Consider the following 56919-nt stretch of genomic DNA (forward strand, 5'->3'; position numbering starts at 1 on the left):
CGCGAGCGGTTGTAGCTCAGTTGGTTAGAGTACCGGCCTGTCACGCCGGGGGTCGCGGGTTCGAGCCCCGTCAACCGCGCCACTGCTGCCTGCCCGCCTTGGGCAATACCAAGGTCCGCCCCGGAGGGGAAATGCCGAACGGCAGACAATGAGACCCATGCGCGGTTGTAGCTCAGTTGGTTAGAGTACCGGCCTGTCACGCCGGGGGTCGCGGGTTCGAGCCCCGTCAACCGCGCCACTCATTTGTCTGGTCCCGCCGAGGCGGGTGGCTCTGAGCAAGAGCCAGATTGGATTGCCTTTGAAAGGCCCATGCGCGGTTGTAGCTCAGCTGGTTAGAGTACCGGCCTGTCACGCCGGGGGTCGCGGGTTCGAGCCCCGTCAACCGCGCCACTTCTTTCCCTCTATGCCAACACCGGGACCTGACATGAAGCTGCTGGACTCAATCGATTGGATCACTGCGATTGTTGTTGCGCTGCTTCTTGGGCTCGCACCCTTTTTTCCCGAACCGCACCTGTGGGAAAAGCTCAAGATGCTTGCTGCCGGTGATTTGCATCGCGCTTTGGATTGGTTCGATCTTGTGATGCATGGTGCTCCACTTGTGCTCCTGGCACTCAAGGCTGCAAGAGACCTACGTCGGCGCCGAGGATAACTTGTCGGCCAGCATATTGCGGCCACTGGATGCCCGACCTGGATCCGGTAGCTCATTTCTGCCGTGGAGCTCGACCGGGGGCGTAGGGGCAAGATGGGTGTAGGGGGCCTTGTTCGCAGGCCGCATGCGCCATATCCCAAGATATCAGAGTGCCAATTGGTCCTTCAGGAAGGTCAAAAGGGCTTCCGTGGTCTCTGCCGGGTGCTGATCGACAAAGAAATGTCCGCCCGGAATCGCGGCTGCGCGCATGTCTGCAAGGCGCGGTGCCCAGGTGGACTCCACGTCATAGTGTTTTGCCATAGCCCCGGATGCGCCATAGAGGACCAGCGCGGGGCAGGTGACCTTGCGGTCCAGATCTGCGGCATCAAGGTTGAAATCCACGTCGATGGCCGCGCGGTAGTCATTGCACATGGCGTGAATGCAGGCCGGGTTGCGCCAGCTTTTGCGGTATGCGCTCAAGGCCTCGGGCGGGAAGTCCTCCAGCGTTGCGCCGCCCCAGCCCAGTAGGCAGCTTTCGAAATAGCTGTCGGGGTCTGCGGCGATCATCCCCTCGGGAAAGGGCGCGGGCTGGGCGAGGAAGAACCAATGGTAATAGGCACGGGCCACTTCCTGTCGCAGCTCGCTTAGCAGCAGATGCGTTGGAATGATGTCCATCAGGGTGAGGCTGGCAATGGATTCGGCGCTCTCAAGGGCCATGCGATGCGCAGTGCGCGCGCCGCGGTCGTGTCCGACGAGGTGGAACCGATCGTGACCGAGTGAGCGCATCAACGCCAGCTGATCGGCGCCCATGTTGCGAAAGCTCATCGCCTCCACGCCTTCGGGTTTGCTGCTGTCGCCATATCCACGCAGATCCGCCGTCACCACGGTGAACGCTCTGGCAAGCACAGGGGTCACGTCCTGCCACATGGCTTTGGTCTGCGGAAAGCCATGCAGAAGGAGCAACGCTGGCCCGGACCCTTGGCGCGTGTAGGCGATGCTCTGTCCGTTCACCTCCGCGAGGCCGGTTTCGATCTGGGCTGTCAAGATCTGTTCTCCCTGTCTCGTGCGTTCGCATCTCCCGGCGGGTCGCGCCGGTCCTGGTGCTGGGCAGCGCGCCGCAGGCGCGCTGCAGGGCCCAACGCGCCCGGGCCAAAGGCCAGGGGCGGGGCGGGAGAGTTTCCCTTTTAGGCCTTGGTCAGTGCGTCCAGCACCCGCGCCCAGGACCGGATGCCCTTGTGGAAGCTCTTGAGGTCATACTTCTCGTTCGGAGAGTGGATCGCATCATCCTCATTGGCAAAGCCGATCAGCATGGATTCCATGCCGAGGATCGATTTGAAGAAGCCCGCGATCGGAATCGACCCGCCCATGCCGCAGAACACCGCCTCGCGGTTCCATTCGTCGCTGAGGGCGCCGCGGGCAGCGGTGAATTCGGGGCGCGAGATATCCATCACCGAGGCGCGGGAGCCTTCCAGGTCGTTGTCCCAGATCACCTTGCAGTCGGGTTTCAGGCGTTCCTCAACGTGTTTGCGGATCTTTTGGCGCAGGGCGTCCGGGTCCATGTCGCCCACCAGGCGACAGGTGATCTTGCAGTGCGCCTCGGAGGGGATCACGGTTTTCGAGCCGGCGCCATTGTAGCCGCCCCACAGACCATTCACTTCCAGTGTCGGGCGCGCCCATTGCTGCTCCAGGATGGTGCGGTCCTTTTCGCCATGCGCCTGGGTGTAGCCCGCATTGCCGAGGTAGTCGTTTGCGTCGAAGCCGCAGCCTTCCCACTGACGCAGCTGGTCCTCGGGCACCTCGTTCACGCCCTCGTAGAAGCCGTCGACGGCGATCTTGCCCGTTTCCTCGTCATAGAAGGAGGCGACGATGCGGCTGATCTCGCGCAGGGGGTTTAGACCAGGCCCGCCATAGTGGCCCGAGTGCAGATCGATGCGCGGCCCGACCAGGGTGAATTCATCCTTCAGCATGCCGCGCAGCTGCGATGCGATCGAAGGCACCCCGCGCGACACCATGGAGGTGTCACAGATCAGTGCGATATCCGCCTTCAGCTCCTCGGCGTGCGCCTTCATGAACGGGATCAGCGAGGGAGAGCCCGATTCCTCCTCGCCCTCGAAGAAGAAGGTGATGCGGCAGGGCAGGGAGCCGTGGATGGCCTTCCAGGCCCGGCACGCCTCGACAAAGGTCATCAGCTGCCCCTTGTCGTCCGAAGCGCCGCGGCCCCGGATCACGGTGCCGTTTTCGGTCTCTTCCAGCTGCGGCTCGAACGGCGGGGTCTTCCACAGGTTCAGGGGGTCTACTGGCTGAACATCATAGTGGCCGTAGAACAGAACGTGGGGTGCATCCTGGTTGTCCTGACCCACATGGCCCACCACCATGGGATGGCCCGGGGTCGTGCGCTTTTCTGCCGCAATGCCGATGGATTTGAGGTCCGCCACCAGCCAGTCGGCGGCCTTGTCGCACTCGGCCTTGTAAGCCGGATCGGTAGAAATGGACTGAATGCGCAGCAGCTCCAGCAGGCGATCGGTGGCCGCCGAAACATCCGCGTCAATGCGCTCAAGCACTTCGTTCAAAGACATTTTTTCACTCCGGTGATTTTTGGTGTTCGGTTTTTGTGGCGACCGTAGCAGCGCCACGTAGGGGATGCCAGTGTGCATCGGGGGCGGGTTCTGTGGGCGCGTCGCGCTGCTGAGCGCGGGACGTTCCGGGTTTCCGATAATGCCGGGCTTGCGTCTTTGTGATCTTCGTGCAGCCAATTGGTGGGAAAAAGGCAGGATCATCTGCTTGTCCGCAATGGCCCATAGGTTTATTTGACCTGCATCAATGTTGCGCAGCATGCCTTTTGCGTAAGCAGTTGATCGAAACCGTCTTGTGGGGTAGTTATTCACAAATGTGAATGTGGGGACCTCCCTCGCCAGCGCCCTTGCGCCAGACCTAAGCTATGGAGATGCCGGTGGACTATACCGCGAAACTCGACGCAGCGATTGAACGCCTTCACGAAGAGGGACGCTACCGCACCTTCATCGATATCGAGCGCAAGAATGGCCAGTTTCCCCATGCGGTCTGGACTCGGCCGGACGGCACCCAGCAGGACATCACCGTCTGGTGCGGCAATGATTATCTCGGAATGGGCCAGCACCCGGTCGTGTTGAATGCGATGCACGAGGCGATCGATGCCACAGGCGCCGGCTCTGGCGGGACCCGCAATATCTCGGGCACCACGGTATATCACAAACGCCTGGAGGCAGAGCTGGCGGATCTGCACCGTAAGGAAGCGGCGCTTCTGTTCACCTCGGCCTACATCGCCAATGACGCGACTCTGTCTACACTGCCCAAGCTGTTTCCGGGCCTGATCATCTATTCGGACGCGTTGAACCACGCCTCCATGATTGAAGGCGTGCGCCGCAACGGCGGTGCCAAGCGTGTCTTCCGCCACAACGATGTTGCCCATCTGCGTGAGCTTCTGGAAGCGGACGATCCTGCAGCGCCCAAGCTGATCGCCTTCGAATCGGTCTATTCCATGGACGGTGATTTCGGCCCCATCAAGGAGATCTGCGATCTGGCCGATGAATTCGGGGCGCTGACCTACATCGACGAGGTCCACGCGGTCGGCATGTACGGCCCGCGCGGCGGCGGCGTGACCGAGCGCGACAACCTTGCCCACCGTATCGACATCATCAACGGAACCCTGGCCAAGGCCTATGGGGTGATGGGCGGCTATATCGCCGCCTCCGAAAAGATGTGTGATGCGATCCGCTCCTATGCGCCGGGGTTCATCTTCACGACCTCCCTGGCGCCTGCAGTGGCCGCCGGCGCGGCAGCGTCGGTCGCCTATCTGAAAACAGCAACCGAGCTGCGTGAGAAGCATCAGGAACAGGCAAAAGTCCTGAAACTGCGCCTCAAGGGGCTGGGCCTGCCGATCATCGACCACGGCAGCCACATCGTGCCGGTGATCGTCGGTGATCCGGTTCACACCAAGAAGTTGAGCGACATGCTGCTTTCGGAGTTCGGAATCTACGTTCAGCCGATCAACTTCCCCACTGTTCCGCGTGGGACCGAACGTCTGCGTTTCACCCCGTCACCGGTTCACGGCCCCTTGGAAATTGATGCTTTGGTGCATGCAATGGACAGTCTGTGGTCGCATTGTGCGCTAAATCGTGCCGAATTGGCGGGCTAACGCACAGATCTGTGTTCAAAACTGTTGATTGTGTTATCGTTTCATCAACGAATTGGTCTGCGTGAGTCGTTCGGGTGATTCTGCAGGCTCCAAAATTCGGCCACGGCAGGTACAGATGGGACAGCAGTAATGATCGGGCGCCTCACTCAGCGCAAATCGAAGGAGCAGTTGCAACCTTCCGCTCCCAAGGGATTTGACGATTTCGAGCTTCGGCTTGGCGATATGATGCGCGGTGAGCGGGCGACCATGGGCAAGTCGCTTCTGGATGTTCAGCGCGAACTCAGGATCAAAGCCTCATACATTGCCGCCATCGAGAATTCCGACCCTACGGTTTTTGACACACCGGGTTTCATCGCCGGTTACGTGCGCTCCTATGCGCGCTATCTTGGCATGGATCCGGAAAAAGCCTTTGACACCTTCTGCCAGGAAAGCGGTTTTTCTGTCGCGCATGGGATGTCAGCCGAGGCGTCCGGGCGAAAGGTCTCTTCGAAACTAGATCCTCAAAAAGCGACCAGCGGTTTTGGACGGGATCCGTTCACATCCCCAAATACGCCGTTTGCGCCATCCGCGGGCAGCGTTTTCAGCCATATCGAGCCGCGCGCGATCGGGTCATTGATGGTGCTTGTCACCTTGATTGGCGGTATCGGCTACGGGGGGTGGAGCATCCTAAAGGAGGTACAGCAGGTGCAGTTTGCGCCGGTTGATCAAACGCCTCTGGTTCTGGCGGAAGTGGACCCTCTCGACAGTGCCCGTCTGAATGCGGCGGACTCGCTGGGTGATCCGGCCGCTGCTGCGCTCGATCGCCTGTACAGACCCCAGGCGCTGGACGTTCCGATTCTGGCAGCGCGTGATGCGCCGATCGCGACTCTTGATCCCCGTACCTATGGCAATTTTGTCGAACCGGAACTGCCAACCGTGCAACTGGCCGAAGCAAGCCTTCCCGCCGACAGTGCAGGGCAGCAACTGAGCGTGCCTCAGGTGGTGGAAGATGTCGCGCCCAGTGCCGCAATCCTTGCAGTGCGCCCCGCTTGGGTCGAAGTGACCGCAGCCGACGGCAGCGTCATCTTCGAGGGCATCATGGAGCCGGGGGATCGGTTTGACATCCCGCTTACCGAGGTTCCGCCTCAGCTCAAGACCGGCGAAAGCAGCGGGATCTATTTTGCCGTGAATGGTCAGCATTTTGGCCCCGTAGGCGCGCGTGGCAGCGTCACGAGGAACATCAATCTGGGTCCCGATGCCATTTCCGAGCGGTTTGAAGTGGCTGACCTGCAGGATGAGCGCAACCAGGCCCTGGCGTCTGTCGTCGCGCAGTTGCGGCTCGAGGCTGGACAGGATTAGGTCCGCGCCTTGAAGCGGATCCTGCCTTCAGTGCCAGACATCTGTGGCGATGTTTCTTTTTTGGTCTATCTATCCTGCGGCGGGCATTGAAGCTCGCAGCCTCAAACCGTATCTAGCGGGCGAGCAGGACCAGACGGGACGGACCCCATGTCGCTAAATCACATCAGACCCTGGCGCCATATCGAGCGTCGCAAAAGCCGCCAGATCCATGTGGGGGATGTCCCCGTCGGGGGCGATGCGCCCATCGCGGTGCAGACCATGACCAACACCCCGACCACCGATGTTGCGGCGACAGTTGCCCAGGTTCAGGCTGCGGCTGAGGCGGGTGCCGACATTGTGCGCGTTTCGGTCCCGGATGAGGCGTCTTCGAAGGCGCTGAAGGAAATCGTGCGCGAAAGCCCGGTGCCGATCGTGGCCGATATCCATTTCCATTATAAACGCGGGATCGAGGCCGCCGAGGCTGGCGCCGCCTGCCTGCGGATCAACCCAGGCAACATCGGTGATGAAAAGCGCGTCGCCGAGGTGATTTCTGCCGCCCGCGATCACAACTGCTCGATCAGAATTGGCGTGAATGCTGGATCGCTGGAAAAACACCTTTTGGAAAAATACGGTGAGCCATGCCCCGAAGCGATGGTGGAAAGCGGTCTGGATCACATTCGGATCCTGCAGGACCATGATTTCCACGAGTTCAAGATCTCGGTGAAGGCGTCCGATGTCTTCATGTCGGCGGCGGCCTATCAGCAGCTGGCCGATGCCACCGATGCCCCGATCCACCTTGGCATTACCGAGGCAGGTGGGTTGACCTCCGGGACCATCAAATCAGCGATTGGCTTGGGCCAGCTTTTGTGGATGGGAATCGGCGACACGCTGCGTGTCAGCCTGTCTGCGGATCCGGTCGAAGAGGTGAAAGTCGGCTTTGAAATCCTGAAATCGCTGGGGCTGCGCCACCGCGGCGTCAATATCATCTCCTGCCCGTCCTGCGCGCGGCAGGGGTTTGACGTGATCAAGACGGTGGAAGCGCTCGAAGAGCGACTGGCTCATATCCATACGCCCATGAGCCTGTCGATCATCGGCTGCGTGGTGAACGGGCCGGGCGAGGCGCTGATGACCGATGTCGGATTTACCGGCGGCGGGGCCGGCTCTGGCATGGTGTATCTGGCGGGCAAGGCCAGCCACAAGATGAGCAACGAGCAAATGGTCGATCACATCGTCGAAGAGGTCGAAAAGAAAGCCGCTGAGATCGAGGCCGCTGCTGCTCCGGAGTGAGTGTCTCCTCTGCAGCGCCGCGTGCCGCAAACTGAAAATTCTCCTATGGGGAAAAGAACACAATGAAGGGGCGCCATCTGGCGCCCCTTTTTGCATTGAAAACAGGATCCGTCTCAGCGCGGGATCAGCTGCGGTTCTTGCGCACCTCGTCGACGACGATCTCCATCTGGTCCTTGGGCAAGTAGCCGCGCAGCAGTTCGCCGCCCAGAACGAATGTCGGCGTGCCCGAGATCGATAGCTGCTGAGCCAGGGCGCGGGTCCGGCGCAGTTCCTGCGTGACCTCTTCGCTGTCCATCCGCGCGAGAATCGCATCGGCGTCCAGCCCAAGACCATCGGCCAGGCGTCGCAGCGCCACTTCACCCGGCTCACCTGTCATGGTCATCAGGGCCTCGTGCACGGACTTGTACGCATCATCGCCCGCGATCTGTTTGGTTGCCACGGCAAAGCGAGAGGACAGCACAGAGGCATCGCCCAGGATCGGGAACTCTTTGACCACCCAGCGGATGTTTCCATCCTCGGCCAACAGCTCGGCCACTTCGGGGGCGGCCTTGCGGCAGTAGCCGCAGCGGTAGTCCATGAATTCAACCAGCGTGATGTCGCCCTCCGGATTGCCCCCAACCCAGGAGTACCCATCGTTTTCGAGTTCAGCGAGGTTCGCCGCAACCAGCGCCTCGTCCCGCGCGGCCTCATCCGCGGCCTGCCTTTGCTCCAGGAGGTTTACCGCTTCAAGGATCACCTCGGGGTTTTCCAGGAGGTAGGCGCGCACCTCTTCGCCAAAGGCCGCGCGCTCGGCCGGGCTCATGGCGTTGAGATCCAGCGCCTGTGCCGGGCCGCCGAACAGTCCAAAAGCCAGGGCAGCGCCCGCTGCCGCACGTGAAAGACGGATCATCTTCGTTTCCTTTTCTCTGATCTCTCGTAGGCCACTAACACATCCTGCGCCCGGCGCCACGCAGGCGATCCGGTGGGCAGGAGTGCGGTGGCGCGTTTGGCGTGAATACCGGCATCGTCGAGCCGCCCCTGAAGGGCGTAACGCTCTGCTGTCACCAGCGCGGCGAGGCCGGTCTGTTTCGTCTGCGCATAGGCCTGGGCCATGTCACGCAGCAGGAATGAATTGCGGAAATCGATCCCGCGGGATTTTTCGAGCGTCTGGATCGCGGCCTTGGGCTGACCTGCTGCCAGCTGGGCCCGACCATAGCTTGCCAGGATCAACGGATCGCGCGGCGCAAGGGAAACGGCGCTCTGATAGGCCGAGAGCGCGGCGTTCCATTCCCGGTTTTCCATCAGGATCTGCCCTTTCAGCTCAGCATAGTAAGCATCCGCGGGGCGCAGGGAAATCGCGGCGTTGATCGCGGCCAAAGCCTTTTTACGGTTCTTCAGGCGGTGATAGGCGATGGCCTCCCGCATCAGGCGGATGTCCTTGTGGGCTTCTTCGCCGGCGCGCCGCAGGGTCCATTTGGGCGCCCGGATGAAGCCAGACAGCTTGCCGCGCAGGCGGGCGAACCAGTAATCGGCCTCGGGGTTCGGAGCGCTCAAATCGCCATGGCTGGCCACATAGGCCTGCGCCGCGCGGATACGGTCGCGGCTCAGCGGGTGAGAGCGCATGTAGGGATCCTGGTGGCGCGCGCTGAGGACTTCCTGACCGGCAAAGGTCTGGTGCAGATCGACCAGCCCCTTGGGCGAAACCCCGGCGCGGCTCAGATACCCGGCAGCCGACCTGTCGGCAGACGATTCCTCTGCGCGGGTGTGTGAGAGGAACCCCCTAAGGGCAGAGCTTTGAGTGCCAATCGCGATGCCGGATGCCGCTTCGCCCCCTGCACCTGCGGCGGCCGCCAAAGCTGCCAGCGCGAGGCCAAGGCCGGCGGCGCTTCCGGCGGAGCGCATGTTCTGCATGCGCCGGGCAATGTGTCCATTGGCAATATGGGCGGCTTCGTGGGCGATGACGGCCTGGAGCATCTCGGGGCTGTGCGATTTCAGGATCAGCCCGTAATGTATGAAGATCGTCTGGCTATCGAGCACGAACGCGTTGTAGCTGGACTCATTGACCACCAGGATTTTCATCCGCTTGGCATTCAATCCGGCCGCCTGCAGCACTGGCGCAGCAAGCCGGTTCAGCGCGTATTCCACGTCCGCATCGCGCAAAAGGCCGATAGAGGCCGCCTGCACCGCGGTCGCGGCATAGGCCATGAGGCAAAACGCCAGAGCCGGGATTGACGCCAGACGAGAGAAACGGTCAAAAGTCATGCGCGCACCATGGGAGAACATCATGCGAAACTCAAGCCGCTCTGCGGTGGATCCCTTCATTGTGATGGATGTGATGGAGGCGGCCCGCAAGGCCGAAGAGGCCGGACGCCATATCATCCACATGGAAGTCGGCCAGCCCTCGACCGGGGCACCGGCGGGCGCAAAGGCAGCTTTGGCGCGTGCTTTGGAAGAGGATGCGCTGGGGTACACGGTGGCGCTTGGCATTCCGGCCCTACGGGCGCGGATCGCGCGGATGTATCGCGATTGGTACAACGTCGACCTTGATCCGAACCGCGTGGTGGTGACCTCGGGGTCCTCCGGGGCGTTCCTGCTGGCGTTCACCGCGCTTTTTGACAGCGGGGATCGGGTGGGCATCGGCGCGCCGGGTTATCCCTCCTACCGGCAGATTCTGCATGCCTTGGGTCTGACGCCTGTGGATATAGAAACCGCGCCAGGGCATCGCCTGCAGCCGGTACCTGCGGATCTGAAAGGGCTTGATCTGGCTGGGCTGATGGTCGCCTCTCCGGCAAATCCCACGGGTACCATGCTCGACCGCGCTGCCATGGGGGCGCTGATCGATGCAACCCATGACATCGGCGCGGCCTTTATCTCGGACGAGATCTACCACGGCATCGAGTATGAAGCGAAAGCCGTCACCGCGCTGGAGCTGACCGATCAGGCCTATGTGATCAACTCCTTCTCCAAGTATTTCTCGATGACGGGCTGGCGCGTTGGCTGGATGGTGGTGCCAGAGGACCACGTCCGGGTGGTCGAACGGCTGGCGCAGAACATGTTCATCTGCGCGCCGCACGCGAGCCAGGTGGCGGCGCTGGCGGCGATGGACTGCGAAGAGGAACTGCAGGCCAATCTTGCCGTCTATGCGCGAAACCGTCAGTTGATGCTCGAGGGTCTGCCCATGGCCGGGTTCAGCAAGATCGCGCCCCCCGACGGGGCATTCTATGTCTACGCGGATGTTTCGGATCTGACGCAGGACAGCCGTGCCTTTGCCGCTGAAATTCTGGAGCAGGCGGGGGTAGCGGTTACGCCGGGGCTCGATTTTGACCCTGCCCGTGGCGCCACCACCTTGCGGTTCTCCTATGCGCGGTCCACCGCCGATATCGAGGAAGGGCTTTTGCGCCTGCGTCGTTTCATGGAAAACCGCTAGTATTGCGGCAAAGGGGTACGGGAAAGAATGCTCAGCAAGATTCTTGCGTTTTGCGCGACATTGATCTGGGGGAGTTGTTTCTCCGTGATGGCACAGGCGCAGGGTTTTTCCGGCCTCGCACGGATTGATGCGGCCCGCAGTGAGATCCGCGATGCGGGGCAGGGCGCCGAGGTCGAACTGCATCTGAGCCAGGGGGTGCCGTACCGGATTTTCACGCTGGATGGCCCGCCGCGCCTTGTGCTCGATTTCCAGGAGGTCGACTGGACCGGTCTGAGGCCTGAGAGCCTGATGCGGGGGAAGAACCTGCGCGATGTGCAGTACGGGACCTACGTGCCCGGCTGGTCGCGGATGGTTCTCGACTTGGGGGCACCCATGCAGGTCAGTTCGGCTGCTATGGAGATCGATCGGATCACCGCGGGTGCGGTTCTGACCGTTGCATTGGAAAAGACAGATGCAAAGACCTTTGCGGCCTCGACCGGGACGCCGCGCGACAGTCGATGGGATCTGCCCGCGCCAGAGCCCATTGCGCCTCTGGCGCCGCGGGACGCAAACGCGCCTTTGCTGGTGGTCCTCGATCCGGGCCATGGCGGCATTGACCCAGGTGCGCAGGTCGAGGGCGGCGTGAACGAGAAGACCCTGATGCTGGAGTTCGCCTTCGAGCTGGGCGAAATGCTGGTCCGCTCGGGGCAGTTTTCGGTGCAGCTGACGCGGGATGGTGACTACTTTGTCTCGCTCGAACGGCGCATTGCACTGGCGCATCAGGCGGGGGCCGATCTGTTCATTTCGCTCCATGCCGATTCCCTGTCCGAAGGGGGCGCGCATGGGTCCACGGTCTATACCCTGTCCAAGGATGCTTCTGATGCGGCCTCGGCGACGCTGGCTGAGCGTCATGATCGCGCCGATCTTTTGTCGGGCACCGATCTCAGTGCGGCAGACGATCTGGTGACGGATGTGCTTTTGGATCTGGCCCGTCAGGAAACCCAGCCCCGCAGCGAAGCGCTGGCGCAGGCCATTGTCGATGGGCTGGCAGAGCAGGGCGGCCCGCTCAACCGCCGCCCCCTGCGCGCGGCGGGGTTCTCGGTCCTGAAGTCGGCCGATATTCCCTCGGTGCTGGTGGAAATCGGTTTTCTGTCCAGTGCGCGAGACCTGGAGAACCTCAAGAACCCGGAGTGGCGTGCCAAAGCCGCGCGGGGGATCCTGGCCGGCCTGATCGAATGGCGGATCCGGGACGACGCGCAAAAGGCGCTGGTGCGACAGTAGCCGCTCGCCAGGCCGGCCAGGACCTGCCGATCACAGGGGAGGCTTTCCGTGGCTCTGTTTCTTGGGAGGGGAATCCTTTATGGTCATCGTTGCGGGACCGGCATATAACCGCCGTTTCCTGTTTTGACCCCGGCAACGCGCCTGCCTATATAGGCGGATCCGTGCAAATGAGGCCCTATACGTGCTCAGGTTCATTCTATCCTTCTTTGGTTCCATCTTCAGTACGATCACGCTTGGGGTCGCTGTGATGGCGCTGACCATCGGTGCGGTCTTCTGGATCTACGGGCGCGATCTGCCGAGCCATGAATCCCTTGCGCAGTATCAGCCGCCGACCATCAGCCGGATCTACTCGGGCGAAGGGCAACTGATCGATGAATTCGCCGAGGAACGGCGCCTGTTCACCCCCTCCGAAGAAATTCCGGTTCTGGTCAAACAGGCGTTCATCTCGGCGGAAGACAAGAACTTTTACACCCACAAGGGCTATGATGCGCGCGGTATTGCGGCGGCGGCCATCGAGGCGGTGCGCTCGCGTGGCTCCAACGTGCGCGGGGCTTCGACCATCACCCAGCAGGTGATGAAGAACTTCCTGTTGTCCGGCGATCGCAGGGCCGCGCGCAAGATCAAGGAAATCATCCTTGCCACCCGGCTGGAAGAGACGCTGTCCAAGGACAAGATCCTTGAGCTGTACCTCAACGAGATTTTCCTCGGGCAGAACTCCTACGGTGTCGCCGCCGCTGCGCAGACCTATTTCAACAAGACCCTGGGCGAGCTGGCTCCGCATGAGGCCGCGACGCTGGCCTCCTTGCCCAAAGCGCCCTCGGACTATCACCCGGTGCGACGCAAGCAGCGTCTTACGGATCGTCGCAATTACGTGCTGCGGGAGATGTTCGAGAACGGCTACATCTCGGAAGATGTCTACAAGGTCGAGGTCGAGCAGCCGCTGCGCTCGGTCCAGAACGGCGATTTCGAGAGCTTCCGCACCGCGCTGCCGCCGCGCGATTATTTCACCGATGAGATCCGCCGCCAGCTGAGCCAGGATTTTGGCGAGGGGGAGTTCTTTACCGGCGGATTTACCGTGCGCGCCACCATCGACGAGGAAATGCAGACCGAGGCGGCCCTTGCGATGCGGCAGGGGCTTGAGAAATACGACCGCTCGCGCGGGATCTGGAAGGGCACCGGGGTTACTCTCACCGAGGAGCAGCTTGCGAGCGAGGACGCCTGGCGCGACGCCCTTGCCAACGCTGACGTGCCGCGTGACATCATGCTTGGCGGCAAATGGATCCCGGCCGTGGTGCTTGATGTTGCGGACCAATCCCTGGCCGTTGGGGTTGAGGGCGTCAGCGAAACCGGTCAGGTGCCGCGCGCTGACATCAAGTGGATGAAGGGCAACTTCAAAGAGAATTTCACCCGCGGTGACGTGGTGCTGGTGCGCGCCGAGATGAAGGACGATGCCTTCAGCCACTGGTCGCTCCGTCAGGTCCCCGAGGTGCAGGGCGGCTTTGTCGCCATGGACGTGAACACGGGCCGCGTTCTGGCGATGCAGGGGGGCTTTTCCTACCAGCATTCGGTGTTCAACCGCGCCACTCAGGCACAGCGCCAGCCGGGCTCGAGTTTCAAACCGTTCGTCTATGCCGCCGCGCTGGACAGCGGCTACAGCCCGGCCACCATCGTGGTTGACGCGCCGATCGAGATCAACACGCCTCAGGGGCTGTGGCGGCCCAAGAACTCGACCAACAAGTTCTACGGGCCCACCCCTTTGCGCACCGGCATCGAGATGAGCCGGAACCTGATGACCATCCGGCTTGCGCAAGAGGTCGGGATGCCTGTGATTGCAGGCTATGCCGAACGGTTCGGGGTCTATGATAACATGGGCACCTTCCTTGCGAACTCTCTCGGTGCCGAAGAGACGACGCTCTACAAGATGGTGGCGGCCTATGCGATGTTCGCCAACGGGGGGCAGCGCGTGCAGCCGACCCTTGTGGACCGGATCCAGGACCGCTTTGGCCGGACGATCTACCGCCACGATGATCGCGACTGCGTGGACTGTTCTGTGGCATCGCTTCCCGAAGGCCGCAGCCCGCGTATCGTGGCGGACCGGGATCAGGTGATGGACCCGATTACCGCCTATCAGCTGACCTCGATGCTGAAGGGCGTGGTGGATCGTGGCACCGCGTCCAGCGTGATCAATCTGCCGGTACCTGCGGCGGGCAAGACGGGGACCACCAACAATTCTCGCGATGTCTGGTTTGTGGGCTTTACCTCCAACATTGTGGCGGGCTGCTATATGGGCTTTGACCAGCCTCGCCCTATGGGACGCGGGGCATATGGCGGCACCATGTGCGGCCCGGTGTTCCAGCAGTTCATGGAGAAAGCCGTTGCAAAATTCGGCGGCGGCCCGTTCACGGTGCCCGAAGGTGGGCGTTTCATCAAGATCGACCGCTACACCGGCGCCCCGCTTCCGCTGGATGCCTCCGGTGACTATGTGGTGGCCGAGTACTTCCGGGATGGCGCCGAGCCGATCTTCGGCATGACCTTCGATGGCGGTTTTGCCATGGGATCGAACCTGCCCCTGCTGGAAGAGGTGCAGCAATCCGGCCGACAGGTCACGACGTCCAGCGGCGGAACAGCAGTTCTGGGTCCAAAGGCCAGCTTTGGCACCATCAGTTCCGGCGGGCTTTACTAAAGGCGCTGCCGGGTGGCGTAAGGCTTCAGCCCACCGGGCCAGCTTCGAAGATTGCCGCGGCTTCGCGCCCCGTCAGGCATTGCCGCGCCGTGGGGCCAAATCCGCCGGGGTTGCTGCGCAGTGCGGGCATGGCGCGGAACAGGCTGTCGAGCGTGGCTGAGCTGATGGCGTCAAAGGCCTGCGGGCCGGGAAAGAAGCTCTCGGTTGCGGCGCCTTCGGCAAAGATCACCTCATGCCGATCCAGAAGCAGATGGAGATAGGTGACATGGCTGCCGGGCTGGCGCATCACGCTGTGGTCATTGATCAGGTGGCAGGCTGCGGCCATGACTTCGCTGCCGCCGAACATGCAGTGCGCCTCGGGGCCTGACAGCAGCATGCGGTGCTGCGGAGAGACCCGCAGATCCCGCTGCGTTCCGAAGGTACCGGCCTTGATCAGAACGGGGGCCAAAGGCCCCAGGGCAGGAACAGTCGAACGCCCGACCCAGCGCAGAGGCTGGTAGCCGTTGTCCTGCGTTGCGATCAAGTCGCCGGGGCACAGGGCCTCTACCGGAACGGGACCGGACAGGGTTTCAATCAGCGTGCCCTCGGCAAAGCAGATGATGCCCTCGATATCCACGAATTCGACATAGGTTCCGTCCTGCAGATAGGCGTGTCCGCTTTTGGTACCGTCAGGGCTGGTGCTGGTGATCGTCAGGGTGCTTGGGTCCATCAGGCCATTGAAGTCCAGCGTATCCCAGTCATCACCGCCTTCGCCGCCCCGGATGTAGATCGTATCGGTGGAAGAGGTCCCGTCATTGGCGACACGGAACATGTCCCGGTCATCGCCGCCCCAAAGAGTGTCCCCCTGGCTGGCGGTCAGGGTGTCGTTGCCCGCTTCGCCTTTGACGAGGTCAGACCCCGTTCCGCCGGTCAGGCTGTCGGCGTCATCGCCGCCAAAAAGCGTGTCATTCCCAGAGCCGCCCAGAAGCGTGTCTTCACCTTCATCGCCATACAGGCTGTCGTGGCCTCCGGCGCCGTCCATGGAGTCGTTCCCGCCGCCGCCATGGAATACGTTGGTATAGGTGTCTGCGGGATCGGTTGACGAATGATCAAAGCCGATGATCGTATCGTCATGGTCCGAGCCAAAGACACCGTCGATCCCACTGAAACTGTCTCCGGTCGCGTCGCCTCCCGAAGCGCTGCCTGTGGCAAGGTTGACGTTCACCGCTTCGCCCGAGTTTCTGTAGTCTGCGTAATCCGTTCCGCTGCCCCCTTCGAGGCGATCCGCCCCGGTGCCGCCTTCAAGAGTGTCGCTGCCGCTGCCGCCAATCAAGGTGTCATTTCCGGTGCCGCCGCGCAGTGAATCTGCGCCGCCGCCCGTCGCGACGTAGTCGTCTCCGGCCCCCGCCAGAACCGTGTCTGATGTCGCGCCCCCGTTGTCCACCCTGTCCCCGTCGTCGTCGGTATAGCTGCCATCGATCCGATCGGCACCGGCGGTGCCATCCACCGCATCAGGTTCAACCGTGTAAGAGGGAGGATTGGTCGCCACTGCCGCGCCAAGGCTGTCGACAGGACCCGTATCCGGCACGAAATACACATTTCCGTCTGCCGCGGCGAAATAGGTACCTGGATCAACGCGGTCCACGTAGGAGATGCCGCCGGAGGTCCCGCTCCAGGTCCAGCTTCCGGAGCCAATCACATCGGTTGTGGCAAAGGACACGGCCGGGCCGGAGATGGCGTCCGAGGTGTTCAGCGACGCATCGCCAAGTTGAACAAGGTATCCTACAGGCATGGGGCTCTGATCCTTCGGTGACTGAGGGGCGCAGCGGTGGGGGCCATACGCACATAACCGAGGAGGGTTGCCAAAAGGTGTTTTATCGACTGGAAGGGTAAAATTATCACAAAAAGACCTCTGACCGATCATGATCCACCACTGTTGGCCCGGTCGAATGCGGGCCTTTGCGTCGCGGACAAGAGGGGGAAGCCCGCGCAGGGGCAGACCCACTTGTTCTGCCGTTGACAGTGAGCTATCACGCACGCCTGACCGTGATGACAGGATGACCCCAAGATGCGCGCCGAAACCCAGAATATCGTGACCGAGATCCAGAAGTCGCTGGAGCTGTTGGCGCAGCGGCTGAATTGGGAAACGGCTGAGTTCCGCTTGGAGGAATTCAATGCCCGTGTCGAGGATCCAACGCTGTGGGACGATCCCGAAGCGGCGCAGAAACTGATGCGCGAGCGGCAGATGCTGGTGGATGCGATCAACACATACAAGGGCATCAAGCAGGATCTGGCCGACAATATCGAGCTGATCGAACTTGGCGAAATGGAAGAGGACGACGAGGTCGTCGCGGATGCCGAAGAGGCTCTGAAGACGCTGAAAGTCAAGGCCGCTGAAAAAGAGCTGGAAGCGCTTCTGGACGGTGAGGCGGACGGCAATGACACCTTCCTTGAGATCAACGCGGGCGCGGGCGGCACCGAAAGCTGCGACTGGGCGTCGATGCTGGCGCGCATGTATGTGCGCTGGGCGGAAAAGAAGGGCTACAAGGTCGAGCTGCAATCCGAAAGCGCGGGCGAAGAGGCGGGGATCAAATCCGCCTCCTACAAGATTTCCGGCCCCAATGCCTATGGCTGGCTGAAATCCGAAAGCGGCGTGCACCGGCTGGTGCGCATTTCGCCCTATGACTCGGCGGCCAAGCGGCACACGTCCTTCAGCTCGGTCTGGGTCTACCCGGTGGTGGACGACAATATCGATATCGAGGTGAACCCGGCGGATATCCGCATCGATACCTATCGTTCCTCGGGTGCGGGCGGTCAGCACGTGAACACCACCGACTCGGCGGTGCGGATCACCCACCATCCCACCGGGATCGTGGTGACGAGTTCCGAGAAATCCCAGCACCAGAACCGCGACATCGCGATGAAGGCGCTGAAATCGCGCCTCTACCAGCTGGAGCTGGACCGTCGCAACGCGGCCATCAACGAAGCCCACGAGAACAAGGGCGATGCGGGCTGGGGCAACCAGATCCGCTCCTATGTGCTTCAGCCCTACCAGATGGTGAAGGACCTGCGCACCGGGCATGAAACCTCGGATACAAAGGGTGTGCTGGACGGCGATCTGGATGGCTTCATGGCGGCGACGCTCGCGATGAACGTCTCTGGCAAAAGCCGGGCCGACGCCCAGGCTGAGTAGTCGCGCAATGGCCATGCGTCAGTTCTTTGGGCGCGTAAGCCGGTTGCTGGAAAGGATCGGCTGGTTACTTCTTGCATTTATTGTGTTTTCCAACGTCTGCTTTTTCTTGCTCATCGACGGTTTTGTTCACGAGGCAGAAATTCGTGACGGGGTGCATTCATTCTGGGTAAGGGAAGGTGTGCAGCCATACGTCTGGCAATCGACCAACTGGTTTCTGTATTGGTGGTGGAAGGTACAGCACTGTCTGTTCTTTGTTTTTGTCGCCTATCTCGTTTCACGATTTGTGTTGGAGTGGCTCATGACACCCGAAGATGAACGCAAGTAGCCTAGTTGGGACGATAGCCAGCACAAGTCACCGCTTTCTTTTGCAAAACTCTGCCGTTAGGCTTTGTCTCATATCGAGAACGGAGCCTAACTCACCATGAGCGACTATCAATCTGCACGCGAGATATTGGCGCAATTGCACGATGGCAGCCTGACGGCCACGGCGCTGATGGAGCGTACCCTCGCGCGGGTTGCGGCGGTGAACCCGGATCTCAACGCCATTGTCGCCCTGCGGCCAGCCGATGAGCTGATGGAGGAGGCCCGCAAGGCCGATGCCATGCGCGCAGCCCATGTGCCGCTAGGGCCGCTCCATGGTCTGCCCATGGCGGTGAAGGATCTGGCCAATGTCAAAGGCATCGCCTCCACCCAAGGTTCTCCGCTCTTGAAGGATTTTGTGCCGACAGAGGACGAGTTGTTCGTCTCGCGCCTGCGGGCGGCGGGGGCGATCCTGATCGGCAAGACCAATACACCGGAGTTCGGGTTGGGATCGCATACCTTCAACCCGGTCTATGGCGCGACGCGCAATCCCTTTGATGCGGGGCGCACCTGTGGCGGATCCTCCGGAGGGGCAGCGGTGGCGCTGGCCGCCGATATGGTGGCGCTGGCAGATGGGTCCGACATGATGGGATCGCTGCGCAATCCGGCGGGCTGGAACAATGTCTACGGCTTTCGACCCACCTGGGGCTGGGGGCCGTCCGAGCCCAAGGGGGATCTGTTCCTGCATCCCCTGTCGACGCTCGGCCCCATGGCGCGCAGCCCCGAGGATGTCGCCCTTTTGCTGGATGTGATGGCGGGGCCGGATGCGCGACAGCCCATGGCCTCCGGCGGGATACCTGTGATGCCGCTACCCGAGCCTGATGTGATGCGGATCGGCTGGCTTGGCGACTGGGGCGGGGCCTTCCCGATGGAGGAGGGCGTGCTGGCGACCTGTGAAGGTGCGCTGAAGACCTTTGAGGAACTCGGCCATATCGTGGAACCCGTGGCGCCGCCGTTCCCAGCGGAAAAGATCTGGGAGTCCTGGATCACCCTGCGCTCCTTTGCGGTGGCTGCTGGCCTGCGTGTGTTTGAAGGCCGCCGCGAGCATCTGAAAGAGACCGCCATCTGGGAGCTGAACCGTGGCCTTGCCATGACGGCCCAGCAGGTGCAGGAGGCGTCGGATCTGCGCTCGGACTGGCAGCGTGCGGCGGTGCGGCTGTTCCGGGACTATGACGCGCTGATCCTGCCCACGGCCCAATGCTGGCCCTTCCCTGTTGAGATCGACTACCCGCGGGACATCGCCGGGGTGCAGATGGACACCTACCATCGCTGGATGCAGGTCGTTCTGCCGGTCAGTCTTCTGGGACTGCCGTGTCTGGCCGCGCCGGCAGGGTTCGGCGACACTGGCTTGCCGATGGGGATCCAGATCTTCGGGGCACAGGGGCAGGATCAGAACTTGCTGGCCCTTGGCCAACAGTATCACGGGGCCACCCTGTGGCCGCAGAAATCGCCTCCACCGGGTTGAGGAGGAGCTCGGGAGGAGGAGAGACGTTTCGGGGAGGAAGCGGATCAATGACTGAAAAAGCCTTTGGTGTGCCAGAGTTGCGGCCCATGAGCGCAGAGATCCTGCGTCAGGCGCTGCGCAGCGGATGGCGGGATTTCAGGGCAAGGCCCGGGTACGGGCTGTTCTTTGCGGGGGTCTATGTTCTGGCTGGCTGGGCGATGGCCTGGATCACGCTGCAAACCGGTACAACGTTCTGGCTTGTTCTTGCGGCCATCGGTTTTCCATTGATCGGACCTTTTGCGGCCGTTGGCCTTTATGAGGTGTCGCACCGGCTGGAGCAGGGCGAGGAGATGGACGCTCGGGCCATTCTGGGTGTCGTGCTGCAGCAAAGCCGCCGTCAGCTTCCCTCGATCTGCGCGATCATCATCGTGGTCTTCCTGTTCTGGTTCTTCCTGGGGCACATGATCTTTGCCCTGTTCCTGGGGCTGTCGACGATGACCAATATCTCCAGTTCTGTTGAGGTGTTTCTGTCGGCAGAAGGGATCAGCATGCTGGCGGTGGGCAGCGTGGTCGGCGCCCTTTTTGCGCTGCTGCTCTATATGATCACCGTGATATCGCTGCCGCTTTTGCTGGATCGCGAAGTGGACTTTGTGACCGCGATGATAACCAGCTTTTCCTATGTGCAGCGAAACTTCATTCCGATGATGCTGTGGGGAATACTGATCGCGGCTCTGACCTTTGCGGCCATGGTGCCTGGCTTTGTCGGTCTGTTCATCGTGCTGCCGTTGCTGGGGCATGCAACCTGGCATGTCTACCGGTTGATTGCCCACGGCGCATGACGGGCGGGGCGATCAGGAAAACGGTTCTTTGGTGCGCAGCAGTCTGCGGTGATAGGGGAGAAGATCCTCTTCGGTCACAAAGCCGGTATTCCGAGCCGCGGCAATGGCGGGCGCGATATCGCGACCGAGGTATTCATAGACCATGCGTGTCACCCGTTCGCCGCCACCTTCGCGGATTGTGCGGGCGACATAACCGACCCAATAATTGTTCTCGAGCGAGGCAGCGCGGGCGAGGTAATTGAAGGAATAGGTCATGGAACGGCGCCGTGAGATCAGAAAGGCAACGCCGTCTTCGTGGCAGCTGATGACGCCGCGAAACTCGCGGGATGTGGGGTCATCCGGCAGGCCCTGGTGGTGCATCGCTTCTTTCGCTTCAAAACCCTTGATGAAAGTGGCGCCCGCTTCGCCGCGAAAAACAAGGACGAGCCCGACAACGAAACGGTCGTCGTTTATGAAGCTGCGACGCGTGAAACGATAGAAGCCAGAGGCGAAAATCTGCTCGCTTAGATGGCGAAACCCATGCCCCAGAAAGTCCGTCAGAAAGGGCCCGGTCAGGATCTGTCCCTGTTTGCCAAGTGTGTCGACCGGTTCCAGCAGAATGCGCGCATCCACGTCAAAGAAGCAACAGATCCGGTCAAGAACATCGGGGCGCGGAAAACTTTCGCCTGACATGTATCGGTTGAACTGCGTCCGGTTGATGCCAAGGCGCCGCGACAGTTCCGAAACGGAAGAATATCGCTGTGCCAAGTGACGCAGATTCGCACCAAACATGTCGCGCAATTCCGCCGGAGAGCGTGATTGCCGAAGTCCGTTCAAGGTATGTCGTTTGCCCGATTCCGTCATTTTTGAATTGTTCGCCGACAAAAATTTCCCGTCTAGTGAAGCTTTATCAACAACTTGTCGCTACTTCGCGTCAGAATTGCTTCGATATGACGTCAGATGATTGTCGCATCTGACACAAATTGCAATAGCGCGACGCAGTATTTGCCATGTTGGCGCTTCCACAATTGTCCCAAAATTGAGCGATAAACGAACGAGGCTTGCAAGATGATTGGAATTGTACTTTGGAGTGACGTCAGGGCCGGGAAAGCGATCATCTGGTGTGAGGATCAGGGTGATCTCGCCTACTACTGTGGGGCGAATGACACGCTCCGGACCACTGTTGCCAAGGGGGACTGGGTGCAGTTCGATTTGGCAGAAGAGGGCAACCTGAGGTTGGCCGGGAATGCCCGAGTCCTGGATGGAAAAGCCTACCCTGAGCTATCGGAGATGCTGATTGACGCGGGCTCCTCGGCAGAGAGTGCGAAACCTGCAATGCGATCAGCCAGCGTCGGCAATGTGATCCCCTTTCCGCATCGGTCGAGCCGCCGCAGGACCGTGTGCTACGGCTGACATCAGAGTGAGGAAAGCGCCCTCCGTACCATCCGGTTTCGGGCCGCTCCAGCATTCAGCCGCAAGCGGTGTACAGAGGGAATTTCGCAAAGATCATAAGTGAAAAGGAAAGGCCGACCTGTTGAGGGTCGGCCTTGTCGCAAGATCAGTCTTCGACTTCGGGAATGCATGAAGGGTCAGGCCTGTACCACGATACAGACACGGGTTTCAGGCGGCCCCTTCTCCGAAAGAGTGAGGCCGCAGATCAAGTCCCGCGCAGCAGGGCCGCAACGCCGGTCCGTGCAATCTCCATCAGGCCCAGCGGGCGCATCAGGTCGGCAAAGGCGTCGATCTTTTCTGGCGCACCGGTGATTTCGAACACAAAGCTTTCAAGGGTGCTGTCGACCACATTGGCGCGAAAGATATCCGCAAGGCGCAGCGCTTCGACCCGTTTGTCGCCGTCGCTTACCACCTTGAGGATCGCCAGCTCCCGCTCGACCGACGGGCCTTCGACAGTGAGGTCATGCACCTCGCGCACGGAAATGATACGGCCCAGCTGCGCTTTGATCTGCTCGATCACCTGCGGCGTACCCGTGGTCACAACCGTGATGCGGCTGAGATGGCCGGTGTGATCCACCTCGGCCACGGTGAGGCTTTCGATGTTATAGCCACGACCCGAGAACAGGCCGATGACGCGGGCCAGAACGCCCGGTTCGTTTTCGACCAGAAGCGCCAGCGTGTGACGCTCCTGCACGTCGGAAAACGTGGGACGCAGGTTGTAGGCCGAATGTTTCGTGGCGCCTTTTTTGATGTGTAGGGCAGACATGTGTGTGTCCTTTTTGGTTCCTATCGGGTCTCAGCGCAGGGCTGGATCCGTCAATTCCGTGGAAAGCGGGCGGTGCGGATCAGACCAGCACCGCGCCACCGGCCTGAATGGCGCCTTTGGTTTCGGCTTCGCCCAGCAACATCTCGTTATGGGGCTTGCCTGAGGGGATCATCGGGAAGCAGTTCTCGTGCTTTTCCACCAGACAGTCGAAGACGACAGGGCCGTCGTGGTTGATCATCTCCATGATGGCATCGTCCAGATCCTTGGGATCCTTGCAGATGATGCCCTTGGCACCAAAGGCCTCGGCCAGTTTCACGAAATCGGGCAGCGCCTCGGACCAGGAGTGGCTGTAGCGTTCGCCGTGCAGCAGCTCCTGCCACTGGCGCACCATGCCAAGGCGTTCGTTGTTGAGGATGAACTGTTTCACCGGCAGACGGTACTGCGCGGCGGTGCCCAGTTCCTGCATGTTCATCAGCCAGGAGGCTTCACCGGCGACGTTGATCACCAGCGCATCCGGGTGCGCCATCTGCACGCCGATGGAGGCCGGGAAGCCATAGCCCATGGTGCCAAGGCCGCCCGACGTCATCCAGCGGTTGGGATCCTCAAAGCCGAGGAACTGCGCCGCCCACATCTGGTGCTGGCCCACCTCGGTGCAGATATAACGGTCATGGCCCTTGGTCAGCTCCTCAAGGCGCTGCAGGGCGTATTGCGGCTTGATGGTGCCTTCGGAGGGTTTGTAGGCAAGGCAGTTCACCGCGCGCCACTCGGAGATCTTGGCCTGCCACTTCGCGACCGCCTCCTTGTTGGTCTTGCGCCCGCGTGCCTTCCAGACCTTCAGCAGGTCTTCCAGAACATGGCCCACATCGCCGACAATCGGGATGTCCACGCGGATCACCTTGTTGATCGAGGAGGGATCGATATCGATATGCGCCTTCAGGGATTTGGGGCTGAAGGCGTCGATCCGGCCAGTAATGCGGTCATCGAAGCGGGCACCGATGTTGATCATCAGATCGCAGTCGTGCATGGCCATGTTGGCCTCGTAAAGACCGTGCATGCCCAGCATGCCCAGCCAATTCGGCCCCGAGGCCGGATAGGCGCCCAGCCCCATCAGGGTAGAGGTGATTGGAAATCCGGTGGCATCCACAAGTTCGCGCAACAGCTGGCTTGCGCCGGGGCCGGAGTTGATCACACCGCCGCCGGTGTAGAACACCGGGCGCTTGGCGGTCTCCATTGCGGCGACCAGTTCGGTGATCTCTTCCATGTCGCCCTTCACAGGCGGCTGGTAGTGCGAGGCGGCCGGTTTGGGTCCCGTGTAGCTGCCGGTTGCGAACTGCACATCCTTGGGGATGTCGATCAGCACCGGACCGGGACGACCCGATGTGGCCACGTGAAAGGCCTCATGCAGGGTGCCGGACAGTTTATCGGTATCCTTCACCAGCCAGTTGTGCTTGGTGCAGGGGCGGGTGATGCCAACCGTGTCGGCCTCCTGAAAGGCGTCAGAGCCGATCATGAAGGTGGGCACCTGGCCGGTCAGGACAACAAGCGGAATGGAGTCAAGGAGCGCATCCGTCAGGCCGGTCACCGCATTGGTGGCGCCAGGCCCCGAAGTTACCAGCACAACGCCCGGTTTCCCGGTCGAGCGCGCATAGCCTTCGGCGGCGTGAACCGCGCCTTGCTCGTGGCGGACCAGAATGTGCCGGATATCGTTCTGCAGGAAGATTTCGTCATAGATCGGAAGCACGGCGCCACCGGGGTATCCGAATACCGTGTCCACACCCTGATCCTTCAGGGCCTGGACAACCATTTTTGCGCCGGTCATTTCACGTTTCATCTGCTTTTGCTCCAGTTGGCGGCAACGTCCATTCCGCATAAAAAAAGCCCCCGATTTTCTGGTCGGAGGCGCATGGGTCAGATTATGGTCTACCGTTACCGGCCCATGCGCATGGTTCCTACAATGACGACTAGGGAAGTCATTTGCCGTGAGGCTCCTCTTTTGCGTTGCAGCGCAGATTATGTGCGGCGCGCAGGGGCGTCAACAGGCAAACCTGTGGAAAATGCCCGTCCGGGGACATTTTCTTGCGCCATGTGGGCGCATTGCGACATTTCCGAAAAATAGCATAGCTCTTTTCAGGGCGAGGCTGCGTATAGATACCCGCCGTTTGCTGCACCGCGACAAGGGATTCTTCAGGGCTTCTTCGGGGCAGTCCTAGGGTTACAGACCAACACCGGTGCCCTGCAACACGCCGTGTTCCAAAGCATAGCGCGTAAGGCCGGCCGTGCTTGAAATGCCAAGCTTGCGCTTGATGTTCTTGCGGTGCGTTTCAACCGTCCGCACGGAGATGTCCAGCGTCAGGGCCACTTCCTTGTTGGATTTGCCCTGGGCCAACTCCAGCAGGATCGTCTGCTCCCGGCCGGTGAGCGCTTCACGGGCGCCGCTGTCCTTGGGTTTGAGAGAGCCTTCGGCGCCGGTACACAGGTATGTCTCACCGCGCATGACGGCGTCGATGGCGTCCCTGATCGCCTCGGTCGGCACGTCCTTCAGGATATAGCCCATCGCCCCATGACTGAGCGCGGTAGAAATATACTCGGGGCTGTCATGCATCGACAGGATCAGGATGCGGGTTTTCGGGCAGCGCTCCAGAATGATCTCGGTCGCGCTCAGGCCGCCAAGACGTGGCATGTTGAGATCCATCAGGATCACGTCCGGCGCCAGTTCTCCAGCGCGGGCGACCGCCTCTTCCCCGTCAGTCAAGGATCCGACGACATCAATGTCATCATAGCTTTCAAGGATCGACTGAATGCCTTCGGCCACCATCGGGTGGTCGTCAACGATCAGCACCTTCACCGGTGTGTCTTGTGTGTCTTGCAACAGATCGCCATCCCCAACAGCCTGTTTGTCACCAAACACAACCCGCCAGGGTTGCATCCTTACGAGACCCGCTGCGGCGCTGCCTCGTTGCCCGGCGGCAGAAGGTGGCTCAAGGGAAGTGTTGCCTCGATGACCGTGCCGCTCTGGGTTCCCCCTGATGACAGAATCCGCAAGGTTCCGTCAAGCTGATCGATCCGTTCCTGCATGTTGCGCAGGCCGATCCCGGTGCCTGTGGCGGTTCCTTTTGCGGGCAGTCCGCGACCGTTGTCGCTGATACGCATCGTGGCTCCGCGCGCATGTCCGCGCAGATCGATGCTGACGCGCGTCGCCTCGGCGTGGCGTTCGATATTGGTCAGGGCTTCCTGTGCGATCCGGTAAAGGGCGATCTTCGCATCCTGATCAAGCCGGTTGCGGAAGACCACGGTCGAGAATTCCGTCTCGATCCCGGTCCTGGCCGCAAAATCATCCGTCAGCGCCTTCAGCGCCGGACCAAGGCCGAGATCATCAAGCACGCCGGGACGCAGATCACGGCTGATGCGGCGCACCTCTGCAATCGCGGTGCCCAGGTGGTCTATCCCCTTGTCCAAAGGCTCGGAGGCGCTGTCATGATCGCCGCGCATCAGGCGCCGGCGGGCATTGTCCAGCGCATAGCGTACCCCCACCAGAATCTGGCTGATGCCGTCATGCAGTTCCCGCGCCACGCGGCCGCGCTCTTCTTCCTGGGCGTCGAACACGCGCTGGGTCAATTCCTTGAGCTTTGCATCCGCCAGACGCCGCTCGCGGATGTTGAGCCCCATGCCTGAGGCAAAGACCAGAAGCAGCGCCACCAGGGTTATGCCGCCGATATAGAGGAATGTGCGCTGAACCCGGCTTTCGACCTCGGCGCGGGCGGCAGCGACAGAAGCCAAAACGTCATCGATGAAAACCCCCGTGCCGATTGCCCATTGCCAGTCCTGCAGGCCGACCACATAGGTGATCATCTGCGCCTCTTCCCCGGTCGATGGTTTTTCCCAAATGAAACTGTGCCAGCCTGCCCCCCGGCGCGCCTGATCGATGAAGGTATCCACCACCGGCGTGCCCTGGCTGTCGGTCAGGCCGCGCCAGTTCTGGTTGATGAATTCGGTCTGACGCGGGCTGACCAGATTGTTGCCGTCATAGTCATAGACAAAAAAGAACCCGTCCTGACCGTAGATCATCGCGCTCAGGATCTGACTGACCTGTTCCTTCGCCGCTGCATCATCGGGCGCGGCAAGGCCATAGATATGGGAAAACCCGTTGCGCGCCTGGGTGACATAGTTGCGCAGCTCTGCCTTCTTTGCTTCGATCAACTGCTGCTCCAGCGCGCGGATCTCGCGATCGGCAAGGGCACGGGACTGATAGGCCACCAGCAATGCGATTGCGGCTACGGCGACCAACAGGGGAATCGCGGCCAGAAGCGACAGCTTTTGCGCATAGTTCGGGCGAAAGAGGCTTTGAAACAAGCTGTTAAAGAGGCGCATTGGGCGCTCCGCAGTTTTTGGTCACGGGGGCGAATCGTCGTGCAAAGAAAACGTAAAAGCAAGAGGCCCTCGGGGCCGGATTTCAACCTGACTGCGTAACAAAAGACGCCTCAGCCCAAAATCCGTGCAACTTTCCGACGGTTTTTGGTCAAAAAAACTGTGATCTACGCAGTAGTAGGTATTCACAACCTCTGTGCCGTGGATAGTGTAACGCCACTCGAACCGATCCGCCTTCGGCTTGGCCGTTGGCAATCCATATAATTTGGGAGGAAAAAATCATGGATCGTCGTTCCTTTCTGAAAACATCCGCTCTGGGCGGTACCGCCGCCGCTGCAACCACTCTGGCAGCACCGGCCTACGCACAGGGCAAGCGGACCCTGACCATGGTGACCACCTGGGGCCGTGGCCTGGCCGGCGTGTTTGACGCCGCGCAGCGCGTTGCCGACAACATCACCGCCATGTCCGACGGCAACCTGACCGTCGACATCAAGGCGGCCGGTGAACTGGTTGGCGCCTTTGAGGTGTTTGACGCCGTTTCCTCGGGTCAGGCCGACATGTACCACGGTGCGGACTACTACTTTGTGGGTCAGCACCCGGGCTATGCCTTCTTCACCGCAGTTCCCTTCGGTATGACCGCTCAGGAACTGGCAAACTGGTACTACCAGGACGGCGGCATGGAGCTGCATGACGAACTGGGCCAGATCTTCGGTCTGAAATCCTTCCTGGCCGGTAACACCGGTGCACAGGCGGGCGGCTGGTTCTCCAAAGAGATCAACAGCCCCGAGGATTTCAACGGCCTGAAGTTCCGTATGCCGGGTCTGGGTGGCAAGGCGCTGGGTAAACTGGGTGCATCCGTCCAGAACATCCCCGGCTCCGAAGTGTACCAGGCCCTGTCCTCCGGCGCCATCGACGGCACCGAGTGGATCGGTCCCTGGGCGGACGAAAAGGCTGGCTTCCAGGAAATCACCAAGACCTACTACACCGCGGGTTTCCACGAGCCGGGCGCAGGTCTGTCGGTGGCAACCAACCGTGACGTCTTCGAAAGCCTGAGCCCTGCGCATCAGAAGATCATCGAAGTCGCGTCGGCCGAGTGCCATCAGTGGAACCTGGCCCAGTTCCTGGCCAACAACGGTGCCGCGCTGCAGCGTCTGCAGGCTGGCGGCGTCAAGGTCATGGAATTCCCGGACAGCGTTTGGGATGCCTTCGGCAAGGCCTCGATGGAAGTGCACCAGGAGAACATGGGCGACGATCTTTACAAGAAGATCTACGACAGCGCGATGGCCTCGATGAAGTCCTCCTCCGCTTGGATCAAGACCTCCTCGGGCACCTACGTGTCGCAGCGCGACCGCGTACTGGGCTAAACCGTTTTCATACCATCCATCGGATCCTCCGTCATCGCGCGGGGGATCCCTTTTCCATTGTGGCCGGTCAAGAACTGCACTGTCGCCCGCGGCATTCTCGCGTTCTTAAGCCGGCTCAATCCATGATCCCGGGGGAACAATGCAGGACGACACTGGCATTTCCTTTTTCGGCGCCCTAGGGGGTGGTCTGGTCTGGCTAGCCCAGAACATCGCCGGCGCCTTCTACAATCTCGGCTATGCACTTTCCAATCCCAGCCAGTGGCTGGCCTGGACCGGTGGGCTGGAGACCGTCGAAGACAAACAGTCGCTGATGCGCTTTGTCTACTACGGTGGCTCCGCCGAGTTTTTCTTCGTTGTCTTTACCGCCTTCCTTGTTCTGACCGGGGTTGGCCTTTATCGCCGCCAGGTCATGTGGGGCGTCGTGCGCGGGCTTGAAGGCTTTGCCAATGCAACGGGGCGTCTGTTTGCCTGGGCGGGTCTGCTCATGGTGATCCAGCAGATCATCATCGTCTTCATGCAGCGGGTCTTTGCCCGGCCGGACATGAGCTTTGGCCTCGGGATCGACCTGCAGATGGACATCTCGTGGTTCGCCGAAGAGCTGAAGCTTTATAACGCTCTCGTGGTCTGCATGTGCGTAGCCTACACATTCGTGCAGGGCGGGCATGTCCGTGTGGATCTCGTCTATTCCGGGATAAGTTTCCGTGCCAAGAAGGTCGTTGACATGGTCGGCTCGCTGATCTTCATGATGCCCGTTGCCGTGCTGACCTGGATGTATGGCTGGTTCTTCCTGTGGCGCCACCTGATCGTTCCAAAACCGTCGGCTTCGGACGCGCTCGACCGGCTGGTCATGAAGGCCCGCGCCCTGCGCTGGAATGTGGAAACCATCGGCTTCAGCCCCAACGGTTTCAACGGGTACTTCTTGTTCAAGATCCTGCTGGTCGCCTTTGCCGGCATCGTCTTTCTCCACGCCATCGCCTTCTTCTACCGCTCGCTTCTGGAGTTCATCGAAGGCCAGGGAAGTGAAAACAAATACCTCGACAAGGATAGCCTTGGAGAGGGTGAAGAAGCCTATGAAGGCGCGCATTAACCTAAGGGACAGCTGACATGCTATTCGGTCTTGATGGCGTCGAAATCGGCCTGATCATCGTATTCTTCTGCCTTTTCGGAGGCATTCTGTCCGGCTTCCCGGTGGCGTTTGCCATCGGCGGTGCGGGTGTGATCTCTTTCGGGATCATCGCCGCGCTCGACAGTGCCGGCCTTCTCATCCACCAGGCGATCGATACCTCCTCGCAGGTCTATCGTGACCTGGTCAACTCGGGCGTCAAACCCGATTCAATCTCGGTCTTCCGATACCCGGATCTGCCGCGGATCGGAGAGCCGGTCTTCCCGCAAGGCTGGGAAACCGCGCTGGATCGAAACGTCTCCTTCATCGTGAACCGCATCAACGAGCGGGTTCTGGCTGGCGCTTCGATCGAAACGCTGCTGGCGGTGCTGATGTTCGTTCTGATGGGCATTACGCTGGAGCGTTCGAAGATCGCCAACGATCTTCTGACCACAATGGCGCGCGTCTTTGGCCCGCTGCCGGGCGGTCTGGCCGTCTCCATCGTTGTTGTGGGCGCCTTCCTGGCGGCCTCCACCGGGATCGTGGGCGCAACCGTGGTGACCATGGGTCTGCTGGCGCTGCCGACCATGCTGCGCAACAACTACAGCCCCGAACTTGCTACCGGTGTGATCGCGGCCTCGGGTACGTTGGGGCAGATCATTCCACCTTCGATCGTGATCGTTCTTCTCGGGACCCTGGCGGGGGATCTGTACTCCACCGCACAGGAAACCCGTGCGCAGGAGGCAGGCTGTACAGACGCGCTGACCTTCCTGGGGGAACCGGCGGTTGTTTCGGTCGGCACCCTGTTCCAGGCGGCTTTGCTGCCGGGGATCATGCTGGCCCTGCTTTATGCGCTTTATGCTTTCGGCTTTGCGCTTTTGAACCCGGAAAAGGCTCCGGCGGTTGAACTGGGAAGCGCCAGCGATGAGCCGATCACCCGCAACGAGGCGCTGACCTGGTTCCTGGGCGCGCCTGCTGCAATCATCGGCGGTGCCATGCTGCTGAGCACTGTCGGCGTGATCGGATCGCAGAACATCAATGTCTCCAGCTTCTCGGATGCCGGTCAGACCGCATCGCTGCGCACGTCGGTTGGTCCCGAATGCCAGGCAGCAATGATCGAACTGCACGGCCAAGAGGCCTGGGATGCGGCCGTCGAAGAGCAGAAGGCCATCGATGCCGCTGGCGGTGTCGCTTCGGCAGAGCGCCTGACAGAAGATCAGATCGCGGAAGCCCGCGTACAGAAGATCGCCAATGCGGCGCCTCTGGGCACAGGGCTCAGCGTGATCATTGTTCTGCTTGGTCTGGTGCTGGCGGTTGGGCGCGGTGTGGCCCCGTCGCGGGATGCCAAGCCGTTGATCGTAGGCGCCATTGGTCTGTTGCTGCTGGCGTTGGTCGATATCCTGATGATCGCGCCGACCACAACGCCGGGGGTCACTGTTCTGCTGATCCTTCTGCCAGTCGCAATCGCGCTCTATGGCTGCAAGGAAGCCGCGATCCGCTGTTCGCGCAATGATCTGATCCGGGTGGTCTTCCCGCCGCTGGTTCTCATCGTCGCCGTGCTGGGCTCGATCCTTGGCGGGATCACCAACCCGACGCCCGCAGCGGCGCTGGGGGCAGGTGGTGCCATCATGCTGGCAGCCTACCGCCGCCTGCAGGACGAGGCGCGCTCGGGCAAGATCATCATCGGTTCGACCTTCGCGGTGATCATCTGCATCCTGATCGGTGTGAACTTCGATCTTCGGATCAACCAGGACAACGTCTCCTTCGAAAGCTGGGTGGCCTTCTTCTTTGCCTATGGCGCATATCTCTACGCGCTGTTCGGCTTGCTGTTTGGCTGCTGGGTTCTGTTCAAGGGTGGGGTTCTTACGCCGATTGTGCGGGAAACCGCAAAAGTCACCTCGATGGTCTTCACCATCCTGATCGGCTCACAGCTGCTGAACCTGGTGGTGATCTCCTTTGGCGGGGAGCATTACATTCAGCAGTTCCTGAAGAGCTTTGACAACGAGATGACGGTCTTCCTGATCGTGATGCTGGTTCTGTTCTTCCTGGGCTTCGTTCTGGACTTCCTCGAGATCATCTACATCGTGATCCCGATTGTCGGGCCGGTGATCTATGGCGGCTCCTTCGATCCAAAGTGGGTGACCATCATGGTTGCGGTGAACCTGCAGACCTCGTTCCTGACACCGCCCTTCGGCTTTGCGCTGTTCTACCTGCGCGGCGTTGCGCCCAAAGAGGTGACAACGGGTCATATCTATCGCGGGGTTCTGCCCTTCGTGCTGATCCAGGTGGCCGGTCTTGCGATCCTCTGGCTGTTCCCGTCGATCGTGACCATCGTTCCGGCGCTGATGCCGAACTGATCGGAAGGTCAAGAAAACGAAAAGGGGCCCCATGCGGGCCCCTTTTTGCGTGAACAGCTGCTTGAGGCGGAGTCAGCCCATCGTCAGGGTCCAGGCCTTGTTGGCAGGTGTGCGGCCCTCAAGAACTTCCCGGTAGGCGGCTATCACCGCGTCGGCTCCGACACCGTGAGAGAGGGACAGCCAGTCTGCGCTTGCCTTGGCTGCCCGCTCCCAGAAGGCGGCGGAGCGGCGGTCGAATTCGCCCGGCCCCCAATCCTTGCCGCGCTTGGCAATGTGACCCGGGGCAAAGAACATCGCACTGCGGTCCCGGATGTAGTCCTCGCCCATGCCGGCGTCATCATGGTGGGTGAGGCCGACGTGGCTGGTATAGCGCATTGCTGGTCCCAGATGCCGGTGCAGGCGGCTGATGACAGAACCGGATCCTGACATGTCGATGATCAGTGTAGGACGATCCGGCGCAAGCGCCTTTTCGATCTCGTCATAGGTCAGGATCTCATCATAAAGGCCGAGCGCGCGGAGCTTGTCCGCATGACCGGCGGATGTAAGCGCTAGAAGCGGCGGTGCTTCCGGGTCTTCCTTGAAGGCATAGGCCGTGCCGATCCCGGTCTTTGAAGACGCCGAGACGATCAGTACCTGCCGGGCATCGAACCAGTCATTGTCCTTGGCAAAGTCATAGAGGCAGTAGGAGGTCGCATAAAGCGGCCACAGCACCATGCGCAGATCGTCCATGGCAGGATCATAGACCGGATCGTTGGACAGGCGCACGTAACGGTTATAGACTGCGGGCAGCTCCCGCCGGTGGGCGGCACCGTCAAAGAAACGATCAGGCTGCACCTTCTGCGGCTCAAGCGTGGTGTGAGAGGCAATGGGCCAATAGCCAAAGAGCCTTTCCCCGGCAGAGATGCCCTCTGCGGCGCTCTCCTCGACAATGCCGATGCCCCAGACCGGCAGCACGCCCCAGTTTTCGTCTTGGGTGGGGAAGAACCTCCAGTACCCGATCCGCTCACCCACCACGCCATAGGTTATGTTGTTGGCGGTGAAGCCGAAACGCGCGATCCGAACGGTGATTTCGCCGGGGGCGGGCGATCGCCGATCCTCTGAGGTCAGGCGGTATCGCGCCAGATCCGTCTTGCAGACCTCCAAGGTCCGGGTGGTTTGCTCTGCTGTCATGTCCGATGCTCTCCCTTTGGGATCAGCCTAGTCAGGGCAGGGGGGGCAAACAAAAGTGCCGCGCTGCATCGGGACGCGGCGTCACAGGCAAATCCACAGTGCAGCCTGGAGGTGGGCCTCTCCTACCGCGGCTTGTGGACCGGCTGCTGGGGAAGATGGATGTTGGCAACCTGCTCCGAGATGGTTCTGCAGGCCGTCTCGGACGGGGTGTCGTCCAAGGTTTGCAGCTCTCTGAATGGTTTCCATCTGCCGCCGTGATACAGCTCAAGCCCGGAGAACTTGGTCTTGTAGCCCATCTTGGGACTGCCCTTGACCCAGTAGCCGAGGTAGACATAGGGCAGCCCCGCCTCGCGGGCGATCTCGATATGGTCAAGGATCATGTAGGTGCCGAGCGAGTTTTGCGGCTGATCGGGATCGTAGAAGGAATAGACCATGCTGAGGCCGTCCTCGAGCACGTCGGTCAGGGAGACCGCGGTCAGGGTGTTGTCATCGTCGGTCGCGTATTCGACAACCCGGCTGCGGATCGGCGTTTCCTCGATCATCGCGGCGTATTCAAAGACATCCATATCCGCCATGCCCCCGTCAGAGTGGCGGCTGTCCAGATAGTGCCGGAACAACTGGTACTGATCTTCGGTCGCCCAGGGCGAGGTTGCACGCCGCACCAGATGCCTGTTGCGTTTCCGCGTGCGTTTCTGGCTGCGGGTGGGGGCGAACCGTGCAACATCGATACGTGCCGACAGGCAGGCCGAGCAGTCCGAACAGGAGGGCCGGTAAAGAACGTTTTGCGAGCGTCGAAATCCCTGCTGCGACAGGCTATTGTTCAGCTGTTCAACTCCGTCCCCCTGCAATGCGGTGAACAGTTTACGCTCCATCCGGTTTTCCAGATAGGGGCAGGGCTGCGGAGCCGTCACGTAGAACTGCGGGGCGATCGGAAGGGTGTGGCGCATGAAGAGGGGCTAAGGTCCAGAACGGATGTGCAAACGAGAATGTCTTACGGTTGAGGATAGCAACGACCACCCTTTGCGCCAAGGGTGGTCAGACAAAAATGGTTTCACACTGGTTGCCTGGGCAAAGAGGGGATGTCTAGCGCAGCGCGCTGCGCCGGTTGAGCATGACCGTGCCCAAAAAGGCATCGCCCAATCCCTGGCCGCGCGAAGAGGTCATCATCATGATGATTGACACGATCTGCAACGGGGGCAGGGCCAGGGCCAGCGTATAGGCGCCGGTGTGCAGGGCGGCCATTTGGGTATCCAGGCGCCGACCCGAAAGATCACGCAGCTCGATCCCGGCAAACCGCATGCCCCAGGTGGCAGAGCCGTTGGCGATGGTGATGGTGCGGTAGGCAAAGCCGATCATCAGGTACAGCAGCGGCCAGATGAAAAAGCCGATAAAGGCCGTGAGGACCCCGGCCGCCACGCACAGGGCGATGATGATCACGCTATCGACGGCCCAGGCCAACAGGCGCTTGGGGGCAACCGACGTGTAGAACTCGGATTGATAGTCGGGGTCGGGCAGGGCGGTCATCGGGGCATCCTGTTGTGAGCCTATGGGAGAGCAGGTCTTGTCGAGAAGGATAGAGCCTCGCCCCGGTTGGGGCGAGGGAAGATCACGGAGTATCAGGCGCTTTTGGAGTCGTTTTCCGATTCGCCAGCGTCTTCGGCAGCGGCTGCGGCGGCGCGCTGATCCATGAACTCATCGAATTCGGCCTTGTCCTTGGCTTCGCGCAGGCGCTGCAGGAAGGCATTGAAGTCGTCCTGTTCCTGTTCGAGGCGGCGCAGGGTGTCGGCCTTGTAGGCGTCAAAGGCGCTGTTTCCGCTGGACCGCATTGCGGACATGCCGTGATGGGTCCAGGATTTGCGGCTGCGGCAGGATTTGTTGAACATGCGTTTGCTCCAGATCATGTAGAACAGAAGGGCGAGGCCAATCGGCCAGAAGAAGACAAAGCCAAGCACCATGGCGGCAATCCATGCGCCTTTGCCTTTGCTGTCGAGCCAGGCTTCACTGCGCGAGAACCACCCCTGCGGATGGCCCGGTGCATGGGGGGCAGTTGCGGTTGGGGTATAACTCGTCATCGGGACCTCCGGTTGCGGGTTGATGTAAATCTCTTTTACATCCTCAATATTGAGAGTGAGGCCTCGCCTCGCAAGAGGCGATGTGAACGTTTTTTACATTTATCTAGTAAGTGGCTGAAAGAAAGCGAAATAATTTATCTTCTAGTAGCCGGATGCGTGCTTTATGTCTCCGGTCGCCAGCACGGGAGAGGCGTCTATCTCGTCCGCATCGAGCATCGCCGCCACGCGTTCAAGGCTGGCGACCAGCATTGCCTGCTCCCAGTCCTCCATCGCGTTGAACTTGCGTACGAAACGCTGCTGCAGAGGATCAGGGGCCTCGTCCAGGATCTGGCTGCCCTTGTCGGTCAGGGTGATGTTGATCTGCCGACGATCCTGGTTCGACTTTTCCCGCACCACCAGACCATCGCGCACCAGCTTGTCCACCAAAGAGGTGATCGTCCCCTGCGACACCCGCATGCGCAATGAGATCGCCTTGGCGGTCGCATAGCCATGTTCGCTGATGATCTGGAGGACCCGGAACTGCGCCGGCGTCACGCCTGTGGTCTGATGTATTTCGCGCCCGAACAATTCGGTTGCGCGCACGATACGGCGGAGCGCGATGAGGCTGCTGTCGATGCGGTCCATGGGATCTCCGTTACTTTGATGACAAAAGCATATGGCAGATTCATGCACACTTCAAAGCAAAACAAACTTTGCCAACAGAAGTAAAGTGGCGTCGCAAAATAGCAAAAACTGCAAAAAGCGACGTCATTGTTGGGGAAATTCATAAAAATTGCTTTGAGTATTGAAATTCAAGGTTGCTCATGGTACTTCATCTGTCGAAGCGAAAGGAGATCGACAAGATGCAGAACCCCGCTGACCCGAGGCAGATTGCCCTTCCGGCCCTGCGCGTACCGTCGTCCGAAGATGGAGCGCGCATCTGGGAGCTGGTGCGCAGGTGCAGGCCGCTGGATGAAAATTCCATGTACTGTAACCTGCTGCAGTGCGATCACTTTGCCGACACATGCGTCATCGCCGAAATGGCGGATGAGGTGGTGGGGTGGATCTCTGCCTACGTAATGCCGAATGACCCGGAAACGCTGTTCGTCTGGCAGGTTGCGGTTGATGAAAAGGCCCGTGGCCGTGGTCTTGGCGCGCTGATGCTGCAGTCCATCCTGCGGCGCTCGGCTTGCCGGGGCGTCAAACGCATCCAGACAACCATCACGACCGACAACGAGGCCAGCTGGGCGCTGTTTGGCAAGTTTGCCAAGCTTCAGGACAGCGAGCTGGACATCCAGCCCTACTACACGCAGGCGCTGCACTTCCAGGATCGGCACAAGACCGAAAACCTTGTCACCATTGCTCTGCAAGAGCGGGCACGGCTGGCCGCCTGATCGCGGCCGCCAGCGGTTTTCATCCCTTCATTCCTCCCAAAATCAAACAAACGGAAAAGAGGTCGTATGTCTACGAACACCTCCATCACACCTATTTTCAAACGCCGCGAGTCCGAGGCGCGCAGCTATTGCCGGGGCTTCAACACGGTTTTCGCATCTGCGTCGGGGTCCGAAATGGTGGCCGAGGATGGCCAGCGTTACATCGATTTCCTCGCGGGCTGCTCATCGCTGAACTACGGCCATAACGATCCCGATATGAAAGAGGCGTTGATCGCGCATCTTCAGGCTGACGGGGTCGCCCATGGTCTGGATATGCACACCGATACCAAGGCGGATTTCCTTGAGACCTTTGAGCGGGTGATCCTGAAGCCGCGACACATGGATCACAAGTTGATGTTCACCGGCCCCACCGGCGCCAATGCTGTCGAGGCCGCGATGAAGATCGCCCGGAAGGCAACAGGCCGCAGCAATATCGTTGCCTTCACCAATGGCTTTCACGGCGTGACGCAAGGCGCGCTGGCGGCAACCGGAAATGGCTATCACCGTGGCGGGGCAGGTGTGGGCCTGAACAATGTCACCCGTGTACCCTTCGACGGTTACATGGGCGGGGATAACGACACGGCCGATTATCTTGAGGCGATGCTGAACGATCCGTCTTCCGGCGTGGACGCGCCCGCCGCGATCCTGCTCGAGATCGTTCAGGGCGAGGGCGGTCTCAATGCGGCCAGCGCCGCATGGGTGCGCCGTGTCGCCAAGCAGGCGAAAAAGGCTGGCGCGCTGCTGATCATCGATGACATTCAGGCGGGCTGCGGTCGTACGGGCACCTTCTTCTCCTTCGAGGAGATGGGCGTGACGCCCGACATCGTGACCCTTGCCAAATCGGTTTCCGGGTTTGGCCTGCCGATGGCGCTGGTTCTGGTGAAGCCCGAATATGACGTGATGGGCCCGGCCGAGCATAACGGTACCTTCCGCGGCAACACCCATGCCTTCGTGACGGCCCGTGTCGCGCTGGAAAAATACTGGTCCGACGGGGCCTTCCAAAATGACATCGCGCGTCGTGCGCTGATGGTCGAAGAGGCGCTGAACGAGATCGCTGATATGGTACCCGGCGCCCGCCTCAAAGGGCGCGGCATGATGCGCGGTGTCGATGTGGGCTCGGGCGATCTGGCCGGGGACATCTGCGCGCGCGCCTTTCAGAACGGGCTGATCGTCGAAACCTCCGGCCCCGAGGATGAGGTGGTCAAGATCCTTGCTCCGCTCACGACCCCGGATGAGCAGCTTGCCGTCGGCCTCAAGATCCTGACGGATGCGGCCCGCAGCATTCTCGAAACAACCAAAGTGGCAGCGGAGTAAGACCATGATTGTCCGTGATTTCAACGAGATCCTGAAGAACCAGCGCGACCGGGTGGTCAGCGATGCCAAATGGACCAGCGTGCGTATGCTGCTGGCCGATGACAAGATGGGCTTTTCCTTCCACATCACCTTCCTGGAGGCGGGATCGGAGCACACTTTCGAGTACAAGAACCACTTTGAAAGCGTCTACTGCATGCAGGGCTCTGGCTCGATCACCGACCTGGCCACGGGTGAGACCCACCTGATCCGACCCGGCGTGATGTATGCGCTGGACAAGCACGACCGCCATGTGCTGCGCGCCGAGGAAGAACTGGTGATGGCCTGTTGCTTCAACCCGCCAGTGACGGGCACCGAGGTCCACCGCGAGGACGGATCCTACGCCGCTCCCGAGGCTGTCGAGGCATAGGCCATGACCCATACCGTTGAAAAGATCGGCGGGACATCCATGTCCCGCCTCAATGAACTGCGCGATACGCTGTTTATCAGGAACGGCAAGGCCGAGTATGGCCGTATCTTTGTTGTCTCGGCCTTTGGTGGCATCACCAACCTGCTGCTCGAGCACAAGAAAACCGGCACGCCGGGCGTATATGCCCGCTTTGCCAATGCCGAGGATGATCATGGCTGGCTTGATGCCCTGAACGAGACTTCTGCGGCAATGATCGCCGCCCATGAGGCGGTTCTGGACCATCAGGGGGATATCGATCAGGCGACGGCATTCGTGCAGGAGAGGATCGAGGGCGCACGCAACTGTCTGATCGATCTGCAGCGCCTGTGCTCTTATGGGCATTTCCGGCTGAACACGCATCTTCTTCAGATCCGCGAGCTGCTCTCTGGTCTTGGGGAGGCGCATTCGGCGCTTGTGGCGGTGCTGATGCTGCAACGGGCAGGCGTGAACGCGCGTCTGGTGGATCTTTCGGGATGGCGCGGCGAGGCGGACCTGACGCTTGAGGCGCGGATTACCTCTGGTATGGAAGGGATCGACCCGGCCCAGGAAATGCCGATTGTCACCGGCTATGCGCAATGCGCCGAAGGCTTGATGCGTGAATTCGACCGGGGCTATTCTGAGGTGACCTTTTCGCAGCTTGCCGCCCAGACTGGCGCGCGCGAGGCGATCATTCACAAGGAATTCCATCTGTCCTCGGCTGACCCCAAGCTGGTTGGCGAAGGCAATGCCCGCAAGCTGGGCCACACCAATTATGACGTGGCCGATCAGATGGCCAATCTTGGCATGGAAGCGATCCACCCCTCGGCGGCCAAGACGCTGCGCCAGTCGGGTGTGCCCCTGCGCGTCACCAACTGCTTTGAGCCAGAAGATCCCGGTACGGTCATCGACGATCAGCCTGCGCCGAAACCGGCGGCAGAGATCGTTACCGGCCTCGATATCATTGCACTTGAGCTGTTCGAGCAGGATATGGTCGGTGTCAAAGGCTACGATGCTGCAGTTCTGGAGATCCTGACCCGTCACAATGTGCGCATCGTGTCGAAAGTGACCAATGCCAACACTGTGACGCATTATCTGGACACCTCGCTGAAATCGATGCGCCGGGTCGAGGCGGACCTGTCAAAACGGTTCCCGCAGGCCGAGATCAACAGCGAGAAACTGTCGCTGATTTCCGTGGTTGGCCGTGATCTCAGCGGGCTGCATGTTCTGGCGCGTGGCATGAATGCCTTTGCCAAGGATGACATCCTGCCACGGGGTGCAACTCAGGGTCCGCGCAACGTGGACACCCAGTTCATCCTGCAGCGTGAGGACAAGGACAAGGCGATAGCCTTGTTGCATGAAGAGTTCTTTGGCAGTTCAGAGGCCGAGACCCGGATGGCCGCCTGATCGGTCGGCTCCTTCTCTGGCGCTGCGCGTTCAGCTTTTGCGCGAGGGGCGGCGCAAGGGAGCGCGGCTTCGGTCATTCCCGGCAGAAGTGGCCTTTTGCAGCAGGACCAGAAACTGGTCCTGCTCCTCTTTTGAAAGACCAATCAGAATCTCGCCCTGAACGACATCGACCAGCGGCTGGACCTTGGCAAGAATCTCTTCCCCCGCTTTGGTCAGATTCAATTGCCTTGCGCGCCGGTCCGTCAAGCTGACGCTGCGATCAATCAGCGCCTTCGTCTCGAGCCGGTCAATGACCTTCCCGAGCGTCGCCTTGTCATAGGCAATCAGCCCGGCGACCGAGGCCTGATCAACCCCTGGATTGGCCTTGATCGCCTTGAGCGCGGCGTATTGCACCGGTGTCAGGTCCACATCGTGGGCCGACAGCATCTCTGCGAACTGGGCGACCGAAATCTGATGGAGGCGCCGGATCAGATGGCCGGGAAACCGGTGGAGATCCAGATCGTAACTGTCCGCATCATGGGCTGTCATCAGGGTGGGTCCGCAGTCCGGGTGGGGTTTTGTTTCTTATCCCGGTAAATCAATCAGAAAATTCGGTAAATAGCCATATTGCCCGTGGGCGCCGACCAGCGGTGATTTGCGCATTTACGTCTTTTCCTGCCAGGGCTGTCGGGCTAAGTCTGCCGGATGGCGCTTGTTTTTTCTTCCCTCCAAGAGATGTTCGATCATGGTCACGATGCGGTGATCGATGTTCGCAGCCCTGCTGAATTTGCCGAAGATCACGTTCCCGGTGCCATAAACCTGCCGGTCCTCAGCAACGAGGAGCGTGCAAAGGTGGGCACGATATATGTGCAGCAAAGCCCCTTTCTTGCTCGCAAGATTGGCGCTGCCATGGTGTTTCGCAACGCCGCCGATCATATCGAGCGGACGCTCAGCCGACAGGAAGGGGGCTGGCGTCCGCTGGTTTACTGCTGGCGGGGCGGGCAGCGTTCTGGCAGTTTCACCTATCTTCTGCAACAAATCGGCTGGCGGGCCGAAGTCATCAAGGGCGGCTATCAGTCCTACCGCCGCCTTGTTCACGCGATGTTGTATGAGACCGAACTGCCTTATCGCCTGGTTCTTCTGGATGGCTATACCGGAACGGCAAAAACATCCCTGTTGCAGCATGTGGCGGACGCGGGCGGTCAGGTGCTGGATCTTGAGGGGCTGGCCAACCATCGCGGTTCTTTGCTCGGGGACATGCCCGGTGATCAGCCCAGTCAAAAAGCGTTCGAATCCCGGCTTGCCGGGGCCCTTGTGAGGCTCGATCCGACACGTCCGGTTCTGGTGGAAGCGGAATCCAGCAAGATTGGCGCAAGGATCTTACCGCCCAGCCTTTGGAGCCTGATGAAAGAGGCGCGTCGGATCGAGGTCGACGCTCCGCTCGGGGCGCGTTGCCAATACCTTCTGCGCACTTACGGGGACAACCTGCCACCGCCCGACGCGCTGGCAGAGACGCTGAACCGCCTGCGCGTGCACCGCTCGAACGCGGTTGTGGACGGCTGGCTGGACAGGATCGGCGCGGGCGACATGGCGGGGCTGGCCGAGGCCCTGATGGTCGAGCACTATGATCCGGCCTATCAGACCTCTCGGCGTCAGATCGGTGCACAGGTGATGGCCTCTGTCACGCTGGACCGGCTGGAGACCGATGCACTAAAAGCGGCGGCAACCCAGATCTGTCAACATCTTGAACAGATCGGTCATCTCCAGGAGCAAAGTCCCCTTTAGCGGAGCACGATCTGTCCTGCGCCCTTGGTGATATGCCCGATTATAGCTGCCCTGTGGCCTGCTTCTTGCAGGGTTTTCACTGCGGCCTCCGCCTTCTTTCGGGGCAGGGCGGCAAGCAGGCCACCTGCGGTTTGCGGATCAAACAGCAGCTCCTGTGCGCCGGTCGTCTTCCATTCGGGCAAAAGAGATGCGTTCTCGGGGAACAGCGATGAGCGCACACCGCTTTCAGCCAGTACCGCTGCACCGTCCATCAGGGGCACGGTTGCAAACTCAACCTCGGCGCCGACGTTTGAGGCTTCGCAGATGCCCAGGAGGTGCCCGGCCAGACCAAAGCCCGTGACATCGGTCATCGCATGAGCATCGGACGCCAACACCTCAGATGGCAGCGCCTGCGAGCGTTGCATCTGGTCCAGTGCGGCGGCAACCCATGCGCCCTCTGCCTTTGCGGCCATTTCGGCGGCCATGATCACACCGGATCCGATCGGCTTTGTCAGAACCAGCGCGTCGCCGGGCCGCGCACCGGCCAGCGTCACCGGATCGCGCTCGCACAGGCCGGTCACGGTGAATCCCACGGTCAGTTCTTCGCCCAAGGATGTATGCCCGCCGACGATATCGGCACCGGCCTCAGCCATCACGCTGCGGGCCGCGCTCATGATTTCGGTCAGGGTGCGCTGCTGCAGCGCAGGCGACAGGCGCGGCAGGATCAGGTTCGCGGTGGCGGCCTGAGGGGCGGCGCCCATGGCCCAGACATCTCCCAGCGCGTGGATCGCGGCGATGCGCGCCATCACATAAGGGTCGAGGGTAAAGGCGCGTAAGTGGTCGGTGCTGATCACCTGCCGTGTGGCTCCCATGGTCAACAGCGCCGCATCGTCACCCGGCAGTGCAGTGACATCATCGCGCGTGCCGACTGGTGCATGTCCCAATGCGGCGCGCAACGCACCGCGCCCGGCCTTGGCGCCGCAGCCGCCGCACATGGGTTTGTCTCCCAGAACCTCGGGCAGATCCTCTGTGTGCTCTGCAGGCAGATCCGGAGAGTCCATCTCGGGCAGGGCGCGGAACTGCTCCATGAAATTCTGGTCGATCCGATCCTTCCAGCGCCAGACCATTTTTCCTGCAAACAGCATTCCAAATCGTTCGCCCAGGGCGTCTTTGGCGCCCATGGAGATGAGTTTCAGATAGTCTTTTTGGGGCTTGTAGCGGCGCGTGACATCTCCGGTGATGGCGGCGCGCAGATTGTGCAAGAGGATCGGCGCCTGCCGCACCGCGTAGACACCTGCCTTGGGGCGCGGGGCGTAGCCCAGATGCGCGCAGTCGCCCGTGGCAAAGATCGCGGGATCCGAGGTTTGCAAGGTGTCAGAGACGGTCAGAAACCCCTCGTGCAGATCCAGGCCGCTGCCCGATAGCCACTCATGCGGGCGCGCGCCAGCTGCCCCCACGGTGAAGTCAGACAGCACCTCGCGCCCGCCTTCCAGTGTCACATGATCCGCATGGAGGCTGGCAATCGATGCGTTTTCGATCAGTGTAACGCCCATCTCCGCAAAGGCGCGCCGCATCTTGTCCCGCACACCAGCGCTCGCGGTGCCGAGCACCGGTCCGCTGTCTATCAAGGTCGCCTGCTGCAATCGGTCCCGACTGCGCAGAGCGTGGGCCATGGCCAGTACAAGCTCGGCGCCGGCAACGCCGCCACCAATCACCGAGATTCGCGCAGGGCCGTCGCTTTCGCGGAACACGGCCCATTTCTGCGCAAAGGTTCCCAGTGGCTTGGCGGGAACGCCGTGCTCTGCAAATCCGGGCAGGTTTGGCATCTCGGATGTGATGCCCACATCGACCGAGGCCACGTCAAAGCGGATGTCCGGGCGGCCCGCCACGCGCACGGTCCGGGTCTCTGGATCCAGCCCCTCTGCGGCGCCCAGGATGAGCCGGGCACCGGCATGACGCGCCAGCCGCACCAGATCGATATCGAGATCGCTGCGTTGGTAATGGCCTGCCACATACCCCGGCAGCATGCCCGAATAGGGGGCAGTGGGACCGGGGTTGATCAGTGTAAGACGCGCACCGGGCAGGGGGCGCATCGCCCATTTGAGGAGAACAAGCGCATGGGCATGGCCGCCTCCGATCAGAACCACATCCTTGGTCTGGGGAAGGCGGAGGCTGTCCATGTCACTGCTCTTTCTGCGTAAAGTTGCCGTGCTAAAAGGCGCGGGTTCAGTTGGCGGTCTCGGCCTGTTTGTCCTCTTCGGGGATATTGTGCGTTGCCCAGATCCCGTCCTGCCCCGCCTCTGGCAGCGTGCCGGTTTCCTCACGCCGGTGAATGTGGACCTTGGCGATGAAATGGGCCGTCACCGGAGCCGTCAGGAACAGGAACAGCGTGATCATCAGTTCGTGCAGCGACAGGCGCCCTTCAAAGGCGATGGCGTGCACGATAGAGGCCAGCAGCACCCCGCCCACGCCAAGAGTTGTCGCCTTGGTCGGGGCATGCAGCCGCGACATCGGATCGTTGAGTTTGAGTAGACCGAAAGAGCCGACAAAGCCGAAGATGCCGGCCATCACCAGAAAAGCTGTGATCAAGAGGTCGATAAAGAGTTCCATGGATGCCTCACTCGATGATGTTGCCGCGCAGGATGAAGCGCGCATAGGCCACTGTTGAGACAAAACCCAGCATGGCGATCAGCATGGCCGCCTCGAAGAAGATCTCGGTTCCAAGCGCCAGACCATAAAGAACCATCAGCGCGATGGCGTTGATGAACATGGTATCAAGCGCCAGGATCCGGTCGGCCATGGTGGTGCCGAACATGACCTTCCAGAGATTCATCAAAAGCGCCAATGCAAAGCAGACGAATGCAAATAGGGCCGCAATTTCAATCATTCGAAAATCTCCATCAGGCGGCGCTCGTAGCGCTGTTTGATCTCGTCCCGGACGGCATCCACGTCATCGCAGTCGAGGCAATGGACCAGCAGCGCATGGCCTTCGGCCGAAAGATCTGCCGAAACCGTGCCGGGCGTCATCGTGATGGTTCCCGCGAGAACGGTGATCGCCTCCGGGGTGCGCAGATCCAGGGGGATGGTCACCCAGGCCGGTTGGCGTTTGGCATTGGGTTTGAACAGCACGATGCGCGCAACCGTCACGTTTGCAACCACGATGTCCCACATGACCAGCAGAATGTATGCAGCGATCTTGACCGGGTGCTTCATGCGCAGTTGCTGCGGCCAGAACGGCTGGGTCAGGAAGGGGATCAGCAACCCCAGGAGAAAACCGAAGACCAGAGAGTTCAGCGTGAAGCTGTTGACGGTCAGAACCCAGGTCAGCGTCAGCAATAGGGTCAGAACGGGATGAGGAAGAACTCGGCGCATCAGTTTCATTTACCCGCCCTTTCCAACACGGTTTCAAGATAGTCCTGCGGCGCAAAGAGCTGCGTTGCAGTGGCTTCGGCATAGTCCATCATGGGGCCTGCAAGGATCGTTAGCAGGATCAGGCCTGCGAGCAGCCCGAAACAGGCTACGAAGGGCAGCGCCGAGTTTGACGGACTCTCTTCCTGGACCGGTGGCTCCAGGGCTTCTTCGCTTTCGGTTTCGACCTGTGGCTCAAGTCCGTGGCTTTTCCAGAAGACCAGGCTGCCCGCACGGGCAAGGCCGATGATCGTGATCAGGGAGGAAACGAGGATCACGCCCCAGATCCACCACACCAGCTCATGACTGCGCGCCGCGTCCATGACCAGCAGCTTGCCCAGGAAACCCGACAGGGGCGGCATGCCTGCTAGGGCGATGGCCCCAGCAAAGAACAGCGCCGCGATCAGGCCGCTTTGGGCCATGACCGGTTTGGCGGCGATCTCGCCGCCCTGACGCTCCATCACCATATCGGCGATGAGGAACAGGAGGGCGGCCGCCAGTGTGGAATGGACCGTGTAGTAAAGCGCGGCGGCCACGGCCTCGGGCGTGAAAAGCGCGACGGCCGTCAGAAGCGTGCCCATCGAGGTTATTGCTCCAAAGGCCACCAGCCGCCCGATCTCACGCGCGCCGAGAACACCGATGGCGCCGACGGCGAGGGTGATCAGGGCAGCAGGCAGCAGCCAGTCCCCGGCGAGGCCCGCAGTGATCTCGACATCGGGGCCAAAGACCAGCGTGTACATGCGCAGGATTGCATAGGCGCCCACCTTGGTCATGATGGCGAAGAGGGCGGCAACCGGCAGCGGCGCATTGGCATAAGAGGCGGGCAGCCAGAAATGCAGAGGCAGAACGGCAGCCTTGATCGCAAAGACCAGAAGGAGCAGCACGGCGCCGACGCGCAGCAATGCGGTATCCTCGGCCGGAAGCTCGGCCACGCGCACGGCAAGGTCGGCCATGTTGAGCGTACCGGTCACTGCATAAAGCGTACCCAGCGCAAACAGGAACAGGGTCGAGCCCAGGAGGTTATAGACCACGTACTGCACGCCCGCCCGGAACCGGGTTGCGCCGCCTGCGTGGATCATCAACCCGTAAGAGGCGATCAGCAGCACTTCAAAGAAGACGAAGAGGTTGAAGGCATCGCCGGTCATGAAGGCGCCGATAATGCCCATCAACTGGAACTGGAACAGCGCATGGAAGTTGGCGCCGCGCGCATCCCAGCCGGTGCCGATGGCATAGAGCAGCACGGCAAGAGCCAATACCGCCGTCAGCACGATCATCATCGCTGACAGACGATCCAGCACCAGAACGATACCAAAGGGCGCGGGCCAGTCGCCCAGCTCGTAGACCTGAACGGTGCCGTCAGCGGCCTGCGACGCCAGCACCAGCGTGATCACGGCAATGGCCACCGTGCTCGCAATCGAGAAGATGCGCTGCAGGTCCAGGTGGTACCGCACCACCATGATGATGAAGGGGGCAACGAGCGCCGGCAGCAGGATCGGCGCAATCAGAAGGTGGTTCATGCGTCCTCTCCCGTCTTGGCGGCATCGCCGTCTTCCAGCATGTCGATCCGGTCATCGCGCGCCGACAAAAAGGCGCCAAGGGCGATCATCACCACAACGGCGGTCATCCCGAAGGAGATCACGATTGCCGTCAGCACCAGCGCCTGGGGCAGCGGATCGGTATAGGCGATCTCCTCGTACTTGTTGAGGATGGGCGGGGCGTTGACCATCAGGCGACCAGTGGCGAACAGAAAGACGTTCACCGCATAAGAGACCAGCGACAGGCCCAGGATCACCGGGAAGGTGCGCTTGCGCAGGATCAGATAGACCCCGGCAGCCGTCAGCAGGCCAACAGCCGAAGCAACCAGAAATTCCATGCTCAGACCTCGTTTTCTTTCTTGGGCTCGTCATCACGGGCCGGGTTGATGTCCATGGCGTATTCCGAAGAGACCCCCGGCTGCCAGGCAAAGCGCGACAGGCTCTCCAGCGCCAGCAGCACCGCCCCGACAACGGCGAGGAAGACGCCCAGATCGAATAGGGCTGCGGTGGCCCATTCGAACTCCTGCAGGGGCGGCCAGTGGATGTAGCCAAAAGCGGAGGTCAGGAAGGGCATGTCGTTGAACCAGGCACCGATCCCTGTGGCGGCTGCAATCAGCACGCCGGATCCGATGATCCCGTGATAGAGGAACCGCTGCCGTTCGGATGTCCAGGCAAAGCCGGAGGCCATGTATTGCATGATTACGGCGATGGCCGCGATCAGCCCGGCAATGAAGCCGCCTCCGGGCAGGTTATGTCCACGGAAGAAGATATAGGCCGCCACCATCAGCGCCAGCGGCATCATCACGCGGGTTGCGACCACCATCATCATCGGGTGGGCATCGCCCGCCTGCGGCAGATCCGGTTTGCGGTTGAGAAGGTAGGCGCGCACGCGGGTGCCCAGAACCGCTTCGGTCAGGGCGTAGATGACGAGCGCTGCAATGCCCAGAACGATGATCTCGCCAAAGGTGTCAAAGCCGCGGAAGTCCACCAGGATCACGTTCACCACATTGGTGCCGCCGCCCCCTTTGTAGGAGTTGGCCAGATGGAACTCGGAAATCGTCGGCGCCGCGAAATCGCGTGTCATCAGCGCATAGATCAGCCCGCCAGAGCCAAGCCCTGCCACCACCGCAATCGCGCCATCGCGCAGGCGGGTCAGGGTCGGGGTCTCTATCGGTGTCTCCTTGGGCATGAAGTTCAGCGCCAGCAGCATCAGTACGATCGTCACAACCTCGACCGACAGCTGGGTCAGGGCAAGGTCTGGCGCGGAGAGGTAGTTGAACGACATGGAGACCACGAGCCCCACAACACCGATCAGGATCAGTGCCAAAAGGCGGTTGTGATGACGCAGCACGATCATAACCGTCGCCAGTACAAGGCTCAGCCAGCCAAGGGCCGGGATCGGCTCAATGGCCTGCACTGCGCGGGTGGCAGGGCCAGTGTTGCCGGTGCTGTAGGCATACCATCCCAGGGCCACGGTAAAGGCGACCATGATTGCGCCATAGCGGGTGATCGCGCCATTGTGCAGCCCGTCGGTGATCCCCTTTGACAGGCGCGCAAGCCCATCCATCAGCGCATCGAAGATCACTTTTGCTTCGGGGCGCGGGGCGGCGTTCCAGGCGCGCATGACGGGGCCATGGGCCGCCAGAAGCAGGGCACCGCCCGCCACAGCCACCACCGACATGTAAAGCGCGGGTGTGAAGCCGTGCCAGAGTTTCAGCGAATAATAGGGCAGCTCTTCGCCGCCGATGACCGCACCTGCAGCCACAGCGACCAGAGGGCCGACGATCTTGGCTGAGAAGAGTCCGATCAGCACCACTAGCGTGATCAGGAATGCAGGTGCCAGCCACATGCCCGCCCCCGGATCATGAGGATGCGCGGGGTAGTCGTCGCGCTTGGGGCCAAAGAAGACATGCACGATGAAGCGGAAGGAATAGGCGGCAGAAAACAGGGCTGCGACCAGCGCCAGACCGGGCACGATATAGGGCGAGCCAGCCCAGGTCGTAACAGCGGTGGCATCCAGCATCATTTCCTTCGACAAGAAACCGTTGAAGGGCGGAATACCGGCCATGGACAGGGCCGCGACCAGCGCGATTGTAAAGGTCACGGGCATCAGATGGCGCAGACCGCCAAGGCGCTTGATGTCGCGCGTGTGCGCCTCGTGATCGACGATGCCGGCCGACATGAAGAGAGCGGCCTTGAATGTGGCGTGGTTGATGATGTGGAAGACCGCGATCACCGCTGCGAGCTTGGTGCCAAAGCCCAGGAGCATGGTGATGAGGCCCAGGTGGCTGACGGTGGAAAACGCCAGCAGCCCCTTCAGATCATCCTTGAACAGGGCTATCACCGCGCCAAGGGTCATGGTCACAAGGCCGGTTGTCGCCACGATGTAGAACCACTCGGGCGTGCCCGCCAGAACCGGCCACATCCGCGCCATCAGGAAAAGACCCGCCTTCACCATTGTGGCCGAGTGCAGATAGGCCGAAACGGGCGTCGGCGCGGCCATGGCGTGCGGCAGCCAGAAATGGAAGGGGAACTGCGCCGATTTGGTGAAACAGCCCAGAAGGATCAGGATCAGTGCAGGCAGGTAGAGCGGCGACGCCTGGATCGCCTCCTTGTTCTGCAGGATCACGCTCAGGTCATAGGATCCTGCGATATTGCCGAGGATCAGCATGCCCCCGATCATGGCAAGCCCGCCCGACCCGGTGACGGTCAGGGCCATGCGCGCGCCCTGACGCCCTTCGGGCAAGTGTTTCCAGTAGCCGATGAGCAGGAAGGACGAGAGCGACGTCAGCTCCCAGAAGATCAGTAACAGCAGGATGTTGTCCGACAGAACAATTCCGACCATCGCGCCCTGAAACAGCAGCAGATATGTATAGAATTGCCCCATCGGATCCTCTCGCGAGAGGTAGAACCGCGCGTAGAGGATGATCAGGAGGCCGATGCCCAGGATCAGCGTGGCAAAGAGAAACCCAAGCCCGTCCAGAAAGAAGTTCGCATTGAGTCCCAGTCCCGGCAACCAGTCGAAACGGGCCGTGATGACCTCTCCGGAAAAGACAGCCGGTGCATGCAGCAACAGGCCAACGAAGGCAAGAAAGGTGGTCAGCCCGGCGGCCGATGCCGAGGCATTTCGTCCGGCGCGGATCAGCAGGGCTGGAAAAACGGCGCCAAGAAAGGGCAGGGCCGCAATCAAAAACAGGGACACGTGCAGTTCTCCCGGGTTGGGCTAGGCGAATTTTGACTTTGCCTAAGCAATTTTTCGCTTCTGTGCCAGCCCCGCAGGCTCGTTCTGGCGACGATCAGGCCTTTGAAACTGGAATTGTTGGACATTGCGGCTCTAATTGGGGCCGCAACGCCGCGTTGACAAGATTTTGAATGGTCAAAATTTCTGTCCCATGCAGAACTGTCACGCACCTGGTGGTTTCGGGGCAGGCCCGAGCCGCGTCTGCGGCCTGGGGCCTGTGCCAAAAGGGCGAGCAAGAGACGGGCATTGATGGGATGAAAGGGCGACAGATGACGCAAGTGCAGAACCGCGACAGGCAGCCTGCGGAGGTCTCGCGGCGCGGGCTGATGAAACTGGCCGGGGTGGCAGTCGGAGGTCTTGCTTTGGGCGGGCTCGCCTGGCACCTGCGCCCTGCGCCGGACCATGACAGGCCACGCCTCACGGTATCGGATGCTTTTGCGCGCGCCGCGGCGAATGAGATCACTCTGGTGGATATCCGCACCCCACGCGAGTGGCGCAGCACAGGTGTGCCGGTGGGAAGCGTTCAGCTGGATATGCGGCGCAAGGATTTTGCCGAAGCGCTTGCGCAGGCCGTGAATGGGAACCGCGCTGCTCCGATCGCTCTGATCTGCGCGCGCGGCGTGCGCTCGGCGCGCATGGTGCATGCGCTGTCAGAAGCCGGGTTTTCCCAGGTTCTCGACGTCCCCGAGGGAATGCTGGGCTCGCACGCGGGGCCGGGATGGATCGCCGGCAACCTGCCGGTTGCCCGCTGGCAGGGATAATGCCGCTGCGCCGCTCTTTGCTTGCCGGGCTGTTGGGGGCTGCGGCTTGGTTCGGGGCATCGGAACCTGCGGCTGCGGGCTGCGGATCGGTCCCGGCGCCTTGCAGGGTTTCCAGCGGTGACTACGAACTCGCCCTACCTGCACACGCTGATCACTCGGGCGGAGCCACCGCGCTTCCGGCGGTGGTCTTCCTGCATGGCCATGGCAGCGCGGGGGCGGCCGTGATGCGCAACCGGTCGCTGGTGGATGGGCTGCTGTTGCGGGGATATGCGGTGATTGCCCCAACAGCCTTGCCCCGATGGCAAGGCAAACGGTCGTGGAATTTCCTGCCGGGGCGCGAGGGGCGGGATGAGGCGCTCTTCTTGAGAGAAGTCGTCGCAGATGCGCAATACCGCGCGGGCGTGGATCCGCAGCGTGTTCTTCTGGCGGGGTTTTCTGCGGGGGCCTTCATGGTCAATTACCTCGCTTGCGCGCACCCCGGGGATTTTGCCGCCTATGCACCGGTGGCAGGCGGTTTCTGGGATCCGCTTCCCGCCGACTGCGCGGGACCCGTGCGCCTGTTCCACACCCATGGATGGGCCGATACCGTCGTGCCACTGGAGGGACGGTTCTTGGCTGGCGGTGCCTTTCGGCAAGGCGATGTATTTGCCGGTTTGGCGCTGTGGCGCCGTGTGAACAGGTGTCCTTCGGATGCGCCAGCCAATCAGGGCGCGAGGGGTCAGTGGTCCTGGAGACTCTGGTCCTGCAACAGCCGCGCGGACCTCGTATTCTCTTTGGTGCCAAATGGTCATGTCGTGCCGGGGGAGTGGCCACATCGTGTTCTGGATTGGTTCGAGGCAAGGGGCGACTGACGGATCCGGCTTCCCGCTTTTGAGGCGGGGTGGACCTCCCGCTCCGCTTTGATGCATCGCAGATGCATCGCTGCGCGTTGGGCGTGGCAGGGCACCTTTGGTGCCCTGCACAGAGGGGTTTGCGACCATTTGCCTGATGCCGGATGTGGCCTATTCCGCCGCAGAGCGGTCGTGACGATGGCCTGCCAAAAGATCTGCCATATCCTTGCGATAGGTGAGGGCCGCCTGCAGGACACGGGGTTGCGCAAAGGTTTCTTTCGATCCCATCCAATTGCGGATCCGGGCAGGGGGGCGCCATCCGGAGATCGCCGAGAGCGGAACCGCAAGGCAAAGTGACAGTGCGATCGGAAGGAGCCAGAGCGACACGATGCCTGCAAGCATTCCAGTTGCAAGTGTCAGGCCGCAAAGGCTCTCAAGCGCATGGCACAGGGCAATCTGCCTTAGGCCATAGTCTCCACCGCTGCGCGACTGAGGCGCCCACCCCTTTTGCAGACCCAGGAGGCTCCGCAATACTGCAACGACCTGTTGAACCATCAGGATCGGTGCATAGAGGATCGCGAGCAGTATTTCTGACACAAGCGAGAGGGCGAAATGCCCCGTGCCACCATAGTCGGCAAAGCGCGCGCCACTGAGCGGCAAAGCCAGAAGCGCCAACAGTTTGGGAGCAAGCAGCATCGCGTAGATAATCACGATCACGGCGACATGGCTTGGCTCGGACATGTCGGGCCAGGAGGGGTAAAGCGGATTTTCCGGATTGAAATATGCAAGCGCCGAGGTCTCGCTGCCCTTGCCGATCAGGGCCCAGATCACCAGTAGCGCGAACCATATGGGGGCCATGAGATACCCGACGGCACCATGCAGGAGGTGAAAGCGCGACAAAGCGGGAAACCCACGCGCGCCCAGTAGCCTGACATGCTGCAGGTTGCCCTGGCACCAGCGCCGATCCCGAAGGATGTGATCGATCAGTGTTGGCGGTGTTTCCTCATAGGAGCCGTCGATCCGGGGCAGAAAACGCACGCCCCATCCCGCCCGCCGCATGAGCCCCGCTTCGACGAAATCATGGCTCATGATAAGCGTATCAGACCCTAGCCGTCCTGGAAGGTTTGGCAATCCGGCGCAGGCGGCAAAGGCGCGGGTGCGAATGATGGCATTGTGTCCCCAGTAGTTGCCTTCGGTTCCGACCCAGGCGGCCAGCCCCTCGGCCATGGCAAGGCCGTAAACTCCATTGGCAAACTGCTGCATGCGACCAAAGACTGAACCCGCGCCAATCAGTTTCGGATAGCTCTGGATCAGCCCGGCGCGGGGATCCGCAGAGAGCGTATCCGCAAGCGCGGCGATCGCTTGGCCGGTCATCAGACTGTCTGCGTCCAGAACCAGCATGGCGTCATGGCCACCGCCCCAGCGGCGCACCCAGTCGGCGATGTTGCCCGCCTTGCGACCCGTGTTCTGGTGTCGACGCCTGTAATGTATCGCGATATCCGGGGGCAGGGTGCTGCGCAGCGCCTCCACACCCAGACGTTCCTGCCGGGCGATTGCACCATCGCGGGTGTCCGAGAGGATGAACATGCAATAGCGATGCCTTCCACCCAGGGCGTAGAGTTCTTCCAGCATGGTGCGGGCATTGGCCCCGACCGCGGCGGGATCTTCGTTGTGAACGGGGATCAGGAGCGCCACCCTGAGAGGCGCCGGGGTCTCATGGAGCGTATGGCGGTCAGGAAGTATGGCTTGCCGCTGGCGAAACAGGCGCCATAGGCCCAGCAGCACGGTCGAGACGGAGAAGGTGATCCAGAAAAAGTTGAAGGCGATCAGAAACAGCAGCAGCGCTTCAAGTGCCATGATCCCATCCGCCGCGAACCACCCATTCATGACATAAGCCAGACCAAGGGTCGCGAGCAGTGCCGGCGAAAAGGCCATCAGCCGCCATAGCACGACGTCTTTTTGTCGCGTGGTGCCGGGGGCGTGCTGGTCCCGGAATGCTGCTGCGAAATCCTGGATTGGCATCTCCAACGGGTGTTCGGCTGGCATCAGGTCTAGGCCCGGCGCGGCGAAGTCATGGGCCATTTCACCTGCGCCGGGAGGCTCCAGCTCTGTGGCATCCCTCATGACGTCCACCTGTAGAGCCAGACCTCGGATACCTGTTGGCTGCCCCGTCGCAGCTCGGCCCGCAGTTCCACATGATCGCGCTTTCCCGGATCAAAGCTGAAAGCCAGACGCAGGCCGCCCGTTGCGGGATTGCGCTGCAGCACACCCTGGCTCAGCATCACATGCGGAGAGGACAGAACGACTTCGAGATCCTCTGGATTACCCTCCAAAAGCGGGTGGGGCGCGAAGTCGACGGTCATGATCCGGCCCGGTGGCCCAAAGACGCGGGCGCCTGCGGCAGTGTCGATCACCTGCGCCAAGGGACGGTCGGGACCTTCGCCCCAGGTCATGCGATACTCAAGCCGTACTTCGGATCCGGCAGCGAAAGGCACCCTTGGGCGCCAGTAGGCCACGATATTGTCGTAGATCTCCTTGTCAGCCGGGATTTCCACCAGCGTCACCGCCCCTTCGCCCCAGTCTCCTTTGGGTTCGATCCATAGACTGGGGCGGTTTTCGTAATGGGCTTCGAGGTCGGCAAAGTCAGACAGCTTGCGGCTGCGCTGCATAAGGCCAAAGCCGCGCGGGTTCTCATCCACAAAGGACGACACCTGCAGCCGGGCCGGGTTGGCCAGCGGGCGCCACAGGGTTTCGCCATTGCCGTTTGCGATGAGCAGCCCGTCGCTGTCGTGAACCGCAGGGCGGAAATCGTCGAACCGGTTGCGGTTGGTGCGATCGAACAGGAACATCGAGGTGAGCGGGGCAAGCCCGGCATGGGTCAGATCCACGCGGGGAAACAGAGTCGCCTCGACATCGATCACGCAGGGCAGGCCCGGTGTGATGGTGAACCGGTAAGCGCCCGCGACCGACGGAGAGTCCATCAGTGCGTGCACCACCATCTTGCGCTGATCCGGCGCCGGGGCCTCCAGCCAGAATTCGGTGAACTCCGGGAACTCCTCTCCATCCGCATCGGCTGTTTTCAGGGCCAGCCCACGGGCCGACAACCCGTATGTCTGCCCCATCCCGATGGCGCGAAAGTAGCTCGCACCCTGGAAGACGCAGAATTCCGTTTTCTTGCCGGGTTCGCTCAACTCGGTACGCAGGCGAAAGCCCGAATACCCCAGCGGGCCGTCCGTGCTGAGGTCCGGTGCCCTGTCTGTCTTGTCAAAGAGCGATAGGTCAAAGGCGATGGGGCGCACCTGTCCTTCTGCCAGCTCATGCATCTGCACCGCGCGCGGAAAGTAGAGACCGGGCAGGAAGAAATCGACGTTGTAGCTGCGGTCTGTCTTGCTCCAGAGGGCGTCGCGACTGCGGAACCAGCGCGTCTGGTAGTCTTCATAGGTCAGGTTGAGCCAGTCCTGCGGCACCTGTGCGCGTGCCTCAAAAGGAGCCTGTGCCAGCCTGCGCGCCTTTGCGATCACGTCCAGAGGGTGAAACGGACGTGATGCGTCGGTGGCCAAAAGGGGGCTGGCCAGGCTGGCCAATGCAAGCGAGGAGACGCCGCCGAGAAGACCTCGTCTTGAGATCATCGCTTGACCCTCCATGGCTGGGATTTGAACCAGGCCGCGCCGTAGGCGCAGGCGATGATCAGGGCAAATCCTGCGAGATTGGCGGCGGCGGTGATCAGGATGCCGCGATCCGTCTGGTCAAGGGCAAAGCCGATCAGCCGGGCCAGCGCCATCGAGAAGACAAAGACCGCGAGGGACTGCTGGCCGACCTTGGAGATGATGCTCAAAACGCGGGACCAGATCCGTGCGGCAAACGATTGCCCCGAGGCGATCAGCCTGGCGCCTTCGCTCCCTGCAAGCATCCAGGCGAGATAGGCCAGCGTTAGGAAATGAGCATAGCGCAAGAGGCCGAAATCGGTCTTCTCCCGCCACTCAAGGGTCACTTGCCACATCGGGCGAATTGCATCGGCTAGATCGCTGTTCCAGGTCTCAAGCCACAGAAAGACTTTCCACGATCCGAACGGGGCTGACAGGACCAGAAAGGCGGCGCAGCAAGTGGCAAACAGGCCAGAAACAGGGGGCGCGGGGATCCATCCCTTCATGAAGGCAAAGCCGGTAAAGAACAAAAGCTGCCAGCCAAAGGGGTTGAAGAACCATTCCCGGTCCGACCAGGGCTCGGCAGGCAGCGATATGCCGTTGGGGCCAAGGCCTATCATGTAGGGATTGGCGGCGAGCCAGATCAGGCCACAGGCCGCCGCAATCGCCCGGGGGCCGATGCGTTCCAGCCCCATCATCAGGGGCATCAGCGCCAGCACCACCAGATACATGGGCAGGATGTCAAAGTAGTTCGGCACATAGGTCAGCGTGAACAGGCCAACCAGTTGCACCATCGGATCGTTGAAAAACGGCAAGAGGTTCAGAGACGCGGTATAGCTTCGGTCAAAGGCGCCGCTCAGGTCCAACGCCGCCATGGTCATGGCCACAAAGACAAAAAGCCCGATATGGGCCCAGAAGACCTGCCAGCAGCGGAACAGGACGCGGGCCGTGCCCATGAGCCAGCCGCCGCGCGCATAAGAGCCGCCAAAGGCGATGGCCGAGGCCATACCGGAGCAGAACACGAAAATCTCGGTGGCGTCTGAAAACCCGAAGCGGGCCGGAATCCAGCCCGTCCAGCGGTTGTCGGGGATGTGGGCAATCAGGATGATGAACATGGCGATGCCCCGGTAGAAATCGAGGCGCGGGTCGCGGGGGCGCACCGGCACACCGTTCGGCACTGGGGGGGCGCTGGGCGGTTGCCGGGTATTGGCGGCTGCGGCGCCCGGCGGTGCGACATCCCGGGCCTGAGGAGCCGGGAACTTGGAGATGGTTGCCATCGGGAATCACTTGGTTTTTGAGGGAAATGGAAAGGACTGGCTCCCGGCTACTCGGCCGGAAGGCTTTGTATGTCAGTTGGTGTCTGAGCGGCTTGGATCATGGCGCGTCGGGCAAGGGCGTAATTGTCCTCGAAGCCGCCTCTTTGGGCGCGGCGCGCGTCCAGGATGGCGGTGACCTCGCACAGGCGTCCGGCTCGCAGGCCCGAATCAATGGTCATCCGCTCGAAGACATCGCGCTGGGCATGGCTGCCACCGGCCAGTTGCATCGATGTCCGTGCCTGCGACAGGTGATCAAAGGCGAGGCCGAAATCTCCCTCGCCAAATGCCTCAAGTCCGCTGGCAGCGGCGCACCCCGGATCCGCCATCCGCTGCCGGGCCTCGTTCTGACCTGCGCGGCCTGCGTCGGCGTGGATGCGCCGCACCATCTGCGTTGCCTCATCCTTGCGGCCGCGTCCGGCCAGGGCCAGGAGGTAGTGAAGATCAGCAAAGATCAGGCTGCCATCTTCGGTGCGGTTTGCGCAAAGATCTGACAGCTCTTCCCAGCGATTACCGATGGGTATCCCGTCCAGCTCAAGCCGCATCAACAGAGAGGTTGCGTTTGAGATATCGCGATAGTCGTCGGTCTTGTCCTTGCGGATTTCACGGTCGTAGAGATCCAGCACGACATCGGTCTGCCCGAGGTCCAGATGCATCAGCGCCTTGTGCCACCAGACGTGATAGCGAAAGTTG

49 protein-coding genes and 3 tRNA genes (1 of these 52 cut by a window edge) are annotated in these 56919 nt (G+C 61.2%); 25 read left to right on the forward strand and 27 right to left on the reverse strand.

The annotated features are described in order from the left end of the window. Positions 1–5: 5 nt before the first annotated feature. The 4 genes from AADA15_RS05000 (at position 6) to AADA15_RS05015 (ending at position 649) form a co-directional block, all read left to right on the forward strand. A tRNA-Asp gene (locus AADA15_RS05000) sits at positions 6–82 on the forward strand. 79 nt (positions 83–161) lie between these two features. Beyond that, a tRNA-Asp gene (locus tag AADA15_RS05005) sits at positions 162–238 on the forward strand. 75 nt (positions 239–313) lie between these two features. Continuing rightward, positions 314–390: transfer RNA gene (locus AADA15_RS05010), tRNA-Asp, on the forward strand. A 34-nt stretch (positions 391–424) separates the two neighbouring features. After that, positions 425–649 carry an RND transporter gene (locus tag AADA15_RS05015; protein WP_341640443.1) on the forward strand — a complete coding sequence of 75 codons (225 nt, stop codon included), beginning with the start codon at positions 425–427 and terminating at the stop codon, positions 647–649. A 144-nt stretch (positions 650–793) separates the two neighbouring features. Here the strand turns inward: AADA15_RS05015 and AADA15_RS05020 are convergent, their stop codons facing one another. Both AADA15_RS05020 and AADA15_RS05025 read right to left on the reverse strand, forming a co-directional pair. After that, the gene (locus AADA15_RS05020) at positions 794–1672 is read right to left on the reverse strand and encodes an alpha/beta fold hydrolase (RefSeq protein ID WP_341640444.1); all 879 of its coding nucleotides are present in this window, start codon (positions 1670–1672) and stop codon (positions 794–796) included. A 140-nt stretch (positions 1673–1812) separates the two neighbouring features. Continuing rightward, positions 1813–3204 carry a M20/M25/M40 family metallo-hydrolase gene (locus AADA15_RS05025; RefSeq protein WP_341640445.1) on the reverse strand — a complete coding sequence of 464 codons (1392 nt, stop codon included), beginning with the start codon at positions 3202–3204 and terminating at the stop codon, positions 1813–1815. Positions 3205–3578: 374 nt separating this feature from the next. On the opposite strand from AADA15_RS05025, the gene hemA reads away from it, so the two are divergent. From hemA to ispG, 3 genes are all read left to right on the forward strand, one after another. Further along, positions 3579–4802 (forward strand): 5-aminolevulinate synthase, encoded by a 1224-nt coding sequence (gene hemA, locus AADA15_RS05030; RefSeq protein WP_341640446.1) that lies wholly within the window; start codon positions 3579–3581, stop codon positions 4800–4802. 129 nt (positions 4803–4931) lie between these two features. After that, positions 4932–6140 carry a helix-turn-helix domain-containing protein gene (locus AADA15_RS05035; protein WP_341640447.1) on the forward strand — a complete coding sequence of 403 codons (1209 nt, stop codon included), beginning with the start codon at positions 4932–4934 and terminating at the stop codon, positions 6138–6140. A gap of 147 nt (positions 6141–6287) precedes the next feature. After that, a complete protein-coding gene (gene ispG / locus AADA15_RS05040; RefSeq protein ID WP_341640448.1) occupies positions 6288–7406 on the forward strand; it encodes a flavodoxin-dependent (E)-4-hydroxy-3-methylbut-2-enyl-diphosphate synthase in 1119 nt (372 codons plus the stop codon). Between the two features lie 124 nt (positions 7407–7530). Here ispG and AADA15_RS05045 read toward each other — a convergent pair whose 3' ends face one another. Both AADA15_RS05045 and AADA15_RS05050 read right to left on the reverse strand, forming a co-directional pair. Further along, entirely contained in the window at positions 7531–8295 is a 765-nt protein-coding gene (locus tag AADA15_RS05045) for a DsbA family protein (RefSeq protein WP_341640449.1), read from the reverse strand. Further along, positions 8292–9671 carry a M48 family metalloprotease gene (locus tag AADA15_RS05050; protein ID WP_341640580.1) on the reverse strand — a complete coding sequence of 460 codons (1380 nt, stop codon included), beginning with the start codon at positions 9669–9671 and terminating at the stop codon, positions 8292–8294. Before AADA15_RS05050 ends, AADA15_RS05045 begins: the two co-directional genes overlap by 4 nt. Here AADA15_RS05050 and AADA15_RS05055 point away from each other — a divergent pair. The 3 genes from AADA15_RS05055 to AADA15_RS05065 all read left to right on the forward strand — a co-directional run bounded on the left by AADA15_RS05055 (position 9670) and on the right by AADA15_RS05065 (position 14755). Continuing rightward, positions 9670–10812 (forward strand): pyridoxal phosphate-dependent aminotransferase, encoded by a 1143-nt coding sequence (locus AADA15_RS05055; protein WP_341640450.1) that lies wholly within the window; start codon positions 9670–9672, stop codon positions 10810–10812. The two genes, AADA15_RS05050 and AADA15_RS05055, sit on opposite strands and share 2 nt — an antisense overlap. A gap of 87 nt (positions 10813–10899) precedes the next feature. Continuing rightward, positions 10900–12072 carry an N-acetylmuramoyl-L-alanine amidase gene (locus tag AADA15_RS05060; RefSeq protein ID WP_341640451.1) on the forward strand — a complete coding sequence of 391 codons (1173 nt, stop codon included), beginning with the start codon at positions 10900–10902 and terminating at the stop codon, positions 12070–12072. Between the two features lie 181 nt (positions 12073–12253). Then, positions 12254–14755: a penicillin-binding protein 1A gene (locus tag AADA15_RS05065; protein WP_341640452.1), complete on the forward strand. Its 2502-nt coding sequence runs from the start codon at positions 12254–12256 to the stop codon at positions 14753–14755. 25 nt (positions 14756–14780) lie between these two features. Here the strand turns inward: AADA15_RS05065 and AADA15_RS05070 are convergent, their stop codons facing one another. Beyond that, positions 14781–16526: a Hint domain-containing protein gene (locus tag AADA15_RS05070; protein ID WP_341640453.1), complete on the reverse strand. Its 1746-nt coding sequence runs from the start codon at positions 16524–16526 to the stop codon at positions 14781–14783. Between the two features lie 276 nt (positions 16527–16802). Between AADA15_RS05070 and prfB the strand changes: the two genes are divergently transcribed. The 4 genes from prfB (at position 16803) to AADA15_RS05090 (ending at position 20570) form a co-directional block, all read left to right on the forward strand. Beyond that, complete coding sequence (prfB, locus tag AADA15_RS05075) at positions 16803–17927, forward strand: peptide chain release factor 2 (protein ID WP_341640454.1); 1125 nt, start codon at positions 16803–16805, stop codon at positions 17925–17927. Between the two features lie 7 nt (positions 17928–17934). Continuing rightward, entirely contained in the window at positions 17935–18252 is a 318-nt protein-coding gene (locus tag AADA15_RS05080; protein ID WP_341640455.1) for a hypothetical protein, read from the forward strand. 96 nt (positions 18253–18348) lie between these two features. Beyond that, on the forward strand, positions 18349–19752 hold the full coding sequence (locus tag AADA15_RS05085; protein ID WP_341640456.1) for an amidase: 1404 nt from the start codon (positions 18349–18351) through the stop codon (positions 19750–19752). A 47-nt stretch (positions 19753–19799) separates the two neighbouring features. Beyond that, positions 19800–20570: a DUF2189 domain-containing protein gene (locus AADA15_RS05090; RefSeq protein ID WP_341640457.1), complete on the forward strand. Its 771-nt coding sequence runs from the start codon at positions 19800–19802 to the stop codon at positions 20568–20570. Positions 20571–20582: 12 nt separating this feature from the next. On the opposite strand, the gene AADA15_RS05095 is transcribed toward AADA15_RS05090, so the two are convergent. After that, entirely contained in the window at positions 20583–21341 is a 759-nt protein-coding gene (locus AADA15_RS05095; RefSeq protein WP_341640458.1) for a helix-turn-helix domain-containing protein, read from the reverse strand. A 276-nt stretch (positions 21342–21617) separates the two neighbouring features. Here AADA15_RS05095 and AADA15_RS05100 point away from each other — a divergent pair, with 276 nt between their 5' ends. Then, complete coding sequence (locus tag AADA15_RS05100) at positions 21618–21962, forward strand: hypothetical protein (RefSeq protein WP_341640459.1); 345 nt, start codon at positions 21618–21620, stop codon at positions 21960–21962. A 244-nt stretch (positions 21963–22206) separates the two neighbouring features. On the opposite strand, the gene ilvN is transcribed toward AADA15_RS05100, so the two are convergent. The 4 genes from ilvN to AADA15_RS05120 all read right to left on the reverse strand — a co-directional run bounded on the left by ilvN (position 22207) and on the right by AADA15_RS05120 (position 27135). Further along, positions 22207–22767 (reverse strand): acetolactate synthase small subunit, encoded by a 561-nt coding sequence (gene ilvN / locus AADA15_RS05105; RefSeq protein ID WP_341640460.1) that lies wholly within the window; start codon positions 22765–22767, stop codon positions 22207–22209. Between the two features lie 79 nt (positions 22768–22846). Beyond that, positions 22847–24598 carry an acetolactate synthase 3 large subunit gene (locus tag AADA15_RS05110; RefSeq protein ID WP_341640461.1) on the reverse strand — a complete coding sequence of 584 codons (1752 nt, stop codon included), beginning with the start codon at positions 24596–24598 and terminating at the stop codon, positions 22847–22849. Positions 24599–24979: 381 nt separating this feature from the next. After that, entirely contained in the window at positions 24980–25636 is a 657-nt protein-coding gene (locus tag AADA15_RS05115; RefSeq protein WP_341640462.1) for a response regulator transcription factor, read from the reverse strand. Positions 25637–25695: 59 nt separating this feature from the next. Beyond that, the gene (locus AADA15_RS05120; RefSeq protein ID WP_341640463.1) at positions 25696–27135 is read right to left on the reverse strand and encodes a cache domain-containing protein; all 1440 of its coding nucleotides are present in this window, start codon (positions 27133–27135) and stop codon (positions 25696–25698) included. 278 nt (positions 27136–27413) lie between these two features. Between AADA15_RS05120 and AADA15_RS05125 the strand changes: the two genes are divergently transcribed. The 3 genes from AADA15_RS05125 to AADA15_RS05135 all read left to right on the forward strand — a co-directional run bounded on the left by AADA15_RS05125 (position 27414) and on the right by AADA15_RS05135 (position 31955). Beyond that, a complete protein-coding gene (locus AADA15_RS05125; protein WP_341640464.1) occupies positions 27414–28496 on the forward strand; it encodes a TRAP transporter substrate-binding protein in 1083 nt (360 codons plus the stop codon). Between the two features lie 139 nt (positions 28497–28635). Continuing rightward, the gene (locus AADA15_RS05130) at positions 28636–29583 is read left to right on the forward strand and encodes a TRAP transporter small permease subunit (protein WP_341640465.1); all 948 of its coding nucleotides are present in this window, start codon (positions 28636–28638) and stop codon (positions 29581–29583) included. A gap of 17 nt (positions 29584–29600) precedes the next feature. Further along, complete coding sequence (locus AADA15_RS05135; RefSeq protein WP_341640466.1) at positions 29601–31955, forward strand: TRAP transporter large permease; 2355 nt, start codon at positions 29601–29603, stop codon at positions 31953–31955. A gap of 72 nt (positions 31956–32027) precedes the next feature. Here the strand turns inward: AADA15_RS05135 and AADA15_RS05140 are convergent, their stop codons facing one another. From AADA15_RS05140 to AADA15_RS05160, 5 genes are all read right to left on the reverse strand, one after another. Beyond that, positions 32028–33125, reverse strand: coding sequence for a DUF2855 family protein (locus AADA15_RS05140; RefSeq protein WP_341640467.1), 1098 nt, complete (start codon positions 33123–33125; stop codon positions 32028–32030). A gap of 122 nt (positions 33126–33247) precedes the next feature. Then, positions 33248–34072, reverse strand: coding sequence for an arginyltransferase (locus AADA15_RS05145; protein ID WP_341640468.1), 825 nt, complete (start codon positions 34070–34072; stop codon positions 33248–33250). Between the two features lie 136 nt (positions 34073–34208). Further along, positions 34209–34649, reverse strand: coding sequence for an RDD family protein (locus AADA15_RS05150; RefSeq protein WP_341640469.1), 441 nt, complete (start codon positions 34647–34649; stop codon positions 34209–34211). A 92-nt stretch (positions 34650–34741) separates the two neighbouring features. Then, positions 34742–35197 carry a DUF2852 domain-containing protein gene (locus AADA15_RS05155; RefSeq protein WP_341640470.1) on the reverse strand — a complete coding sequence of 152 codons (456 nt, stop codon included), beginning with the start codon at positions 35195–35197 and terminating at the stop codon, positions 34742–34744. Positions 35198–35338: 141 nt separating this feature from the next. Next, positions 35339–35821 carry a MarR family winged helix-turn-helix transcriptional regulator gene (locus tag AADA15_RS05160; RefSeq protein WP_341640471.1) on the reverse strand — a complete coding sequence of 161 codons (483 nt, stop codon included), beginning with the start codon at positions 35819–35821 and terminating at the stop codon, positions 35339–35341. A gap of 218 nt (positions 35822–36039) precedes the next feature. On the opposite strand from AADA15_RS05160, the gene ectA reads away from it, so the two are divergent. The 4 genes from ectA (at position 36040) to AADA15_RS05180 (ending at position 39751) form a co-directional block, all read left to right on the forward strand. After that, positions 36040–36570: a diaminobutyrate acetyltransferase gene (gene ectA, locus AADA15_RS05165; protein WP_341640472.1), complete on the forward strand. Its 531-nt coding sequence runs from the start codon at positions 36040–36042 to the stop codon at positions 36568–36570. A 66-nt stretch (positions 36571–36636) separates the two neighbouring features. Next, positions 36637–37923: a diaminobutyrate--2-oxoglutarate transaminase gene (ectB, locus tag AADA15_RS05170; protein ID WP_341640473.1), complete on the forward strand. Its 1287-nt coding sequence runs from the start codon at positions 36637–36639 to the stop codon at positions 37921–37923. A 4-nt stretch (positions 37924–37927) separates the two neighbouring features. Next, positions 37928–38329, forward strand: a complete 402-nt coding sequence (locus AADA15_RS05175; protein ID WP_341640474.1) for an ectoine synthase — start codon at positions 37928–37930, stop codon at positions 38327–38329. Positions 38330–38332: 3 nt separating this feature from the next. Then, the gene (locus AADA15_RS05180; protein ID WP_341640475.1) at positions 38333–39751 is read left to right on the forward strand and encodes an aspartate kinase; all 1419 of its coding nucleotides are present in this window, start codon (positions 38333–38335) and stop codon (positions 39749–39751) included. 30 nt (positions 39752–39781) lie between these two features. Here the strand turns inward: AADA15_RS05180 and AADA15_RS05185 are convergent, their stop codons facing one another. Continuing rightward, positions 39782–40279: a MarR family winged helix-turn-helix transcriptional regulator gene (locus tag AADA15_RS05185; protein WP_341640476.1), complete on the reverse strand. Its 498-nt coding sequence runs from the start codon at positions 40277–40279 to the stop codon at positions 39782–39784. A gap of 156 nt (positions 40280–40435) precedes the next feature. Between AADA15_RS05185 and mnmH the strand changes: the two genes are divergently transcribed. Continuing rightward, entirely contained in the window at positions 40436–41515 is a 1080-nt protein-coding gene (mnmH, locus tag AADA15_RS05190) for a tRNA 2-selenouridine(34) synthase MnmH (protein ID WP_341640477.1), read from the forward strand. On the opposite strand, the gene selD is transcribed toward mnmH, so the two are convergent. The 7 genes from selD to AADA15_RS05225 are packed head-to-tail and all read right to left on the reverse strand — an operon-like array spanning position 41512 to position 49639. Then, on the reverse strand, positions 41512–43674 hold the full coding sequence (gene selD / locus AADA15_RS05195) for a selenide, water dikinase SelD (protein WP_341640478.1): 2163 nt from the start codon (positions 43672–43674) through the stop codon (positions 41512–41514). The genes mnmH and selD overlap by 4 nt on opposite strands. Positions 43675–43720: 46 nt before the next feature. After that, positions 43721–44104: a Na+/H+ antiporter subunit G gene (locus AADA15_RS05200; RefSeq protein WP_341640479.1), complete on the reverse strand. Its 384-nt coding sequence runs from the start codon at positions 44102–44104 to the stop codon at positions 43721–43723. Positions 44105–44111: 7 nt separating this feature from the next. Next, positions 44112–44381 (reverse strand): K+/H+ antiporter subunit F, encoded by a 270-nt coding sequence (locus AADA15_RS05205; RefSeq protein ID WP_341640480.1) that lies wholly within the window; start codon positions 44379–44381, stop codon positions 44112–44114. Continuing rightward, entirely contained in the window at positions 44378–44875 is a 498-nt protein-coding gene (locus tag AADA15_RS05210) for a Na+/H+ antiporter subunit E (RefSeq protein WP_341640481.1), read from the reverse strand. The genes AADA15_RS05205 and AADA15_RS05210 overlap by 4 nt, the downstream gene beginning before the upstream one ends. Then, positions 44872–46419, reverse strand: coding sequence for a monovalent cation/H+ antiporter subunit D (locus AADA15_RS05215; protein ID WP_341640482.1), 1548 nt, complete (start codon positions 46417–46419; stop codon positions 44872–44874). Before AADA15_RS05215 ends, AADA15_RS05210 begins: the two co-directional genes overlap by 4 nt. After that, positions 46416–46775, reverse strand: coding sequence for a Na+/H+ antiporter subunit C (locus AADA15_RS05220; RefSeq protein WP_341640483.1), 360 nt, complete (start codon positions 46773–46775; stop codon positions 46416–46418). The genes AADA15_RS05215 and AADA15_RS05220 overlap by 4 nt, the downstream gene beginning before the upstream one ends. Positions 46776–46777: 2 nt before the next feature. Further along, a complete protein-coding gene (locus AADA15_RS05225) occupies positions 46778–49639 on the reverse strand; it encodes a monovalent cation/H+ antiporter subunit A (protein WP_341640484.1) in 2862 nt (953 codons plus the stop codon). 308 nt (positions 49640–49947) lie between these two features. On the opposite strand from AADA15_RS05225, the gene AADA15_RS05230 reads away from it, so the two are divergent. Both AADA15_RS05230 and AADA15_RS05235 read left to right on the forward strand, forming a co-directional pair. Then, complete coding sequence (locus AADA15_RS05230; RefSeq protein WP_341640485.1) at positions 49948–50439, forward strand: rhodanese-like domain-containing protein; 492 nt, start codon at positions 49948–49950, stop codon at positions 50437–50439. Continuing rightward, positions 50439–51290, forward strand: coding sequence for a CE1 family esterase (locus AADA15_RS05235; RefSeq protein ID WP_341640486.1), 852 nt, complete (start codon positions 50439–50441; stop codon positions 51288–51290). The genes AADA15_RS05230 and AADA15_RS05235 overlap by 1 nt, the downstream gene beginning before the upstream one ends. Positions 51291–51440: 150 nt before the next feature. Here the strand turns inward: AADA15_RS05235 and mdoH are convergent, their stop codons facing one another. From mdoH to AADA15_RS05255, 4 genes are all read right to left on the reverse strand, one after another. Next, positions 51441–53315, reverse strand: a complete 1875-nt coding sequence (gene mdoH / locus AADA15_RS05240; protein WP_437343172.1) for a glucans biosynthesis glucosyltransferase MdoH — start codon at positions 53313–53315, stop codon at positions 51441–51443. 74 nt (positions 53316–53389) lie between these two features. After that, a complete protein-coding gene (locus AADA15_RS05245; RefSeq protein ID WP_341640487.1) occupies positions 53390–54898 on the reverse strand; it encodes an OpgD/OpgG family glucan biosynthesis protein in 1509 nt (502 codons plus the stop codon). Beyond that, positions 54895–56190 (reverse strand): OpgC family protein, encoded by a 1296-nt coding sequence (locus AADA15_RS05250; RefSeq protein WP_341640488.1) that lies wholly within the window; start codon positions 56188–56190, stop codon positions 54895–54897. The genes AADA15_RS05245 and AADA15_RS05250 overlap by 4 nt, the downstream gene beginning before the upstream one ends. 47 nt (positions 56191–56237) lie before the next feature. Then, positions 56238–56919, reverse strand: partial view of a tetratricopeptide repeat protein gene (locus tag AADA15_RS05255; RefSeq protein WP_341640489.1) — the 3' portion only. The gene runs 686 nt beyond the window's last position; 682 of the gene's 1368 nt are visible here — the last part of the coding sequence; its start codon lies beyond the right edge, outside the window — the gene reads right to left on this strand; it ends in the stop codon at positions 56238–56240.

It is taken from the genome of Phycobacter sedimenti (assembly GCF_038148855.1).
GTDB lineage: Bacteria > Pseudomonadota > Alphaproteobacteria > Rhodobacterales > Rhodobacteraceae > Phycobacter > Phycobacter sedimenti.

Excerpts from the sequence above, each read along its gene's own strand:
- AADA15_RS05015 (WP_341640443.1), top strand. The coding sequence starts at position 425 with ATGAAGCTGCTGGACTCAATCGATTGGATCACTGCGATTGTTGTTGCG.
- AADA15_RS05025 (WP_341640445.1), bottom strand. The coding sequence starts at position 3,204 with ATGTCTTTGAACGAAGTGCTTGAGCGCATTGACGCGGATGTTTCGGCG.
- AADA15_RS05035 (WP_341640447.1), top strand. The coding sequence starts at position 4,932 with ATGATCGGGCGCCTCACTCAGCGCAAATCGAAGGAGCAGTTGCAACCT.
- ispG (WP_341640448.1), top strand. The coding sequence starts at position 6,288 with ATGTCGCTAAATCACATCAGACCCTGGCGCCATATCGAGCGTCGCAAA.
- AADA15_RS05045 (WP_341640449.1), bottom strand. The coding sequence starts at position 8,295 with ATGATCCGTCTTTCACGTGCGGCAGCGGGCGCTGCCCTGGCTTTTGGA.
- AADA15_RS05055 (WP_341640450.1), top strand. The coding sequence starts at position 9,670 with ATGCGAAACTCAAGCCGCTCTGCGGTGGATCCCTTCATTGTGATGGAT.
- AADA15_RS05050 (WP_341640580.1), bottom strand. The coding sequence starts at position 9,671 with ATGATGTTCTCCCATGGTGCGCGCATGACTTTTGACCGTTTCTCTCGT.
- AADA15_RS05060 (WP_341640451.1), top strand. The coding sequence starts at position 10,900 with ATGGCACAGGCGCAGGGTTTTTCCGGCCTCGCACGGATTGATGCGGCC.
- AADA15_RS05070 (WP_341640453.1), bottom strand. The coding sequence starts at position 16,526 with ATGCCTGTAGGATACCTTGTTCAACTTGGCGATGCGTCGCTGAACACC.
- prfB (WP_341640454.1), top strand. The coding sequence starts at position 16,803 with ATGCGCGCCGAAACCCAGAATATCGTGACCGAGATCCAGAAGTCGCTG.
- AADA15_RS05080 (WP_341640455.1), top strand. The coding sequence starts at position 17,935 with ATGGCCATGCGTCAGTTCTTTGGGCGCGTAAGCCGGTTGCTGGAAAGG.
- AADA15_RS05085 (WP_341640456.1), top strand. The coding sequence starts at position 18,349 with ATGAGCGACTATCAATCTGCACGCGAGATATTGGCGCAATTGCACGAT.
- AADA15_RS05090 (WP_341640457.1), top strand. The coding sequence starts at position 19,800 with ATGACTGAAAAAGCCTTTGGTGTGCCAGAGTTGCGGCCCATGAGCGCA.
- AADA15_RS05095 (WP_341640458.1), bottom strand. The coding sequence starts at position 21,341 with ATGTTTGGTGCGAATCTGCGTCACTTGGCACAGCGATATTCTTCCGTT.
- AADA15_RS05100 (WP_341640459.1), top strand. The coding sequence starts at position 21,618 with ATGATTGGAATTGTACTTTGGAGTGACGTCAGGGCCGGGAAAGCGATC.
- ilvN (WP_341640460.1), bottom strand. The coding sequence starts at position 22,767 with ATGTCTGCCCTACACATCAAAAAAGGCGCCACGAAACATTCGGCCTAC.
- AADA15_RS05110 (WP_341640461.1), bottom strand. The coding sequence starts at position 24,598 with ATGAAACGTGAAATGACCGGCGCAAAAATGGTTGTCCAGGCCCTGAAG.
- AADA15_RS05120 (WP_341640463.1), bottom strand. The coding sequence starts at position 27,135 with ATGCGCCTCTTTAACAGCTTGTTTCAAAGCCTCTTTCGCCCGAACTAT.
- AADA15_RS05125 (WP_341640464.1), top strand. The coding sequence starts at position 27,414 with ATGGATCGTCGTTCCTTTCTGAAAACATCCGCTCTGGGCGGTACCGCC.
- AADA15_RS05130 (WP_341640465.1), top strand. The coding sequence starts at position 28,636 with ATGCAGGACGACACTGGCATTTCCTTTTTCGGCGCCCTAGGGGGTGGT.
- AADA15_RS05135 (WP_341640466.1), top strand. The coding sequence starts at position 29,601 with ATGCTATTCGGTCTTGATGGCGTCGAAATCGGCCTGATCATCGTATTC.
- AADA15_RS05140 (WP_341640467.1), bottom strand. The coding sequence starts at position 33,125 with ATGACAGCAGAGCAAACCACCCGGACCTTGGAGGTCTGCAAGACGGAT.
- AADA15_RS05145 (WP_341640468.1), bottom strand. The coding sequence starts at position 34,072 with ATGCGCCACACCCTTCCGATCGCCCCGCAGTTCTACGTGACGGCTCCG.
- AADA15_RS05150 (WP_341640469.1), bottom strand. The coding sequence starts at position 34,649 with ATGACCGCCCTGCCCGACCCCGACTATCAATCCGAGTTCTACACGTCG.
- AADA15_RS05155 (WP_341640470.1), bottom strand. The coding sequence starts at position 35,197 with ATGACGAGTTATACCCCAACCGCAACTGCCCCCCATGCACCGGGCCAT.
- AADA15_RS05160 (WP_341640471.1), bottom strand. The coding sequence starts at position 35,821 with ATGGACCGCATCGACAGCAGCCTCATCGCGCTCCGCCGTATCGTGCGC.
- ectA (WP_341640472.1), top strand. The coding sequence starts at position 36,040 with ATGCAGAACCCCGCTGACCCGAGGCAGATTGCCCTTCCGGCCCTGCGC.
- ectB (WP_341640473.1), top strand. The coding sequence starts at position 36,637 with ATGTCTACGAACACCTCCATCACACCTATTTTCAAACGCCGCGAGTCC.
- AADA15_RS05175 (WP_341640474.1), top strand. The coding sequence starts at position 37,928 with ATGATTGTCCGTGATTTCAACGAGATCCTGAAGAACCAGCGCGACCGG.
- AADA15_RS05180 (WP_341640475.1), top strand. The coding sequence starts at position 38,333 with ATGACCCATACCGTTGAAAAGATCGGCGGGACATCCATGTCCCGCCTC.
- AADA15_RS05185 (WP_341640476.1), bottom strand. The coding sequence starts at position 40,279 with ATGACAGCCCATGATGCGGACAGTTACGATCTGGATCTCCACCGGTTT.
- mnmH (WP_341640477.1), top strand. The coding sequence starts at position 40,436 with ATGGCGCTTGTTTTTTCTTCCCTCCAAGAGATGTTCGATCATGGTCAC.
- selD (WP_341640478.1), bottom strand. The coding sequence starts at position 43,674 with ATGGACAGCCTCCGCCTTCCCCAGACCAAGGATGTGGTTCTGATCGGA.
- AADA15_RS05200 (WP_341640479.1), bottom strand. The coding sequence starts at position 44,104 with ATGGAACTCTTTATCGACCTCTTGATCACAGCTTTTCTGGTGATGGCC.
- AADA15_RS05205 (WP_341640480.1), bottom strand. The coding sequence starts at position 44,381 with ATGATTGAAATTGCGGCCCTATTTGCATTCGTCTGCTTTGCATTGGCG.
- AADA15_RS05210 (WP_341640481.1), bottom strand. The coding sequence starts at position 44,875 with ATGAAACTGATGCGCCGAGTTCTTCCTCATCCCGTTCTGACCCTATTG.
- AADA15_RS05215 (WP_341640482.1), bottom strand. The coding sequence starts at position 46,419 with ATGAACCACCTTCTGATTGCGCCGATCCTGCTGCCGGCGCTCGTTGCC.
- AADA15_RS05220 (WP_341640483.1), bottom strand. The coding sequence starts at position 46,775 with ATGGAATTTCTGGTTGCTTCGGCTGTTGGCCTGCTGACGGCTGCCGGG.
- AADA15_RS05230 (WP_341640485.1), top strand. The coding sequence starts at position 49,948 with ATGACGCAAGTGCAGAACCGCGACAGGCAGCCTGCGGAGGTCTCGCGG.
- AADA15_RS05235 (WP_341640486.1), top strand. The coding sequence starts at position 50,439 with ATGCCGCTGCGCCGCTCTTTGCTTGCCGGGCTGTTGGGGGCTGCGGCT.
- mdoH (WP_437343172.1), bottom strand. The coding sequence starts at position 53,315 with ATGCCAGCCGAACACCCGTTGGAGATGCCAATCCAGGATTTCGCAGCA.
- AADA15_RS05245 (WP_341640487.1), bottom strand. The coding sequence starts at position 54,898 with ATGATCTCAAGACGAGGTCTTCTCGGCGGCGTCTCCTCGCTTGCATTG.
- AADA15_RS05250 (WP_341640488.1), bottom strand. The coding sequence starts at position 56,190 with ATGGCAACCATCTCCAAGTTCCCGGCTCCTCAGGCCCGGGATGTCGCA.